Source organism: Prevotella sp. LMAG:51 (genome assembly GCF_008680225.1).
In the GTDB taxonomy this organism is placed as follows: Bacteria; Bacteroidota; Bacteroidia; order Bacteroidales; family Bacteroidaceae; genus Prevotella; species Prevotella pectinovora.
In genome coordinates, this window is record NZ_NALQ01000015.1 from 57672 (window position 1) to 115342 (window position 57671).

The 57671-nt window shown below is 50.9% G+C and carries 42 protein-coding genes, 2 tRNA genes and 2 pseudogenes (1 of these 46 only partly in view); 19 read left to right on the top strand and 27 right to left on the bottom strand.

The window, feature by feature from the left end:
* Positions 1-435: 435 nt before the first annotated feature.
* Positions 436-732, top strand: a complete 297-nt coding sequence (locus CCC32_RS04575; RefSeq protein ID WP_287072635.1) for a hypothetical protein — start codon at positions 436-438, stop codon at positions 730-732.
* A gap of 133 nt (positions 733-865) precedes the next feature.
* Here the strand turns inward: CCC32_RS04575 and CCC32_RS04580 are convergent, their stop codons facing one another.
* The 9 genes from CCC32_RS04580 to CCC32_RS04620 all read right to left on the bottom strand — a co-directional run bounded on the left by CCC32_RS04580 (position 866) and on the right by CCC32_RS04620 (position 12737).
* Entirely contained in the window at positions 866-2992 is a 2127-nt protein-coding gene (locus CCC32_RS04580) for a S46 family peptidase (protein ID WP_022317375.1), read from the bottom strand.
* Between the two features lie 122 nt (positions 2993-3114).
* Positions 3115-4614 (bottom strand): oligosaccharide flippase family protein, encoded by a 1500-nt coding sequence (locus CCC32_RS04585; RefSeq protein ID WP_287072638.1) that lies wholly within the window; start codon positions 4612-4614, stop codon positions 3115-3117.
* A 103-nt stretch (positions 4615-4717) separates the two neighbouring features.
* A complete protein-coding gene (locus tag CCC32_RS04590; RefSeq protein ID WP_287072640.1) occupies positions 4718-5947 on the bottom strand; it encodes a spore maturation protein in 1230 nt (409 codons plus the stop codon).
* A gap of 89 nt (positions 5948-6036) precedes the next feature.
* Positions 6037-6969 (bottom strand): ComEA family DNA-binding protein, encoded by a 933-nt coding sequence (locus CCC32_RS04595; protein WP_022317378.1) that lies wholly within the window; start codon positions 6967-6969, stop codon positions 6037-6039.
* An 86-nt stretch (positions 6970-7055) separates the two neighbouring features.
* Complete coding sequence (locus CCC32_RS04600) at positions 7056-7562, bottom strand: CYTH domain-containing protein (protein ID WP_022317379.1); 507 nt, start codon at positions 7560-7562, stop codon at positions 7056-7058.
* Between the two features lie 17 nt (positions 7563-7579).
* Positions 7580-7720 carry a hypothetical protein gene (locus CCC32_RS04605; RefSeq protein WP_156132550.1) on the bottom strand — a complete coding sequence of 47 codons (141 nt, stop codon included), beginning with the start codon at positions 7718-7720 and terminating at the stop codon, positions 7580-7582.
* A gap of 106 nt (positions 7721-7826) precedes the next feature.
* The gene (prfB, locus tag CCC32_RS04610; RefSeq protein WP_278841152.1) at positions 7827-8951 is read right to left on the bottom strand and encodes a peptide chain release factor 2; all 1125 of its coding nucleotides are present in this window, start codon (positions 8949-8951) and stop codon (positions 7827-7829) included.
* A 30-nt stretch (positions 8952-8981) separates the two neighbouring features.
* The gene (locus CCC32_RS04615; protein WP_287072644.1) at positions 8982-10793 is read right to left on the bottom strand and encodes an AMP-dependent synthetase/ligase; all 1812 of its coding nucleotides are present in this window, start codon (positions 10791-10793) and stop codon (positions 8982-8984) included.
* Positions 10794-11000: 207 nt separating this feature from the next.
* Positions 11001-12737, bottom strand: a complete 1737-nt coding sequence (locus CCC32_RS04620; RefSeq protein ID WP_042519772.1) for a S41 family peptidase — start codon at positions 12735-12737, stop codon at positions 11001-11003.
* Between the two features lie 359 nt (positions 12738-13096).
* Between CCC32_RS04620 and CCC32_RS04625 the strand changes: the two genes are divergently transcribed.
* Positions 13097-13170: transfer RNA gene (locus CCC32_RS04625), tRNA-Asn, on the top strand.
* Positions 13171-13500: 330 nt separating this feature from the next.
* Complete coding sequence (gene ruvB, locus CCC32_RS04630; RefSeq protein WP_042519782.1) at positions 13501-14532, top strand: Holliday junction branch migration DNA helicase RuvB; 1032 nt, start codon at positions 13501-13503, stop codon at positions 14530-14532.
* Between the two features lie 16 nt (positions 14533-14548).
* Here ruvB and CCC32_RS04635 read toward each other — a convergent pair whose 3' ends face one another.
* The 3 genes from CCC32_RS04635 to CCC32_RS04650 all read right to left on the bottom strand — a co-directional run bounded on the left by CCC32_RS04635 (position 14549) and on the right by CCC32_RS04650 (position 19852).
* Positions 14549-15337, bottom strand: coding sequence for a CPBP family intramembrane glutamic endopeptidase (locus tag CCC32_RS04635; protein WP_287072647.1), 789 nt, complete (start codon positions 15335-15337; stop codon positions 14549-14551).
* Positions 15338-15598: 261 nt separating this feature from the next.
* Positions 15599-17167 carry a riboflavin biosynthesis protein RibF gene (gene ribF, locus CCC32_RS12635; protein ID WP_353756212.1) on the bottom strand — a complete coding sequence of 523 codons (1569 nt, stop codon included), beginning with the start codon at positions 17165-17167 and terminating at the stop codon, positions 15599-15601.
* A gap of 57 nt (positions 17168-17224) precedes the next feature.
* Positions 17225-19852 (bottom strand): calcium-translocating P-type ATPase, PMCA-type, encoded by a 2628-nt coding sequence (locus tag CCC32_RS04650; RefSeq protein ID WP_287072649.1) that lies wholly within the window; start codon positions 19850-19852, stop codon positions 17225-17227.
* A gap of 238 nt (positions 19853-20090) precedes the next feature.
* Here CCC32_RS04650 and CCC32_RS04655 point away from each other — a divergent pair.
* Positions 20091-20164 (top strand) — tRNA-Ile (locus tag CCC32_RS04655).
* A gap of 55 nt (positions 20165-20219) precedes the next feature.
* A pseudogene (locus tag CCC32_RS04660) lies at positions 20220-20566 on the top strand (nucleotidyl transferase AbiEii/AbiGii toxin family protein); the annotation flags it as partial.
* Positions 20567-20621: 55 nt separating this feature from the next.
* Here CCC32_RS04660 and CCC32_RS04665 read toward each other — a convergent pair.
* The 3 genes from CCC32_RS04665 to coaD are packed head-to-tail and all read right to left on the bottom strand — an operon-like array spanning position 20622 to position 22897.
* Positions 20622-21983, bottom strand: a complete 1362-nt coding sequence (locus tag CCC32_RS04665; protein WP_287072650.1) for a DUF4421 family protein — start codon at positions 21981-21983, stop codon at positions 20622-20624.
* Positions 21984-22003: 20 nt separating this feature from the next.
* Positions 22004-22429 carry an rRNA maturation RNase YbeY gene (gene ybeY / locus CCC32_RS04670; protein WP_022317391.1) on the bottom strand — a complete coding sequence of 142 codons (426 nt, stop codon included), beginning with the start codon at positions 22427-22429 and terminating at the stop codon, positions 22004-22006.
* Between the two features lie 30 nt (positions 22430-22459).
* Positions 22460-22897 carry a pantetheine-phosphate adenylyltransferase gene (coaD, locus tag CCC32_RS04675; protein WP_022317392.1) on the bottom strand — a complete coding sequence of 146 codons (438 nt, stop codon included), beginning with the start codon at positions 22895-22897 and terminating at the stop codon, positions 22460-22462.
* A 667-nt stretch (positions 22898-23564) separates the two neighbouring features.
* Here coaD and CCC32_RS04680 point away from each other — a divergent pair.
* Positions 23565-24590 carry an IS110 family RNA-guided transposase gene (locus tag CCC32_RS04680; RefSeq protein ID WP_287072653.1) on the top strand — a complete coding sequence of 342 codons (1026 nt, stop codon included), beginning with the start codon at positions 23565-23567 and terminating at the stop codon, positions 24588-24590.
* 398 nt (positions 24591-24988) lie between these two features.
* Positions 24989-25414, top strand: a complete 426-nt coding sequence (locus tag CCC32_RS04685; protein WP_394358837.1) for an Hsp20/alpha crystallin family protein — start codon at positions 24989-24991, stop codon at positions 25412-25414.
* A 92-nt stretch (positions 25415-25506) separates the two neighbouring features.
* Here the strand turns inward: CCC32_RS04685 and CCC32_RS04690 are convergent, their stop codons facing one another.
* The 5 genes from CCC32_RS04690 to CCC32_RS04710 all read right to left on the bottom strand — a co-directional run bounded on the left by CCC32_RS04690 (position 25507) and on the right by CCC32_RS04710 (position 31251).
* Positions 25507-26772 (bottom strand): THUMP-like domain-containing protein, encoded by a 1266-nt coding sequence (locus tag CCC32_RS04690; RefSeq protein WP_287072655.1) that lies wholly within the window; start codon positions 26770-26772, stop codon positions 25507-25509.
* Between the two features lie 104 nt (positions 26773-26876).
* Positions 26877-28487, bottom strand: coding sequence for a PCMD domain-containing protein (locus CCC32_RS04695; RefSeq protein ID WP_044065641.1), 1611 nt, complete (start codon positions 28485-28487; stop codon positions 26877-26879).
* Between the two features lie 37 nt (positions 28488-28524).
* Complete coding sequence (locus CCC32_RS04700) at positions 28525-29136, bottom strand: calycin-like domain-containing protein (RefSeq protein WP_044072930.1); 612 nt, start codon at positions 29134-29136, stop codon at positions 28525-28527.
* Between the two features lie 152 nt (positions 29137-29288).
* A complete protein-coding gene (locus CCC32_RS04705; RefSeq protein ID WP_044072931.1) occupies positions 29289-30041 on the bottom strand; it encodes a porin family protein in 753 nt (250 codons plus the stop codon).
* A 58-nt stretch (positions 30042-30099) separates the two neighbouring features.
* On the bottom strand, positions 30100-31251 hold the full coding sequence (locus CCC32_RS04710) for a PCMD domain-containing protein (protein WP_044065644.1): 1152 nt from the start codon (positions 31249-31251) through the stop codon (positions 30100-30102).
* Positions 31252-31599: 348 nt separating this feature from the next.
* Between CCC32_RS04710 and dapB the strand changes: the two genes are divergently transcribed.
* The 4 genes from dapB to CCC32_RS04730 all read left to right on the top strand — a co-directional run bounded on the left by dapB (position 31600) and on the right by CCC32_RS04730 (position 35394).
* On the top strand, positions 31600-32358 hold the full coding sequence (gene dapB, locus CCC32_RS04715; RefSeq protein WP_022316102.1) for a 4-hydroxy-tetrahydrodipicolinate reductase: 759 nt from the start codon (positions 31600-31602) through the stop codon (positions 32356-32358).
* 155 nt (positions 32359-32513) lie between these two features.
* Entirely contained in the window at positions 32514-33950 is a 1437-nt protein-coding gene (lepB, locus tag CCC32_RS04720) for a signal peptidase I (protein WP_022316103.1), read from the top strand.
* A gap of 91 nt (positions 33951-34041) precedes the next feature.
* On the top strand, positions 34042-34719 hold the full coding sequence (locus CCC32_RS04725) for a S26 family signal peptidase (protein WP_022316104.1): 678 nt from the start codon (positions 34042-34044) through the stop codon (positions 34717-34719).
* Between the two features lie 36 nt (positions 34720-34755).
* A complete protein-coding gene (locus CCC32_RS04730; RefSeq protein ID WP_022316105.1) occupies positions 34756-35394 on the top strand; it encodes a WbqC family protein in 639 nt (212 codons plus the stop codon).
* Between the two features lie 548 nt (positions 35395-35942).
* Here CCC32_RS04730 and CCC32_RS04735 read toward each other — a convergent pair.
* Positions 35943-37115: an ATP-binding protein gene (locus CCC32_RS04735; RefSeq protein WP_197068922.1), complete on the bottom strand. Its 1173-nt coding sequence runs from the start codon at positions 37113-37115 to the stop codon at positions 35943-35945.
* Positions 37116-37665: 550 nt separating this feature from the next.
* Here CCC32_RS04735 and CCC32_RS04740 point away from each other — a divergent pair.
* The 7 genes from CCC32_RS04740 to CCC32_RS04770 all read left to right on the top strand — a co-directional run bounded on the left by CCC32_RS04740 (position 37666) and on the right by CCC32_RS04770 (position 45109).
* The gene (locus CCC32_RS04740) at positions 37666-38070 is read left to right on the top strand and encodes an acyl-CoA thioesterase (RefSeq protein ID WP_022317473.1); all 405 of its coding nucleotides are present in this window, start codon (positions 37666-37668) and stop codon (positions 38068-38070) included.
* Between the two features lie 10 nt (positions 38071-38080).
* Positions 38081-39214: a DNA-processing protein DprA gene (gene dprA, locus CCC32_RS04745; protein ID WP_287072663.1), complete on the top strand. Its 1134-nt coding sequence runs from the start codon at positions 38081-38083 to the stop codon at positions 39212-39214.
* Between the two features lie 58 nt (positions 39215-39272).
* Positions 39273-40247 (top strand): tRNA dihydrouridine synthase DusB, encoded by a 975-nt coding sequence (dusB, locus tag CCC32_RS04750; RefSeq protein ID WP_044065649.1) that lies wholly within the window; start codon positions 39273-39275, stop codon positions 40245-40247.
* 128 nt (positions 40248-40375) lie between these two features.
* Complete coding sequence (locus CCC32_RS04755; protein WP_156145402.1) at positions 40376-41389, top strand: uroporphyrinogen decarboxylase family protein; 1014 nt, start codon at positions 40376-40378, stop codon at positions 41387-41389.
* Between the two features lie 964 nt (positions 41390-42353).
* Positions 42354-43091, top strand: a complete 738-nt coding sequence (locus CCC32_RS04760; protein ID WP_022317477.1) for a (Fe-S)-binding protein — start codon at positions 42354-42356, stop codon at positions 43089-43091.
* On the top strand, positions 43088-44461 hold the full coding sequence (locus CCC32_RS04765; RefSeq protein ID WP_287072666.1) for a lactate utilization protein B: 1374 nt from the start codon (positions 43088-43090) through the stop codon (positions 44459-44461). The genes CCC32_RS04760 and CCC32_RS04765 overlap by 4 nt, the downstream gene beginning before the upstream one ends.
* A gap of 24 nt (positions 44462-44485) precedes the next feature.
* Entirely contained in the window at positions 44486-45109 is a 624-nt protein-coding gene (locus CCC32_RS04770) for a LutC/YkgG family protein (RefSeq protein WP_044072938.1), read from the top strand.
* 143 nt (positions 45110-45252) lie between these two features.
* Here the strand turns inward: CCC32_RS04770 and CCC32_RS04775 are convergent, their stop codons facing one another.
* The 5 genes and pseudogenes from CCC32_RS04775 to CCC32_RS04795 all read right to left on the bottom strand — a co-directional run bounded on the left by CCC32_RS04775 (position 45253) and on the right by CCC32_RS04795 (position 55396).
* Entirely contained in the window at positions 45253-46857 is a 1605-nt protein-coding gene (locus CCC32_RS04775) for a sodium:solute symporter (RefSeq protein ID WP_287072669.1), read from the bottom strand.
* A gap of 94 nt (positions 46858-46951) precedes the next feature.
* Positions 46952-49993, bottom strand: a pseudogene (locus tag CCC32_RS12780) (homocysteine S-methyltransferase family protein); the annotation flags it as partial.
* 139 nt (positions 49994-50132) lie between these two features.
* A complete protein-coding gene (locus CCC32_RS04785; RefSeq protein WP_287072673.1) occupies positions 50133-52385 on the bottom strand; it encodes a glycoside hydrolase family 31 protein in 2253 nt (750 codons plus the stop codon).
* Between the two features lie 34 nt (positions 52386-52419).
* Complete coding sequence (locus CCC32_RS04790; protein WP_287072675.1) at positions 52420-54264, bottom strand: right-handed parallel beta-helix repeat-containing protein; 1845 nt, start codon at positions 54262-54264, stop codon at positions 52420-52422.
* A 220-nt stretch (positions 54265-54484) separates the two neighbouring features.
* Positions 54485-55396: a helix-turn-helix domain-containing protein gene (locus tag CCC32_RS04795; protein ID WP_287072678.1), complete on the bottom strand. Its 912-nt coding sequence runs from the start codon at positions 55394-55396 to the stop codon at positions 54485-54487.
* A gap of 510 nt (positions 55397-55906) precedes the next feature.
* On the opposite strand from CCC32_RS04795, the gene CCC32_RS04800 reads away from it, so the two are divergent.
* On the top strand, positions 55907-56602 hold the full coding sequence (locus CCC32_RS04800; RefSeq protein WP_287072680.1) for a vitamin B12 dependent-methionine synthase activation domain-containing protein: 696 nt from the start codon (positions 55907-55909) through the stop codon (positions 56600-56602).
* A 680-nt stretch (positions 56603-57282) separates the two neighbouring features.
* Here the strand turns inward: CCC32_RS04800 and glsB are convergent.
* On the bottom strand, positions 57283-57671 hold the 3' end of the coding sequence (gene glsB, locus CCC32_RS04805; RefSeq protein ID WP_022317487.1) for a glycine N(alpha)-acyltransferase GlsB. It continues 610 nt past the right edge of the window; 389 of the gene's 999 nt are visible here — the last part of the coding sequence; the start codon falls outside the window, past its right edge; the stop codon is at positions 57283-57285.

The window sequence follows — 57671 nt, forward strand, 5'->3', positions numbered from 1 at the left end:
CAATTGCCTGACAATCGCCAGACAACCAACTGTCTGTCTATCAGAATATTACGACAAAAAACCAGATGATCTGACAGTTTTTTTGAAAATTCTTGTTTTTTACTAAAAATCAGCGTTATGGGCAACTTTTACTCATATCGAGTAACTTAAACCCCAACCGGTCATTAGGGGTTACTTGGATTTTGGTTTTGGAAAAGTGGACTTTGTTTGGTTAAATTAATTCCACCAACTGGCAATATGTTATATCATATTTAACAGAAATAGTCTGTTGTGTGAACTTATTGTGCAAAAACTCCACATATCTTTGCAACAGGAAGAGGAAAACAGGGCTATCTGTCCCGAACCGGTCATCAGAACGTTTGGGAATAAACCCGACGGGCTTCTTAGAGAGAGAGAAAGGACAAAGTAAAAACAGAAAATAAAAAACTTAAGGATATGGAGAAGAAAATGATTTTGACAACTGGCGTGAATGAGAAGGAGAACATTGATTTCACGGAGCTTATCAGCAAGATAGGCGCATGGGCATCAGAACCGGTCCGCCTGTTGGGCGAATACTACTCGAGCGTGCTGGAAAGAAAGCTGTCTATCGGTCAGACATGGCGCCTGATAGAGGTGCAGCTGGCATTCTTCGCCTGCATATTCCCCGCTGACCTGTCGGTGGCTGTCCGTCTGTTAGCCGTTGCATGGCTCGGTTCGGCAGTGACAAGGTGCAGGAAGGCAATGAAGAAGTAATACCATGGAAAACACCTTATATACTTTCAATTTCACAAAATGACGAAACGGCGACAGACCTCAAGCGTGAGGCTGCCGCCGTTTATTTCGTTATCGTTTCAACCCAAATCGACCGTTTGGGGAGGGTGATTACTTATTTGTCGATTCCCATCTCCTTGAGCAGACGGTCTGCATGACCCCACTTGTCCATGAGATAGATTACATAGCGCATGTCAACGCCGATGCAACGGGCAAGTACCGGATCGAAACGGATGTCGCTTGAGAGTGAATCCCAGTTGCCGTCGAAGGCGAGACCGATGAGGTTTCCGTTGCCGTCGAACATCGGTGAACCGGAGTTACCACCGGTGATGTCGTTGTTGGTGAGGAAGCAGAGCTGCATCTTTCCGCTCTCCTTGTCGGTGTAGCGACCGAAGTCTTTTGCCGACATCAAGTCTCTCAGCTCAGGCTCAGCATAATAATCCACTACCTTGTCGCCAGTGTTCATCTTCTCAACGATGCTCTCTGAAGTGGTGTAGTAGCCTGCTGGCTTACCGCCGACTACGAGGTCTTTCACCTGTCCGTAGCTCAGGCGCATAGTGAAGTTGGCGTCGCTATAGTGTGGCAGGTCTTCCTCCATACGCACCTTGGCGTCGCAGAGGTAGCGCTCCTGCTGCTTGATTTCCGGAGCGAGGGCACGGATCTTCTCGATCACTTCGTCATAGATAGCCTTGATGTCAAGACCATACTGCACACCCGGGTCGTTCTTGTAGTTCTTCTTGTTGAAGAATATCTTCTCACCGCTCTTCATGAGGATAGACTTGGCGTAGAGATAGTCAACGAACTTCTTGTAGTCGCCGCCGAAGTCTTTGTCAATCTTGGCATAGCAAGCCGGCAGATACTTGGCGTCTACATGTTCACGGTAGTTCTTGAGCAGAGCTGCCATAACGTCCTTGTCGAGAGCCTCGTCCCAAGCATTGCTGTTGTCCTCGAACTGCACATACTGCTTTGCCGGCTTGTCCTTAGGACCCTTTACTTCCATTCCTCCGAGCACCTGCAAAGCACGTGTATTGAACTCGCTGGTGCGGTTGAAAGCCTCAATCCAGTTGGTGAACACATACTGCACGTCGAAGCGCTTGGCGTAGAGGTCTTTCATCTTGTCGAAATCAAGTTTGCCCTTCAGATAGCCGGTGCTGTCCTGATAAGCCTTTATGCGCTGCTCGAACTCCTGCTTCTGACGGATAATACCGATGGAATCGATACATTTGTTCATTCCGATGGAGTTCTTCCAGTAGTTGGAGCTTTGTGCATACTTGGAATCATACTTGATTCTCACTGCCTCGTCGGCACGCATGTGGCGGATCATGATCTGCTGCTTCACGCCACGCACCTGTGCACGTGGGGCATTGTCGGCATCGCGACGCTCCTTGATACCGTATGATGAGAGGTAACGGTTGGTAGTGCCCGGATAACCGATTGTCATGGCGAAGTCGCCATCCTTGTATCCGTCGAGCGACACCTTAGTCCAATGCTTCGGACGATAAGGCACATTGTCCTTAGAGTATGCTGCAGGACCGTTTGTCTTAGGATCGGCATAGATACGGAAGACAGAGTAGTCGCAGGTCTGGCGCGGCCACATCCAGTTGTCGGTCTCGCCACCGAACTTACCCATAGACTTAGGCACGGTGAAGACGAGGCGCAAGTCGGTGAAATCGCGGTATGTCGTGGCGTAGAACTTGTTGCCTTCGAAATATGGTTTGATTTCAAGACGGAGTGTAGGGTCTGCTGCCTTCACCTCCTTAGACATCACATTCTCGATGGAATCGAGGAATTCTGACTGTTTGTTGATAGGCAGGTTGTAGAGTCCCTTCTTGGTGAGCTCGTCAGTGATATCCTTCTGCTCCACCATGAAGCTCACGAACATGTTCTCGTTTGGCAACTCCTCCTCATAGCTCTTGGCATAGAAGCCGTTGAGCATATAGTCGTGTTCTACAGTAGAATGACTGCGGATAGCCTCGAAACCACAGTGGTGGTTGGTGAAGACGAGTCCGTCTGGCGACACCACTACACCGGAACAGAATCCGGAGAAGTTGACAACAGACTTCATGATGGCGTCGTCGCCACTGTAGAGTGCGTCGTAAGGCAAGTTGAAACCGTAGGTCTTCATCTGCTCATACACTGCCTGGGGAAGGTTGTAGAGAGTCCACATTCCCTCGTCAGCCTTGGCGCTGCCAGCAGACAGAGCCAACAGTCCTGCTAACAGGATTGATGATTTCTTTCTCATTTTTCGTATATTTAATTTAAAGTTTCGGCAAAAATACGATATATTTTCCAACTGTACTTGCTTGTGGATGAAAATATCGCTTTTAAATCCTCATAATTTCTCAATTTCTCCGCTGATGCCTGTCATTTGCGGAAATGCCTGCCAATCACGGGCAATCCGCTGAGCGGAAAATCCTTCTTCACGATATATGCTATGAAGAGGACGCCAAGCACTGTATTCACCGTCAGGGCGAGCGGTGTGGAGAGTCTGGCATTTGCCGTGGTCATGCAGAAATACAGCACTACGGTGATCAGGACATAAACGGAGATGTCTTTCATCGGATAGGCAATGGGGTACTTGCGCTGTCCCACGAAATACGAGAGCACCATCGCCGTGGCGTATCCCGCGAAACCAGCCCAGGCGCATGCCATATATCCGTAGCGAGGCACGAATATAACGTTGACCGCTATCAGCACGGCGCATCCCGCACCTGAGAAATACGCTCCCCAGATGGTCTTGTCGATGAGCTTATACCAGAAGGAGAGATTGAAATACACTCCCATCATTATCTCTGCCGCCATGACGATAGGCACCACACGCAGTCCGTCCCAATAGTCGCGGCCGATGATATGGCGCAGCACATCCATATAGCCCACCACCACGAGGAAGGCAAGGAGGGTGAAGATGATGAAGTATTTCATCGCCTTGGCATAGGTCTCACGGTTGTCCTTGTCTTTAGACTTGCCGAAGACGAACGGTTCGTAGGCATAGCGGAACGCCTGTGTTATCATAGCCATGATCATGGCTATCTTGCTTGCCGCGCCATAGATGCCGAGCTGCGAATGGGCATCGCTTCCTTTATATATATAAGGGAAGAGAATCTTGTCGGCTGTCTGGTTGAGGATGCCGGCGATGCCAAGCACGAGGATGGGCCAGCTATAGCTGAACATGCGGCGCAGGAGCGCTTTGCTGAACGAATATTTCTGTGCTACGAGTTCCCGCCAGAAGAAGAACGTGAGGATGGCAGAACAGAAGAGATTAACATAGAACGCATAGCCTGCTCCCACCGTAGGGTCGTAGATGGCGGATATGAACCCGGTGCCGCCGTTTGCCTCGTAGATATTGGGCAGAATGAGGAAGAACACGATGTTGAGGACTATCGCCATGAAGATGTTGAGGAGTTTCAGGGCAGCGAACTTTATCGGGCGCTTCTTATATCTGAGGTATGCGAACGGTATGCACTGGAAGGCATCGATGGCAACGGTAATCGCCATCACCCATATATACGACTGGTGGTCGGCATAGCCCATAAAGGCGGATATGGGATTGATGAAGAGCAGCACGAGGGCTATGAACATCAGTGAGGTGAAGCCCACACTGATGAGCGTAGTGGTATATACTGTCTGCGGATTCTCTTCTTCTTTGTTGGCGAAGCGGAAGAAGGTGGTCTCCATTCCGTATGTCAGTATCACCATCAGCAATGCCGTATAGGCATAGACATTGGTTATGACACCATAGCCGCCGCTCGCTGCCGACAGCTTTGCCGTGTATAGCGGCACGAGAAGATAGTTGAGGAATCTTCCTACGATACTGCTCAATCCATAGATTGCCGTATCCTTAGCGAGTGATTTTAAATTTGCCATTTGCTTATGTTTGTTTGTCAGCGGCATGGTCAGGATGCCTTGCCGCTATGCTGTTTTCTGTTTCTTGTTGACGTGTATGCAGGTCTTATGCCCCTATGCTGCATCAGAAGAACATATAGCATATCGCTATCGCCGCGATTACTCCGGCAAGGTCTGCCAGAAGTCCGCATGCCACGGCATGTCTGGTGTATCTGATGCCCACGCTGCCGAAATATACGGCGAGGATATAGAAAGTGGTGTCGGTGGAGCCCTGGAACACGCTGCTAAGCCTGCCCACGAAGGAATCGGCACCGTATGTCGTCATGGCGTCTACCATCATTCCACGTGCTCCGCTGCCGGAGAGCGGCTTCATGAGTGCTGTAGGCAACGCTCCCACGAAATCGGTGTTTCCGCCCAACACTCCTACTGTCCATTTTATTCCGTCGATTATCATGTCCATGGCTCCCGACGCACGGAACACTCCGATGCCCACGAGTATTGCCACGAGGTATGGTATTATCCTGACTGCGGTCTGGAATCCTTCCTTCGCTCCTTCGATGAAAGCGTCGTAAACGTTGATTTTCTTCCTCACTCCTGCCATGATGAACCCCACGATAATAGTCATGAGCAGGATATTCGCCACCGTGGTGCTCACTATGTTCATCTGGTCTTTGTCGAGCTGTCCGAATCCCCATATAATGCCTGCCACGGCGAGCGACATGCCGCCGACGGTGAGCAGCATCACCTTGTTGAGAAGGTTGATGCGCTGATAAAGGCTCGTGATTATTATTCCTGCCATAGTAGAGAAGAATGTGGCAAGGAGGATGGGGATGAATATGTCGGTGGGCTGTGCCGCTCCGAGCTGCGCCCTGTATACCATGATGCTGACGGGAATCAGCGTCAGTCCGCTGGTATTGAGCACAAGGAACATTATCATCGGATTCGTTGCCGTGTCCTTCTTCGTGTTGAGCTGCTGCAGCTGTTCCATTGCCTTCAGTCCGAGCGGCGTCGCCGCATTGTCGAGTCCGAGCATGTTGGCGGCTATGTTCATGAATATGGAGCCTGTAACGGGATGCCCCTTAGGTATGTCGGGAAAGAGCTTGCAGAACACCGGCGAGAGCAGCCTTGCCAGTGCATTCACCATTCCGCCCTTCTCTCCCACCTTCATTATGCCGAGCCACAGCGAAAGGACGCCGGTCAGTCCGAGGGAAATCTTAAAGGCTGCCTTCGACGACTCGAACGTGGACCCCATCATCTCCGGGAACACTTCGAAGTCGCCCATGAAGATCAACTTCACCAACGCTATGACGAAGGCTATGACGAAAAACGCTATCCAAATGTAATTCAGCACCATGCTTGATAATGTTTTGGTTATTTTATGTTGTATTGTCTGTTTTCCCTGTTGTATCTGTCCTTGCCGGTTATTTAGCGGAAAAACATCCGTCAGTAGGTCACATAATGGCTGAGCCTTTCTATGTCTGCCGGCGTGAACGATTTCAGCAGGCGCAGGTCTCTGAGTGACTTTATATCTCCGCGCAGCCGACGGTAGTCAACGATATCGCGTGCCTGGTAGTAATTGATGTATGGATGCTGACGGAGTTTTGAGAACGACAGTTTGTTGATGTTAAGCTTCGTCACCGCCCCTTCGTCCACGCTGACATACTGGAGAGCCTGTTCGGGCAGTCCATCTATCTCGAGCAACTGCCTTGCGGAATAGAAGCCTCCCAGCCGCTCGCGCTTTCTCACTATGGCGATGGCGTATCCGCTACCTATTCCCGGCACCCGTTTCAGCAGTGTAGTGTCGCTGGTGTTGAGCGGCACGGTCTCTCCGGGGCGCAGCTTACGTGGAAATTTCAGTGTGTCTCTCGGCGGAGCGTCATTGTATTCTGCCGATGGCGAGCCATGGCGGTCGTAGGCGGAACGGTCATCGGCATACAGCTCCGATGCCGGTCTGTAGTCTGCACTGATGCGGATATATGGTTCGAGCGCTCTGTACTGCTTCACGGTAAGTCCGTAGAGGCGCGCAAAATCCTTCGGCTCCCGGTATACTCCTCCGGAAGCACGATAGCGGTATATGTTTCTCACCATCCATTCGCTCAGTCCGAGCCTCAACAATTGTGTGCTGTCTGCCGTATTGGGATCAAAGGGGAAGAGTTCGGCTTTTCTTCCCTCCACATTATAATATTCTTTCTCTCCAGCGCCAAGAGCCTTCCCGCCAGCCACCGCGGTGCTGTCGGCAGGGGTTCCGACGAAGAAATCATCGCCGGAACAGACCACGAAATATGATGTCACCGCCAGAATTATGACGAGACTGACGATGAATATCGTCGCTATGCGGTCTGACTTCGTGAAATAAAAGAAATCTCCTAATGGCATCCCTGGCTTTTTTATTGTATTGTAAGCAAGACAATCCCTCCCGCAGATTCGTCAACGGGAAGAAATCGGCATTTGCTGTCGGTTGGTCAACGAAACTCCTCCGGCAATTGGTTGCGCCACAGCACAAAAGGCATCTGGCGAAGATAGGAGTTATAGAATCTGGCGTCTCCGGTCACTTCTTTTGCGATGAAACCAGGCTTTTCGAATGCCTCGTCTTCACTCTGAAGCTCCACTTCTGCCATCACGAGTCCTTCGTTATCACCATAAAACTCGTCTACTTCGAAGGTATGTCTGCCACTCTTCACGAGAAACCGAGTCTTGTCGATGATTCCCGGTTCACAGAGTTGCATCAGGTGTTCCGCCTCATCGAGGGTTATCTCCTTCTCGAACTCATAGCGCGAGAGTCCTCCGTCTACCGACGGTCCCTTGATGGTAAGGTATCCCTTCTCGTCGCGGATGCGCACACGCACCGTGCGGCCATGACCGCTGCATATGTACCCCTGCTTGATGCGCGACGACGAATAAGCCTGTCGCTTGTATTCGTCGTCGCGTTTGTGCACGAGGAACTTTCTTTCTATCTCAAGTCCACTCATCAGCAGTCTTTCCTTGATTAACCTTGTGTCGCGAAATAGATGATGAATGCCAATGCTCCTATGGCGAGGGCACCCAATATCCAGTTGAACACCTTTACTCCTTCTTTAGCCTGGCGCTCCTGATAGCGCTCGCGGCGGTCTTTTCCTTTCTTGCTCATAGTACAAAATTATTTAGATCCATAATCATATTGCCGTTCTGCGAAGAAGCCCTGCCGACGACATGCGATTACATTAATGATATTATTTGCGATTACATTAATAGTATTATTGCTGTTCGTCGTTCACAGGGAACTCCATGAGATACGCCTTTATGAATCCGTCGATCTTGCCGTCCATCACTCCGTCCACATCAGAGGTCTGGTAGTTGGTGCGGTGGTCTTTCACACGACGGTCATCAAAGACATAACTTCTTATCTGGCTTCCCCACTCTATCTTCTTCTTTCCTGCCTCAATCTTCGCCTGTGCCTCGAGACGCTTCTTCATGGCGCGGTCGTAGAGCTGCGACTTGAGCAGTCGCATGGCGTTGTTGCGGTTTTCGAGCTGCTTGCGGCTCTCGGTGTTCTCTATGAGGATTTCTTCCTCCTCGCCGGTATCAGGGTCGACATACTGGTAGCGCAGACGCACTCCGGTTTCCACCTTGTTCACGTTCTGTCCTCCGGCTCCACCGCTTCTGAAGAGGTCCCAGCTCACTTTCGACGGGTCTACATACACCTCTATGGTATCATCGACGAGCGGCGACACGAACACACTGGCGAAGCTCGTCATTCTCTTGCCCTGCGCGTTGAACGGCGACACTCTGACGAGGCGGTGTACTCCGTTCTCGCTCTTCAGATATCCGTAGGCGTATTCGCCGCCTTCTATCTCCATGGTGACGCTCTTTATTCCGGCCTCGTCGCCCTCCTGCAGGTTGCTTATCGTAACTTTGTGGCCATGCGACTCAGCCCATCTCATATACATACGCATGAGCATCGATGCCCAGTCCTGGCTCTCCGTACCGCCGGCTCCCGAGTTTATCTTCAGCACACAGTCCATAGGGTCTTCCTTCTGGCGCAGCATGTTCATAAGCTCCAGGTCTTCAATCGCCTTTATCGCCTTGGCGTAGTCTTCGTCCACTTCCTCCTCGGTCACCATATCGTCATGGTAGAAGTCGAAGGCAAGCTTCAGCTCTTCGGCATAGGTACGAACCTCCTTGTATCCGGTGATCCATTTCTCAATGCCCTTCACCTTCTTCATCTGTTCCTGCGCCCTCTGCGGGTCGTCCCAGAAGTCAGGAGCCTGCGTGCGGAGCTGTTCTTCCTCAAACTCCACCTTCTTCTTGTCGATTTCCAGATATTTGTGTAGAGCGTCGGCACGCTCCAACACGTCTTTCAATTGATCTTGCGTTATCATTATTCTTCTTGTATATGGTATGGCGAGGAGTTACTCGGCATACATTTTTTCTATTTCGTTCTTATAATGCTCATTGATCACCTTTCGGCGCATCTTCAGGGTGTTTGTCAGCTCTCCGCTCTCCATAGTGAACGGCTTGGGCAGCAGCGTGAATCGCTTTATCTGCTCATAGTGGGCGAGCTGCTGCTGCAGCGTTTCTATGCGTTCGGATATCATCTGGTGTATCTTGCCGTTGCTGCAGAGGTCTCCTCTTGACGTGAAGCTGATGCCGTTGGCCTGGGCGTATTTCTCGAGGGCACCGTATTCGGGAATGATGAGTGCCGACACGAACTTGCGCTGGTCGGCGATAATCACTATCTGGTCGATGAACTTGTCGACGAGCAGCTTCGCCTCTATCATCTGTGGTGCGATATATTTTCCGTTGGATGTCTTGAAGAGGTCTTTTATCCTGTCTTTCAGGAACAGCTCACCGTCTTTCATATATCCCGAGTCGCCAGTCTTGAAGTATCCCTCGTCGTCGAACGACTGTGCGGTAATATCGGGTCTGTTGTAGTAACCCTTGGTGATGGTAGGGCCTTTGAGGCACACCTCGCCCTCATCGCTGATCTTTATCTTTATGTTGTGGATAGGTCTGCCCACCGACCCTATGGTATAGGGTTTCTCTCCCACTCTGTCGCAGGTCACGGTGGCAAGGCTCTCCGTCAGTCCGTAGCCCACCACCATGGTGAGTCCGATGGAATGCACGAATTCCTCAACATGTGACGACACGGTGGCTCCTGCCGTCGGGAAGATGTTGGTGTGTTCGAGTCCCAGCTCGTGGCGCACGAGACTGAACAATGTCTTGTTATACATCTCATACTCCATGTGCAGTGCCAAAGGCGGACGCTTTCCGCGGCTCAGATATTCGATGTTGTGCTTTCTGCCCACGGCAAGGGCGTGTTTGAAGAGTTTGCGCTGTATGGGGTTCGCACTGTCTATCTTCTCCTTCACTCCTGTATAGACCTTCTCCCAGAAGCGCGGCACGGCGCACATGCTCGTGGGATGTGTCTCCTTCATTGACTTCTGCACTTCGTGCGGATCGGTGTTCACAATCAGCGTAGCACCCTCCGAGATACACAGTATCGTCCATCCCTTCTCAAAGATGTGGGCATATGGCAGGAAGTTGAGCACGCGGTCGTTCTCCGTCACCTTCACCGCCCTGTCGTTGGCTTCAATGGCGGCACTATACTGCAGATGACTGAGCATCACCCCCTTGCTGTCGCCGGTGGTTCCGCTGGTATACAGAATATTGGCGAGGTCGTCGGGCGACGCCTCCTTATATAGTTTTTCCACTTCGGTCTGGCGCGGCAGGTTCTCGCCGAGCTTCAGGAAGTCGTCGAAATATACGGCGTTGGAATCGTTGGGGTCGATCTTCACGTTGTTGTCGAAGATGATGATACGCTCCATCGTAGGACAGTGAGAGAACACGCGGTGTGCCTTGTCATACTGCTCCTGCTCTCCCACGAAGAGGAAACGTACCTGAGCATCGTTTATCATGAACTGTATCTGCTGCTCGCTGCTTGTGGCATAGAAAGGTATTGTCACGGCACGCACGCCCCACGCTCCGAAGTCGCAGAAAATATACTGCACGGAGTTCTGCGAGAATATTCCGATGTTCTCCTGCGGTTTGACACCGAAGTTGAGCAATGCGTTGGACACGACTTTCACTTTGTATGAGAATTCGTTCCATGTGTATGACTTCCATGTCTTGCCTCCGAAATCCTTGTATACAAGCACTTCGCGGTCGCCATACTTCTTTGCCTGGTCGTGAACCAAGACTGACAAATGACTTTTAGTCTGCATAATTGTTCTGTTTTTCGGGTGCAGCGCCTCGTCGTACGGCGAGACTTCTTCCACCTATATTTATGCAAAGATAATAAAGTTTTTTCATACGGCACAAAAAATCGGATATGATTTACCCCAAACCGTCCGATTAGTCGGTTTGGGGTATATATATGACGTGTATTGCACACATGTTGCTGTCGCTGCAACGCAGCGTCTGGCATCGGATTATCTGTTGTCCTTGGTGCTCTGTTTCTTGTCTTTCTTCTCTTGTTTTTTGTCCTTGGCATCCTGCTTCGTGGCTGGAGTCAGGATTTTCGTGTATTCCTGCCGGTCGTTGATGATGCGGCATGCCTCCATCATCTGCTTGTCGTAGTTGAGGTTGTTTTCTATCGCTCCCGCCTGGAAATAGTATGCCGCCACAATGTCGGCGGATATTATCTGGTTTATCAACTGCTTGTTACGGTCGAGGTCGGTGGCGAGGTTGTGGCGGAATTTCTTCTCCAGCGCATCGAACTCCTCCTTGGCATCGTCGTAATAGCCTTCAAACTTCGCTATCTTCTTCAGCTTGTCGAGTTCCTTGCTGCTTTCGGCGTCGTATTTGAATCCGCTCTTTATCACCTGCTGCTTGAAATCCTCATACTCCTGGTCGGTGAGTTTGAACTCTCCTGCCGGTGCTATAGTGGGATGCTTGGCGATGTAGTCAATCTCGTAGTTGAGCATCACTTCAGTGGAGTCGAGTCCCGAAACGCTGAGATAGTATGCTATATTCGGCAGCGAGTCGGGTTTCACTTCCACGTCGGGCTTTATTCCTCCGCCGTCGCGCACCTCTCGACCTGCCTTGGTGTAGAACACGTGGGTGAGGCTGTCGGCGACATGTTCGGTGTATCCGCCGTGGGCATGTTTGTAGTTGATTGCCTGTATGCAACGGTTGCTGGGGATATAGTATTTTCCTGTAGTCAGTTTGAGCTGGCCGTTATAAGGCAGGTCAACGGGTGCCTGAACGAGACCCTTGCCGTATGTCCTCGTGCCGAGCACCACGGCGCGGTCTAGGTCTTGGAGCGCACCTGAGGTTATCTCGCTTGCCGACGCCGTCTCGCCGTTCACCAGCACTACGATAGGCATCACTGTGTCGATAGGCTCCACGGTGGTCTTGTAGTCTGTGTTCATGCGTTTCATCTTGCCGCGGGTCCTCACGATGGTGAGGTCTTTGGGCACAAACATGTTTACTATCTGCACTGCCTCTTTCACCGATCCTCCGCCGTTTCCTCTGAGGTCGAGCACGAGGCCCTTGGCCCCCTTGTGCTTCAGGTCGATGAAGGCACGGCGCACGTCCTTGGCGCATCCGTCAGTGAAACTGTTCAGATTTATGTATCCTATGCCGTCGGGGCGCACACCGTAGTATGGCAGGTATGGCAGCGTGATGGCACGGCGCTTGATGCGCATCTGCATCTTCTTGCCTGTTGACGGGCGCTTTATCTTGAGCATGAAGGAGGTGCCTGGGTCGCCGCGCAGATGGGAGCTGACGAAGGCAACGGTCTTGTCGGTCATCGTGGTGTCGTCGATGCTCAGGATGATGTCACCCTTCTTGAGTCCAGCTTCTGCGGCTGGACTTCCCTCGTATGGTTCGTCGATGACCACTCTCGACAAGGCTGTGTTATAGCGTATCATGGCTCCTATGCCTACGTATCTTCCAGTGAACATCTTCTTCAGTTTGTTCACTTCGCTCTCGGGATAGTATTCGGTATAGGGGTCGAGCGAATTGAGCATTGCATTGATGCCATTGCCTATCACCTCGTCGGCATTCAGTGTGTCAACATATATCATGTCGAGGTAGCGATAGATGTCGCTGAACACTTCGATGTTCTTCGACACGGTGAAGTTATGGTCTTTGTCGTTCTGCGCCTTAATAGTGACGGAGAAAACCGACAGCAGGATGGCGGATAATAATAATATTCTCTTCATTCTTTTCCGTTGGATTTCATTATAATCTGCAAACTTACACAAAACTTTCGATTTTCACCTTATTTACTTTCATAAATATTGTTTCATGGCGAGTTTTACAGCTCATACACATATATAGCAATTATTTTTATCCTCATTCAGAGCCAATCTGTTTAATCCTATAATATAATTTGCTTAATCTTATAAATAATCTGTCCAATCTTATAATATAAGGTAGAGAGTCCTCGGAAAAGATGACAAATCAGGGAATAGAATGACTTTTTTGAAGAAAAATCAAAAAAAAGACGGAAAATATTTGGAAGTTACATAAAAATGCCTTACCTTTGCACTCGCAATTAAGCAATAACGCTTTTAGCAATGCTTCAATAGCTCAGTTGGTTAGAGCACCTGACTGTTAATCAGGGGGTCGTTGGTTCAAGCCCATCTTGAAGCGCAAAGAGGAATCACTTACGAGTGGTTCCTTTTTTATTTTCATATAGTTTGAATATCGGCACCATTTTTGGGGTGGACACATTTTTCTGACGAATTATCATTAAAAGTACACACTTTTCCTGACGAATACTTGCCAATGATTATACTTTTCCCAATGAATAATCAAGAAAAGACCACGTTTTTAAGCATAAAATACAAGAAAACACTAATGACCAATTGGGGATACAAAAAAAACAAAATGAGCGCAAGTCTTGGGGAATAGCCTATTTTTTAATATTTTTGCACGAATATGGATGCCGCACATTACGGCAGAGAAACTAAAGACAAGGATATGGACAACGATTTCGATATAAGACAAGAGACATTGTCGTCGGCGGAAAAAGAATACGAAAACGCCTTGAGACCGCTACGTTTCGGTGACTTCAGCGGACAACAAAAGGTGGTGGAAAACCTGGAGGTGTTCGTAGAGGCGGCGAAATACCGCGGCGAACCGCTCGACCACACGCTGCTGCACGGACCGCCAGGACTGGGAAAGACGACGCTCAGCAACATCATTGCCAACGAACTGGGAGTGGGATTCAAGATAACGAGCGGTCCGGTGCTCGACAAACCTGGCGACCTCGCCGGCATACTGACATCGCTGGAGCCCAACGACGTGCTTTTCATCGACGAAATACACCGTCTGTCGCCTGTCGTGGAGGAATACCTGTATTCCGCCATGGAGGACTATCGCATAGACATAATGATAGACAAAGGACCGTCGGCAAGGTCGATACAGATAGACCTCAACCCATTCACGCTCGTGGGGGCCACGACACGCAGCGGACTGCTCACGGCACCGCTGAGAGCGCGATTCGGAATAAACCTGCATCTGGAATATTATGACCCCAAGACGCTGATGCGCATCCTGAAACGTTCGGCAAACATCCTGAAGGTGCCCATCGACGACGATGCGGCAATGGAGATAGCACGACGCTCGCGTGGCACGCCACGTATCGCCAACGCACTGCTAAGAAGGGTGAGAGACTTTGCCCAGGTGAGGGGAACGGGAAAGATAGACACCAAGATATCCCACGTGGCACTGACGGCGCTGAACATCGACCAATATGGTCTCGACGAGATAGACAACAAGATATTGCTCACCATCATCGACAAGTTCAGAGGCGGACCGGTGGGCATCACCACCATCGCAACAGCTATCGGCGAGGATGCCGGCACAGTGGAGGAGGTTTATGAACCGTATCTCATCATGGAGGGATTCATAAAGCGCACACCACGAGGCAGAGTGGTGACAGAACTCGCCTTCCAGCATTTCGGCAGAAACCTGACATTCGGAAATCCTGCAGAACCGTCGCTGTTCTGACGGTTCTGCAATCAGGTCAGCCCCGTCTTGCCGTGCGCGTCACCAACTGATAGAGCGCCGGCAGGAGGATGAAAAAGGAGAATATGATGGCCAGTCCCATCCGACGGTGGTCGCCGCCGAACAGATCCGTCATCCGCACATCTGACATTTGATGTGACATAAGGCGGATCATGAGATATGCCACCGTATTGTTAACCCAATGGCATAGCACTCCCGGCACGATGCTACCCGTACGACTGTATATCCAACCGAGGAAGATGCCGACAACGAAAGCGTATGGCATCTGGGCGGGGTTCATATGGATCAGGGCGAAGAGAAGGGCCGAAATGACTATCGGCAACCATGTCTTGCCCTTCATCACGGAGAGCAGCGTGCGCAATATCGCCCCGCGGAATATCATCTCCTCCACAAGCGGAGCGAAGAGGCATATCGTTACATAGCCGAAATTGCTGCCTACAAGCAGCGTCAACTCATCTTCCACAAGATTCGGCAGCTCTGGCATCGCCTCTTCGAGAAACGCCATGGGAATGATGGAGCCCAGAGTGAAAACCACTGTCCAGAACAACACGTCCCAATGTTTGCCTCGCACATAATCGGGCGACAGCGGACACCACTTCAATCTATAGAACATCACGAAGAGCACTATACTGTATACCGCCGAAGTGAGCACCAGTTCGGTGGCCTTGTCGGCTGCCGGGCCGGCGATGAGACGATACAGTGGGGGTATCATGAATCCTGCTACCACCTGGATGATTACACTCCAAAGGAGATAGGTGAACACGTCTTTATTCTTTGCTTCTTTCATATCGGGAAATCATTTGTTTTTCTTTTTTCTAATACAAACCAGTAATCAATAATCCCAAATCGGCCATTAGGGCTTGCTTGTATTTTGGAATTTTAGAAGAGTGGATTTTGTTTGTCTTTTAATGAGTAATAGCGAGCTATTGCGAATTAAAAACAAGCAAAAGACGCCTTATAAAAAACAAAAGACTGCAAGCAGTCATTAAATATTTCTATAAACGTCCTAATGACCGATTGGGGATAATGACCGTTGGGTGGGTATCCATCATCCCAAGAGGTCGAGCACCTGCTGGCGGTCGGATTGCAACTGGCGCATCAGCTCCTGCTCAGAAGCGAACTTGCGCTCAGAACGGAGCCGCTTCACGAAGCTTACGCTGATTTCGCTGCCGTAGAGATCGCCCTCATAACCGATGATGTGCACTTCCAGAGTGGTGGTCTCACCGTCGAAAGTAGGACGGCAGCCGATGTTCATCATTGCCGGCCTTTCCTTGCCGTCGCCCACATTGGCTGTCATGACATATACTCCCGGTGCGGGAATCATGGTGCGGACGGACGAAGGGGCGATGTTTGCCGTGGGGAAACCCATCCTCCTGCCCTCTTTCACTCCTCCAACGACCTTGCCTTGCAACGCATAGCGATAGCCAAGGCATTTGGCGGCAAGATCCACCTCGCCCCCGGAGAGGAAGGTGCGGATGACGGAAGAACTCACGTTGACTTCGTTGAGGACGAGAGCCTTGGCGCGTATCACCTCAATGCCGATCTGCTTGCCGAATGCCACATAGTCGTCGAAACCTTCAGAACGGTTATGACCGAAGCGGTTGTCGTAGCCTATCACGAGATACTCCACACCGAGACGGTCTTTCAACACCATGCGCATGAAGTCGAAAGCCGAGAGCGACGCCGTTTCTTCGTTGAAAGGCAACACCTCGCAGCGGTCAACGCCTGTGGCACGGATTCTCGCCACTTTCTCGTCGAGCGTACTGAGCATCTGCGGCATATAGTCGCTATGCAACACCTCACGAGGATGCTTGTCGAAGGTCACTACAACAGACTGCAGTCCGTGTCGCTCTGCTACTTCCTTCACCTGGTCTATAAGATAGCGGTGACCACGATGTACACCGTCGAAAAAACCGATGGTGGCAACAGAGCCTGCACCGTGACAATGATTGGTGACGGACTCTCTGCCAACAGAGTTTTCATCGTCTGGCGAGAGGATATCGAGCCACTCGTCGCCATGTGTGACATGCAGCGTGCGGATGCCGAAGGCTTCTGCCGCCTTGCAGTTGGCAAGGGAGTCGTCAACGAAGAGCGTCTCCTCTGCCACGGCTCCCGTCTCCTGGAGCAACGTCTCGAAAATCCGCGGGTCAGGTTTCACCATTCCCATATTATACGAGATGAATGTCTTGTCGAAATAATACTCCGGACCATGGCCTGAGAGCGGGAAGAAATGTTCCACCGCCTTGTCCCAATGCACGGAGTTACTGTTGCTGAGCATATACACTTTGTGGGTCTTGTGCAGACGTTCCACCGCCCTCATGCGCCTCACCGGGATTTGCTGCAGCAGTTCGCCCCAGGCATAGCGTATCTCCTCATTGCTGGCTTCACAGCCTGGAGCACGGCGGCGAATCTCATCGCAGAACTCCTCCACACTGATCTTTCCCAGTTCCAGATCGAGAAACATGTCTGCCTGCTTGCATTCATCCACATAGCAGGAAATCTTGTGGGCACCGATAGCGTTGAGGGCCTCGATGCACTTATGCCTGTCGAGGTCTACTAAGACGCAACCGAAGTCGAAGACTATATTCTTTATTCCGTTGAGTATATCGTTTTTCATCACTGATTGTTTATTTCTTTATCCAAATCGGTCATTAGGAATACCACATTAAACGGCCTAATGACCGTTTTTGGTTATCAATCTCGCCACAAGGCGCCATATCTCTCCTGCCCACAGCACAAGGGATGTGGCTGCCACCACATACACCCAGTCGAGAAGCGAGAGAGGCACCGTGCGGAACATCTTTCCGCCGAAGGTCACTATCACCCACTGTCCCACGAACACCACGACGAGTATACCTGTGAGCACCTTGTCATGACACAGTCCGCGGAAGGCGGAATGGTCGGTGCCGAGCGCCTTGGCATTGAAGAGGTTCCAGAACTGCAGCATGACGAAGGCGGTGAAGAACATCGACAGTTCGTGTGTCTGCATTCCTCTGCCCGTGTTGAAGCAATGGATGAGATATATGAACATCACGGCAAACATCGCCACGCCTATTCCCATTATGCCTCTCACCATAGAGTGATTTATGATGAAATCGGACTGCTGCCGCGGTTTGTCGTCCATCACATCCTTTGTTGGCGGCAGTGAGGCGAGTGCCATGGCGGCGAAGGTGTCCATGATGAGGTTGACCCATAGAATCTGAGTCACCGTAAGCGGCAGTTCGGTGCCTATCACCGCTCCACCGAGAACAAGCAGCAAGGCTGCCACATTGACCGTGAGCTGGAAGAAGAGGAAACGCTGCAGGTTCTTATACAGCGACCGTCCCCACATCACGGCATTGACGATGCTTCCGAAGGAATCGTCGAGCAGCGTCATGTCGCTGGCACCCTTGGCTACACTGGTTCCGGAACCGAGTGAGAGTCCCACATGGGCATGGTTGAGGGCAGGGGCATCGTTCGTTCCGTCTCCAGTAACGGCGACCACCTGACCGTGTTTCTGAAGCATAGCCACAAGGCGCTGCTTGTCGGCAGGACGGGCACGACACATCACCTTGAGACCGACAACGCATTCATAGGCCTCATCATCAGAGAGGGCGGCGAAGTCGGGACCGGTTATTACGGCGTCGGCGGCCGACTCCTCGTTTATTATTCCTATCTGGCGGCCTATCTCACGGGCAGTAGCGGCTGTGTCGCCAGTCACAATCTTAACTTCTATTCCGGCTCTTTGGCATTCTGCCACAGCACCAGGCACATCGCTGCGAATCGGATCGGAAATGCCCACAATGGCCTGTGCCTGCAACTGCCCTATATGCATGGCGGCACGCTCCGCATCGGCTGGCGTGGCATCAGCCGGCAGCTCTCTGTAGGCAAAGGCAAGGGTGCGCATTGCCTTGGTCTGCCACGAGGTGAGCCTGCCGGATATCTCATCCGCTTCCTCTCCGGCAATCCGGCAAGCGGCGAGAACTATCTCCGGCGCTCCCTTTACGAAGAGGTATTTATGGTTGCCGAGGCGTGCTGCAGTGGCCATATACTTGCGTTCGGTGGAGAATGGCAACTGGTATATGATATCCTCGGCATGGCGAAGCTTACGGTAGTCCTCTCCCTCTCTGTCGAGCCACAAGAGGAGCGCCACTTCTGTGGGATTGCCGATTCCATTGGTGCCTGCCTCCGTATCAAGATGAGCCGTGGTGTTCAGGGCGAATGCCTTGGCGAGGAGGTCGTCGCTGCCATACAGTTTCCGGATATCGGCAACCTGCATGCGGTTCTCGGTGAGCGTACCGGTCTTGTCGGTACATATCACGGTGACGGCTCCCATCGTCTCACAGGCATGAAGCTTTCTCACGAGGTTGTTGCTCTTGAGCATCCTGCGCATATTGAGGGCGAGGGCAAGGGTGACTGCCATAGGAAGCCCTTCGGGAACTGCCATCACTATCAGTGTCACCGCCATCATGAAATAGCGGAGCACAATCTCTGCCATGCGGAAATAGTCGTCGCCTCGCCACACGCTGTCGGTAACGACATCATGGACGAGGAATATCAGGAAGGCTGCAACGGAGATGCCGATGCCGAATTTGCTGACGAGCTTTGCCAGCTTGTCGAGCTGCACGTTGAGGGGTGTCTTCACCGATGTCAGTTCGGTACTGCTACGTGCCACCTTGCCTATCTCCGTGGCGTCGCCCACTGCAGTGACTCTGTATGTGGCGCTGCCGTTCATCACCATAGTGCTGCGGAGCAACATGTTGCAGGGATAAGTGGCATCATCTGCGGTTGACGATTCGGAACCGGCTACGCTCTTGGTGATTATCGGTTCTCCCGTCAGCGACGACTCGTCCACCTGCAGACTCGATGCTCTGACGAGGAGTCCGTCGGCAGGTATCTCATCGCCTACTTCCACCAATACGATGTCGCCGACAACAATGTCGCGACGTGCCACTTCCACCACCCTGCCCTCTCGGCACACCTTCACGGGCTGCTCTTCGCTGAGGGCGGTGAGCACATTGAATTTCTTTGCCGCATCTCGCTCGAAGATGAAGCCAATGGTTGTGGCAAGGAAGATGGCAATGAATATGCCTATCGTCTCTACAAAATCACCATCCACGAATGCCAGCACGAGGGATATCACCGCTGCCACGAGGAGAATCCGGATTATAGGGTCCTGGTATTTCTCCATATACAGTTTCCACATGCTCACCGGTTTGGGCGGCGTGAGCACGTTCTCGCCATGCTCTCTGCGGCTCTGCTCCACCTGGCTGGCAGAGAGGCCGCCAACGGTGACGGCGTCTGTATCTAATGTTTCTTTCATAATGTTTATGTCAATAATGCCGAAGCACCGCTTATCCGATGCTTAGGCAATGCAAAGGTAATAAAAAGACAATGATTAGTGACTTCACCACCAATCCGCCCACCGCTTTTTATGTATATTTTGCAAAAAAAGACAGGACAAGAAGCCTGCGAATATCTTTTTTTGCGATAAAATTTGGAATTTAGACAAAAACTTCTTACCTTTGCAGTCGCAAACTTGACCACTTAAGTGTCAAGCCGGGCTTTTAGCTCAGTTGGTTAGAGCAACAGACTCATAATCTGGAGGTCCTAGGTTCAAGCCCTAGATGGCCCACTTGCAACAGAAAGCAGTTACGGATTCCGTAGCTGCTTTTTTTGTTTTTAATGAAATGCTTTCGGGCTATGACATAACGACGGACAGCAAAAGCGGAATGCTATTTTTGAGGTCAACCAGCAGATTGTTCTTGCAGGTCTTTATAATGGTGTTTTTTTCAACGAAGCTGCTTTCTACGGTGGAACTTGTCTGCGCATATTCCATGGATTGCAGCGTTTCTCAGAGAATTTGGATTTTTCTCTTCTTGCTCCTAACGATAATTTTGAATTTACGCAATATTTTCAGCCTATAGTCGACATATTCGCTATGGTCGGCAGAGAGGTTGAAATAAAAAAGAAGGACAAAAAAAAGAATTTTGGCAAGGTGGAGTCTGCATTTCTGAAAGACAACACAGATGTATATCTTTGTTAAAGGATAGTTTCCTATTGTCATCTGTTGTTGATTACAAGCTTCTCCATCAGAATCTGAAGCCGAAGAACATTCTCACCCGCCATTTATTTCTGTGGAGCTGCAGGTGGGCATCGTCGCCGGCAACGGAATAGTTGTATATCGCTGTGGCTCCGGCAAACTTGTTGCGCCAGGAATATACCACGGCAGCACGGCCGGTGATGATGACTGAAGGGAAATGATACTCCATACTGTTACGATAGGTATATGAGCCGGTAGAGGAATCTGTTGATTCATCGGCAGAGACGTCCGGAGAGGTAGAGGCGGCAGAGGTGGTTGTAGCGCCATCGCTGATGGCGGCATCAGCCGCGGCGGCAGATTCCTCGCCGGTGGCTGAAATCCGGGTCTTGGTGTAGTCATGGGAATATATGGTGACGGTGGGCAGGGCGGAGAGATGGAAGAGCCAATGGCGGTGTACAACGAGGTTATAGGCATATCCTCCACCAACGGCAAACTCGTTGAGACGGATGGTCATATCTTTCATCTCCGTCTTCGACCCGTCGAAGCTCGCCCCTATCATCCAACTGCCGGCGCTGCGCTTCTGCACATAGCTCTGGCTGAAGGCGGCAGGGAATGAGAAGCGGCGACTGTTGAAGGCGTAATAGAAATTGAGGTTCAGGGCATTCTGCGACACCTGTCCCCTACCCACGTCCACTCGCTTGCCATCAACATAGCGGTGGCCATGAAAGGTCTTCGACGACAGATACACCACATCAAAGCCATAGCGGTTGCTGTATGAATTGAGGTTGAACTCATAGTCCTTGTTCTTTCCGGCGAGTTTGGCAGGATTCACAGAGAGGCTGAGCCCCAGTCCGCGATATGCCGCCGCCACACTGAACGTGCCCCGGCAGTCTGCCATCACATGAGTACGGCGCTCCAAAGCATCCGTCTTCGTCACGGTCTGCATGTCGGCACCCGACAACACACCAGTAAGCTTCACCGTCCACCGTGCATCAGGACGGGCGATGTATGCCGTGTCATATTTTATCTTGTTGTATTTGGCAGCCAGGAGGGAGTCGCCGCGGAACAGGAGCCTGTCGTAGCGCTGCATGCGCGCCTGGCGCTTGTGGTATTGTCTCAGCAGTCGTTGTTTCTTCTTCTCGCCCATATTGCTGCGGAGCACCCTGTCAATGAAGAGGGAGTCAGCCCAGCGCAGCATCTGGCCTCTGTCAGCCGACTGCCGGAGCTGGAGTCTGAGACTGTCGGCAATCTGCAGTTTTTCTCTGAATGTCTTGCGTTGTTTCTTCTTTTGGGCGAGGGCGGTTGCCGGTGTCATAAGCGACAGTACGACGAAGAGCAGTATCACTTTGATGGTTGCGATACTGCTCACGGGAACTATTCTTGATGATATTCTTTGTGGAATTCTTTGCATATCCTTTGATATACAGGTTGTCAACGCTTCATTTCCTTCAGCAGCGCCAGTGCCTTGTTCTCGGCAGCTTCCATGATCTCGCGCTCGCCGGGACCTTTGTCGTTGATGCCGCAGAGATGCAGGATGCCATGGATTATCACGCGGTGAAGCTCGTCGTCATATTCCTTGCCGAAGAGTTCGGCATTCGAGCGCACCGTGTCGAGCGATATCACAATGTCACCGCTCACCACATCATCCTCGTCGTAGTCGAAGGTGATGACATCCGTATAGTAGTCGTGACCGAGATATTCGCGGTTCACCTCCAGAATCTTCTCGTCGTCAACGAACATATATCCTATGTCGCCCAACCGACGCTTGTATGAAGCCACTACAGCCTTAATCCAAGCCGTCGTCTCGCGCTTCTTTATCTTTGGCATTGCTATGCCCTCTGAATCGTATGAAATCATAATCAGAAAATTTATTGTTGTCCGTTTTTGTCAGGGCAGGAATCGCTTCACGTCCTTTCCGAAGTGTGTCAGTTCCCTCACCACGCTCGAGCTGATGCTCTCCATTCCGGCTTCGGCAAAGAAGAGCACCGTCTCTATTCCCGTTAGCTGCCGGTTGATATCCGCCTGCTCACGCTCATATTCGAAGTCCTTCACGCTTCTCACTCCCTTTATGATGAACTCCGCTCCCTCGCGGCGGGCGAAGTCTACGGTGAGGTCGTTATACTGCTTCACCTCTATCTTCTCCTCCTCTTTGTATATCTGGCGTATTGTTTCCACGCGCGTTTCCGTGGTCTGCATGTATTTCTTGCGTTCGTTGTAGCCCACTCCTATCACGATTTTGTCGAAGAGCGGCAGAGCGCGTTTCACGAGCGAGTCATGGCCTATGGTATAGGGGTCGAAGCTGCCCACGAGTATTCCTATTCTCATATCTGTATATTTGCAATGGTATGATTCCAGTCCTAATGACTGATTTGGGTTATATCGTTGCAAAAGTAATATATTCATTTTTCTAATGCAAGAAAAACGTTGTCATTTAACCCGAATCGGCCATTAGGGCGTTTGGGAAGAAAATAAAATTGAATATCTTATAGTTGTAATTATTCAGTGAACACTAATTAATAGCAAGCCCTATTTATCCCAAATCGGTCATTAGGGCTTGCCTGGATTTTGTTTTTTAGAAGAGTGGATTTTGTTTGGCTTTTAATGAGTAATAGCGGGCTATTGCGAATTAAAAACAAGCAAAAGACGCCTTATAAAAAGCAAAAGACTGCAAGCAGTTATTAAAATTATACATTAAACGGCCTAATGACCTCTAAGTTTGCAGAAGATTGCGACGAAGTCGCATAAACTCCAAAATAATCAAGGTAAAACTATGATTGCTAAAGACAGTTTCGTACCTTTGTTGTAAAAAGGTAGAATCGGTCTGTCGAAGAGGTAAACCAGCTAATGACCCAGCCGTAAAGCTATAAATCGTTTAGGTCCTCATCGACATAGTTGCAAAGACCAGATAGAAAGTTATCGGCTCTGAGCCTTGTTAGAGTGTTAGTCCATACAACTATTGACCAATTCTACACAATATAACTCGTACAAAGTTATGAAGAATTTATTTATCGGAGTTGATTTTTCGAAAGAAAAAGTTGATGTGGCTATCCTTTTTGCAGACGGACTGGCAGAAACCGCTGCTAGAGTGTTCAACGAGTTCAAGACAACCGTGTCTGGCTATAGGCAGTTGGTCAAGTGGGTTGAGCAGAATTCCTGCGGTATCGACTCGTCCTTGTGGCTCTTCTGTGGCGAGAACACGGGCGACTACAGCAAGGGACTGTGCAACTTCCTCTACGGTAAAGGCTACGACATGTGGCTTGAGAACGCAAAGAGCATCAAAGACGCATCTGGTCTTAGACGATTGAAGTCTGACCGTGCTGACGCCTCGATGATTGCAGAATACGCCATGAGGAATTACGATAAAGCCGTTATGTACGAGCCTCTTAGCGAGTCGCTTACACAACTGCGTGAGCTGTTCCTATACCGTCAGATGATCGTAAGACACAGATGCAGTTTCCAGGTGCGTAGAGGCGAAAAGCGACTCACTATGGAGAAGTCGCCAGTCAAGACAATGATTTCGCAGAGCGGACGGCACATCGTCTCTGAACTCAATAAGGAGATAGAGAAGATAGATAAGCGCATTGCCGATCTCATCAAGTCGGACGAGGAACTCACCGAGGGGTTCACCATCGTGACCTCGGTGCCTGGCATAGGAACGCAGAACGCTGTGTGCCTGATGGTGTACACCGACAACTTCCGGCGTTTCAACTACGACTCACGCAAGATTGCCTGCTATTACGGCCTAGCTCCATTTGGCAAAGATTCGGGAACCAGTGTGCATTCCGATCCGCATGTACATTATATGGCTAACCGCCAGATAAAGGCCATGCTGACGCAAGCGGCACTAGCTGCCGTCAACTTCAATCCCATTATGGCGAGGTACTACATGCGCCTCGTAGAACGAGGAAAGAAGAAGCAGGTTGCACTGAACAATGTCAAGAACAAACTTGTACATTTGGTCACAGCCATGGTCAGAAATCGCCAAACATTCACCCCTGAATATAAAATCTCAGCATAAATTGAAAATAATGGTCAAAACATTTGGATATTAACATAGAAAGCGATTTGGGTTTATTATCATCCAAATTTCCCCCCACGTCATAGATAAAATCCAAAGAACACAGTTTAGAATTCTGCAGTCAGCGACATAATGTCAGAGAACGGTTAATATTTTTAAACTTTTCTGACGATTTGTCAAGCCACAATAGTCATAATGACAAAATATGTAAGCGGCACAGGAATTGCATCTCCATTAGCGAAGGCTGAAAACCGAAGGCGGAAGGATTCGAAAGAAACCTGAAGCCGAGAGGAGAAAGCCGATGAAAAGACTGCTGGTCAAAGCCGATGAAAAGAGGCAGAGATCAACGGAAAAAAACAGATAAATAAAAAACTAAAATAAAAATGGAGGTATTTGATATGTTACCAGTAATGAACAGAAATCTTTGGATGCCAGAAGAGTTTAATGACTTTTTCGATACTGACTTCATGCCACGTGTAAGTGCTACGGCACCGGCAATCAACGTTAAGGAAAGCGAGAAAGACTACACAGTGGAACTCGCCGCTCCTGGACTGACAAAGGATGACTTCAATGTCAATATCGACAACGACGGTAACCTGCACATCAAGATTGAGAACAAGAGCAACAAGAAGGATGAGGACAAGAAGAGCCACTATCTGCGTCGCGAATTCTCATACAGCAAATACGAGCAGACATTGCTCCTTCCTGACGATGTGGAGAAAGACAAAATCGCTGCCAGCGTAAACCATGGCGTATTGACCGTAGAACTTCCAAAGCTCGTGAAGGCAGAGGAGAAGACAGCACGTCAGATTGAAATCAAATAAGGCGTGAGAGAGAAGTAAAGCATAGAGAAAGGAGAATGTTTTAGATTACATAAACCCACATAGTTGGTGTTGGTTAAGTGAAGGCGCTTGCCCTATTGGGCAGGTGCCTTTTTCGTTATTATCAGCACATGGCGCGAGTCGGCAAGCGTGGTGGCAAAGATATACGTGTCGCCACCGTCTTTGATCTTCAGCTTCTTGCGCAGGTCTGCCACGGAGAGAGGGAAGTTCCTCACGGCGACGTTTGCCTTGGCAATGCCTGAGAGAGCCTGCCGCAACGCCTTCTTGTTGAGTTCCGTAACGGCACACACCTGGAACCGTCTGCCGGGGAAAGCCTCAACGAGACTTTCAGAAAGGAACAGATGACTGTTTTGAGCCACCTGCGGCATTCCGTATCTCGCCGAAATCATGGCGAAACAGCCTGCCTTCATTATTGATGCGTTAGGCTCGTAAATCCAACATCCGGGCTGAAGAAGGGCTGAAGGGGAAACGGCAGATGGAGAACTGCATGGAAGCAGAGCACAGGTGTCGCCGCCATCGGTATATTCCTCTGACACATAGTGCCAAGAGCCATCAGCCAGCTGCTGACAGTCAACACAACATACATGCAGCGGAGCACCACCCTGTCTGCCGCCACCAGCAGAGAGCACGAGCAGGAGTTCCTTGCACTCGTTCTTCACGGAGATGATATGCACCTCTGATACATTGCCGAGGTCTGCCACCGCCTTGTGCCAGTCGAGCATCGGCGACAGCTTCACCACCACATAGTCGGCATGAGCAAGAAGCTCACCCTTGAGCGCCACCACATCCGGTGTGCAGTCGGCGATGGCGAAGGTACGTCCGCCATGGTCGTCGCGGCGTGCCGGGTCGATGAATATCGTCGTGGCATGGGGCATGTTGAGGAGATATTCCTCGGTGTCGCCACAAACGATTTCCGCATCCTTCACGCCGAGCAGCGGCATGTTGTGGGCCACCACCCTACAGAGATTCTCCTGCCTCTCCACATACGTCTTGTGGCGGAAGCCTCTCGACATGAAGGAGAAGTCCACTCCGAATCCTCCCGTCAGGTCTACGTGTCTTTCTGCATTGCCGTCAGCCAGACGCTCAGCCAGTCGCTGCTTGTATACGGCAGTAGGCTCCGACGAACATTGTTCCATGGATAGATGCGGCGGGAATACCAGTCCGTCGGTGTCTGCCCATGAAGGCAGTTTCCGTCGTGCCGCCTGCCATCCCGCAATCTGTTCCAGTGCGTATGCCATGTCAACGCCATCGGGTCTTGACTTGAGGGCGAGCTGGCGCACGTCGTCGGTCTTGTGTATGGATATGAACGAGAGGGTCTCGCCGTTGGGTATCAATGTCATATCAATATGTATTCTTGAGTAAACGAAAAGGCTCCGTGCCTTCCCTTTGTGTAGAATGCCCGGAGCCTTGTCTTTGTGTATGTATGCAGTGAAAAGCTATGCCATTATTTCTTCACCACCTTCACCATCTTGCCGTCAGCAGTCTTCACAACGTATATGTTGCCGCTCTGCATCTTGCTCACCTGCTGTCCGCTAACGGTGTAGATCTTGGTAGCGTGGATGTTCTGGTCCATCTTGGTCTCTACTGTAGAGATGCCGTTGGTCACCTTTCCTTCCTTGATGTCAACAGTGTAGCGGGTGATGTTCTTGCTGTCGGCAGAAACCACGGTGATTGTAGCCGTAGAAGCCTTAGGGTCGGTAGAAGAACGCTCTACTCTCTTTGTCACAGTAGCGCCGGCGCCGGCTGTCACCTCGATCATGTCTACAGTCATCTTCTTTGAAGCAGGCACCTTAGAGTAGTAGTATGTTCCAGGTTCGAATCCGTTGATTTCCTGTCCGTCAATCTTGATGGAGCTGAGCTGTGAACTGTACTCGAGTTCCACGTCGTCTACATAGAGCTTGTCGTCAGCGCTTCCCTTACCAGGAGTAGCGTTTGTAGAGATGGTCACGAGGATAGCGTTAGGGTCGGCACCGTTGGCGATGTAAGAATCATAGTCGAACGGAATTGTGATCTTCTGCCACTCGTCCTTGCTCTCGATGGTCTTGTTCTGAGCCTTTGCCACTACATTTTTGTATTCTGTTCCCTCAGCCTCTGGATCCTGATACTTCTTGCCGTCGGTGATCACCGCACTGATTGTGGCATAAGGATAGTCTTTGGCGAGGTCGCCGCCGCCCTGCTGGAACTTCACCCACACGCTGATAGCGTCCGGCTTGGCGTCTACAGTAGCATAGAACGGATCGCCGTTGGCGTCGAGAGCCTCGTTGCTGAAATCGAGGAATGCGTGGTTGCCGGTGTTTGCAGCCTGTGCAGCACCTGCGTTCATCTGTCCTGTAGTGATTGTTCCGTTAGGAATCTGTCCGAAAATAGCATTTCCTGTTGTGATGAGCACACTCTTCTTTCCTGTAGTTCCGGGACGAGTTTCGTTGCTCTCCTTTGTGTGGACAGCGCTCTTCACCATTGAAGCCAGCGTACCGGTAGCTGTCATGAACGAATGCCATGCGTTTGGCTCCTGGCTTGTTGCAGAACCGGCTGTGGCTGTATGGAATTTCTCGAAGCCAGAGTTAGGAATCTGTCCGATGGTATAGTCTTCGTCGCCGAGAGTGAGCTTCAGCGAGCGTCTGATAGCCTTGAAAGTATCGATGATGAGGTTGCCATAGAACTTGCCGCCGCGGATTTCTCCGTTGAAGTAAGCCTGCAGCTTGCCGCCGTTGAGGGCAGTGTAGCCAGGACCCTGCCAGCTGATATTCGTGTCGTCGCCTTCAACGATTTCGATGTCCTGAACAGAGCGCAGGATGGTATATACGCCGGCGTTTGTCATAGGAACGTTCTCGATAACGATGTTTCCTACTGGCTGCTCCTGCATATAATACTCGTATTTCACGTTCTTGATGGTCACGGTGCATGTGCCGTCGCCGTTTGGCTGAACCTGAACAGTTGATTTAGGATACTTCTTGGATCCGGAACCGGCGTTGATGTCCAACGTGGTCACATAGTCGGTTGCCTGTGCTGTGAGTGCTGCGGCAGCCAGGATGAATGAAGATAATAATTTTTTCATGTGTAGTATTATTTTTAACGATTAAATGATTTCTCCATTATTTGTTCATCACCTTCACGGTCTTGCCGTTTGTGAGCTTCAGGATGTTGATGCCGCGCACCATAGAGTTCACGCGCTGTCCGCCGAGAGTATATACGGCAGCCACCTTGGCATTCTGGTCAATGGTGCCGGCAGAGATGCCGTCGGTACCGAAGTTGTTGTCGCCGAATACGGCTTCCACGTCACCCACGCCAGGCACGGTGAGGCTGATGAGAGCATAGAACTTGTCGCCCTTGCTGCGTGAACCTTCCTTCACGGTAACGTCGATCTTGCCGCCGAGCATCTCCTGGATTTCAGCGCCATTGGTGATGGTAGCTGTCTGTGTGGTGGCATAGTTGGTGAATCCCTCTGAGTCGTCGTCGCCCTGAACATCGGTCATGGTAACGTCGCCGATAAGTATCCCCTGGAAGCTGAACTGGTTGAGCTTGATGGTGTATTTGCCTTCCTCTGCCTGCTCGGTGATAGTGATGGAAGCCCTGTCTGTGATAGGCTCACCCAGATTGGCAACGGTGATTACGATATTGTCCTCATAAGTTTTCTCGTTGTTTCCTTGTGCCATTGCTCCCATGGCGATCATTGCCATGGCGATAAGAGTAAAAATTTTCTTCATAATAAAAATGATAATGTTTTTAATTTAATGTTTTCCTAATTTATTTTTGCCTTTATTTAATTGTCTTGTCTATTCATCAGAATCCTGACTGCCCATCGGGGAGGAATCTGTCAGCAGAGGTTGCCGCCGCCGGATTGAATACAAGTACAAGGTCATTTCATCCTATACGAAACGCCGACAGTGCCATACACCGGATACATCGTCTGCTCGATGGTATCGAAATTGCCTTTGAATATCCCCGTGAAGCCCCATGAGAGGTCAACGAATATTCCCCAGGAGTGATGGAAATGCCAGTCGGCTCCCACCATCATTCCCCATTGCAGCTTGCGCATACTGTCGGAAAAGTCATAGGTTCCGCGGCTTCCGTCAGTGGTGCCGAGTTCCACTTTCTCTCCCGTAGGGTCGCCCACTCTGAGGTACCCGTCATAGGCGGCTCCCTTGAAGGTGCGGGTGCGCACATAAGAGAGATAGGGACCAGCCTTGATCTGCCACTTGTCGTTGAAGCGGTAGGTTGCCTGTAGAGGCATGGTGAGCATCCATTGCACAGCCTCCGACTGGTTCTTTCCGGTGAACATACCCTCGAGTTCCTGTCCGCCGCGCACTATCCTCATGTGGTAGTTCTTCACCGTGGCGTCAATGTCCATTCCCTTGTTCTCGAGTCTCAATCCTGTGGTCAGTCCCCATTTGTCTGTCAGCGGCTTGTAGACGCCGAGTCCCAGCATCACGCTCAGCGTCGGTCTGTAGGCATCGAGCGAACGGATAGAGGCCGGCATTCCCATCGGCATCGTTCCACCGATATTGTATCCTGCCCTGAGGTCATATTTCAGGTCATCGAGTATTCCTCCGGCATGAACTGAGAGTGCCGATGCGGCAAGGAGTGCCAGTGATAATATTGTCTTCTTCATTGTTGTCTTTCTTCTTGTTTATCGTAAGAGTTGGTTTCTGCCATGCGGTGCCGTGGCATCAGTCCTCGCAGATGAGTTCGAACTCATCCACATAGAGAGTGCTGCCCACTGCCCCCTGGAAGGTGGCTCCCTCATAGCTCGAGGTGCACACGATGGCAATGCTATATCCATTGGCACGCAGCAGGTCGGGGTCTACCACACCGGTGTATTTGAACTGCAGGTCAAACGGTGTCCATTCGCTGGTGGCGTTTATCTCGCCGATTTCTGCCAGCGCCACGATATATGGATTTGTCTTCACGTCGTTGCCGTTGAGAACGAAAGCCTCTCCGTTGTCGTCGTGGTTGCGATAGAGCACGGCATAGATGTCGCCATGGTCGGTCTTTCCCTCTACCGGCTTTCCTGCCTTGTCCTGATATGTCTCGCCGGGAGCATACTTGTAGTAACCCGTTAATCGCAGCGGCTTCTTGTCGAACGGCAGTCCGAAGCGTGTCGCCGCCATGGTATTGGTGAGAGCAGGCTTGGTGTCGAATTTTCCGATGAAGAGGTTTCCGGCGGCGATGCGCATATTTGACATCACTCCGAAAGGTCCCGTGCTGCGTGTGGTAAGCTTCACGCATCTGCCTCTCACTCCGCCTTCTACGCTCACCGTGGGATAATCCTCATAGGGTGCCTTGCCCATACTGAGCTTGAATCCGCCGTTACCGGTTGCCCAATCGCGGTATATCTTGCTGTCGCTGCCACGGCTGTAGTCATACCACTGATGGTATTTCTCCGTGCCGTCTCTGTCGATGAAGAAGTCGATGTTCTCAAAGCTGTACTTCAGCGGCAGCAGCTTGGAACCGAAGCCCACGTAATATTCCCTTGTCCACGCACCGTCTTCGGATGTCACGGTGTATTTGTGTCTGGCATTGTTGGAGAAATCGAGTTCCGTACCGCTTGCCGGACTGATGGTGGCGCCGGGTGTGAGCTGGAACTGCGGCGACATCTTGCTGATATTGGCATTGTCTTTCACCTCAAAGGAGATCTGCGAGGTGTTTGAAGGCACGTCGATACTGGCGTCGGTCTGGTTGTTGAAGACCGCGTCCCAGTTGTCCATCACGACAAACGCCTTCTGTATATCACATTCGGCATTCGGGGCCTCATCCTTAAAACAAGAGGTCAGCATAGTGCAAGCTCCGATTGCTGAAAGGAAATAAATAGAATATTTCATCAAGACTAAAATAATAGTTCACGTGGCATCATGCGCCACGCCTTTGTGTTACAAAAACTTACCCATCTGCAAGTACAGGCCATCACAAGCGTGGCTGTCAATTGGCGTATGGATATAATATACCGGGGCAAAGGTACGCTAAAAACCTTTAACTTGCAAGATTTCAGCGTTAAAACGAATAATTTAGACTACTTTTCATTCCAATATATACCATAAAAAACGCCACGAGAAGCCACAAAACGTTGCGCATTATGGAAATTTAAGCGGAAAAAGGACCGAGGGAAAAGTAAAATCATTATATTTGCACGTTAAAAGCAACATTAATTAAACAAATACAAAGCATTTCTTATGAAAATAGCATTGATCGGCTACGGAAAAATGGGCAGGATGATAGAACAGATAGCCAAAGACCGTGGTCACGAAATAGTTTGCGTCATCGACGTTGACAACCAGCAGGATTTCGACAGCGAGGCGTTCAAAAGTGCCGACGTGGCAATAGAATTCACTAACCCTACAGCGGCATACGGCAACTACCTCAAGGCTTTCAGACACAACGTGAAGGTGGTGTCGGGCTCTACGGGATGGATGAAGGAACATGGCGACGACGTGAGGAGGATGTGTTCTGCCGAGGGCGGACAGACACTGTTCTGGGCATCAAACTTCTCTGTCGGCGTGGCGATTTTCTCTGCCGTGAACAGGTATCTCGCCAAGATAATGAACGGATTCCCGCAGTATGACGTGCGCATGGAGGAGACTCACCATATCCACAAGCTCGACGCTCCGAGCGGCACCGCCATCACACTGGCTGAAGAGATAATCAGCGACGTTGACCGCAAGAAGGAATGGGTGAAGGGTGTGCAGAGGCTTGCCGACGGCAGCGTGGAGGGCAGCAACGATGTGGCTGCAGACCAGCTCGCCATAGAGAGCATCCGCCGCGACGAGGTGCCGGGAATCCACTCCGTGGTTTACGACAGCGACGCCGACTGCATCACCATAACCCACGACGCCCACTCGCGCAAGGGATTCGCCATGGGAGCGGTGCTCGCAGCAGAATATACCAAGGACCACAGCGGACTGCTGACGATAAGCGACATGTTCAAATTCTGAACCGCCGGCGGAAAAGAAAGACGAAGACAGGACTCTAATGGCCTGTCATAGACCGGACACGAATCGGGATAATAGTATCAACAGAAAGGCGAATCCTGATACTCCGGATAATTGAATCAACAGAAAAAAGATAAATCCTGATAATTGACAAGAAAATGATTGACAAGGAAAAAGCAAAGCTGAACATGAAAGTGCAATGGGCTAAGTTCATCGGCGTGACCGTGCTGTACCTGTTGTTCCTCGTGTGGGTAAAGAGTTGGCTGGGACTCGTCGTAGTGCCATTCATCTTTGACGTTTACATAACGAAGAAAATAAAATGGCAATGGTGGAAAGACGCCGAAGGCCCCACAAGATTCATAATGTCGTGGGTTGACGCACTGGTGTTCGCACTCGTGGCAGTGTATTTCATCAACCAGTTCTTCTTCCAGAACTATGTCATCCCATCATCTTCACTTGAGAAATCACTCCTCACCGGCGACTACCTCTTCGTGAGCAAAGTGAGCTACGGACCCCGCATCCCGGAGACTCCGCTCACCATGCCGCTCACGCAACACACGCTGCCGGTGATAAACACAAAGTCGTACATAGAATGGCCACACTGGGAATACCGACGCGTCAAAGGACTGGGCAACGTGCAGCTCAACGACATCGTGGTGTTCAACTATCCTGCCGGCGACACCCTGGTGGAAAACTATCCCAACGCCGACTTCTACCGAGACATCTGCTATGCCACAGGCTACCAGCTGCTCGCAAACCAGTATGTGGACCTGAGCAAGATGACGCCCCAGCAGAAATACGACTATTTCCAGAAGGTATACAAGACAGGACACGACTATGTGGCTGCATCGCCACAGCAGTTCGGAAACATCATCAGCCGGCCCACCGACCGCCGCGAGAACTACGTGAAGCGCTGCGTGGGACTGCCTGGAATGACTCTGCAGATAAAGAACCGCATCGTTTACCTCAACGGCAAGCCGAACAAGGAGCCGGAGAATGTGCAGTATACATATAACGTGCAGCTCAACCAGCCTATCAGCGACGACCTGATGAAGGAACTCGGCATCAGCATGGAAGATCTCGGAAGCCTCAACTCCAACGGATACATGCCGCTTACAAAGCGTGCAGCAAAGGCACTCGCCGCCAACAAGACATTGGTGAAGAGCATCAAGCTGGCACCTGAGATGAAGAACGACATCCTGTATCCGCTCGACGCCGTGACAGGATGGACACGCGACAACTACGGACCAATCTGGATTCCGAAGAAGGGAGCTACGGTAAAGCTCGACATGAACAACATCGCCATCTATGAGCGCCCGATACGTGCCTATGAGCACAACAAGCTCGAAGTGAAGGGCGGCAAGATATACATCAACGGAAAACAGACCGACCGCTACACGTTCAAGATGGACTACTACTGGATGATGGGCGACAACCGCCACAACTCTGCCGACTCACGCTACTGGGGATTCGTGCCTGAAGACCACATCGTGGGCAAGCCAATATTCATCTGGTGGTCGAGCGACCCTGACCACAGAGGATTCTCCGGAATAAGATGGAGCAGACTCTTCAGATTCGTTGACAACATAAAATAACACGTTGACGGAATAAAATCCCATACATACAGAGAGAAGACCGCCGGCGGGAGACACACCCTCTCCCACCGGCGGCAACTCAAGGAAACAGATGAGAAACGCCATAAAGTTCATAATCGCCATCATCATTGCGGGACTGCTCATGATTCTCTTCCGCTGCGTGGCATTCACCATCTATATAGTCCCCAAGACGGGCATAAAGCCATGGCTCGTCGATGGCGACCGTGTGCTGGTGAACAGATGGAGCTATGGACTGAGGACGGGCAGCGACAAGACATTCCCATACAGCCGGTGGTTCCGCAAGCCGGTGGGCAAAGGCGAGCTCGTGGCTTTCAACTATCCGCTCGACACCATGCACACCGTGACGAACAGAAGCGTTCACGCCGCTTTCTGCATGGCAGGACCGGGCGACACCACATACATTGACCACCACCCCATCATTCCGCCGAAGAGATGCCGCATGGTGGAAGTGAAGCCATGGAACATAAAACTCCTCTGCAACACCTACCGTATCCACGAGGGACGGAAGGCGGACATCAAGGACGGGAAACTCATCGTGGACGGAAAGGCGACACGCTACGCCTATTTCTCAAGAAACTATTATTGGATGAGTTCTGTCGACGGCGACACAACGCCGGACAGCAGATATTACGGTTTCGTGCCCGAAGACCACATCATAGGACGCATCGTCATGGTGGTTTATTCCAGAGGCAACAGCGAGTCGTTCTTCGGCAGCTTCAGAAACGCCAGATGGCTGATGCCGCTATAACGGAGTCATCCCGCTCATCCACAAAACTCACCCTGAATGACAGCTTTATTATCTTCAACATACTTCGGACCCATACAGTGGTATCAGAAGCTCAACCGCTATGACAGCATATTAATCGAGCAGCACGACAGTTTCGTGAAGCAGACCTACCGCAACCGCTGCATAATAGCGACGGCTAACGGGAGCCAGGCTCTCAGTTTGCCAACATCGCCCGGCAACAAGGACAAAGGCGATGAGGGGATGCCGACGACGGTGAACTCCACCATAATCAGCGACCACGGCAACTGGCGCCACGTACACTGGAACGCATTGAAGAGCGCATACGGTGAGTCGCCTTTCTTCGAATACTATGCCGACGACATCAAACCGTTCTTCACCGGGAAATGGACTGACCTGTATTCCTTCAACATGGACATCTGCCGGAAGATGTGCGAACTGCTCGACATAGAACCGAACATTTCGCTCACAGACCATTATATCAGCAGAGAGGAAGCTTGCGACCTCGGCATCGCGGACTTCCGCGACGCTATCCGGCCCAAGCATCCGTTGCCAGACCCCGACTTCGAACCACGGCGCTATTATCAGGTGTATGAACAGCGCCACGGCTTCCTGCCTAACATGAGTATTATCGACCTGCTCTTCAACATGGGAAACGAGAGCGTGCTATGGTTATAGATATGAGTAAAAGTTGCCCATATCGCTGATTCTTAGTAAAAACAAGAATTTCTGAAAAACTGTCAGACTGTCTGGTTTTTTGTTGTAATATACTGACAGACAGATAGTTGACTACCTGGCGATTGTCAGCCAATTGTCTGGATGGTTTGCTGATGAGAGGAATTTTCAGATGAGAGGAATTGCATACGTTGGCAGAATTCTGAAAACAGGAATATTAGTATTACAATACGAACTTATTGGGCAGACGTCTGACAGCAAATCTGCCCATCCGGGGCAAGCACCGTGCCCAATCTTAAACCAAAATCGGTCGTTAGGGCTTGCTTGGATTTTGCTTTTTAGAAGAGTGGATTTTGTTTGGCTTTAACCCAAATCGGCCATTAGGGCTTGCTTGGATTTTGTTTTTTTAGAAGAGTGGATTTTGTTTGGCTTTTAATGAGTAATAGCGAGCTATTGCGAATTAAAAACGGACAAAAGACGCCTTATAAAAAGCAAAAGACTGCAAGCAGTCATAAAAAAATAAAGTAAACGTCCTAATGACCGTTTTGGGTTTAATAGTTCAATCCGAAGCACCACAGCGGAATGATATTGCCGAAGCCTGTTTCTATATCGTCCTTCACGATATAGCCATTGTCCAAACCTTCTATCTGCTGTTTGCCCTTCTTGCGTCCGCCAATCTCAAAGGTGTACTTGCCAATGACGAAATCGGACTGACGTGAGGCTGTCACCGCATTGCGCACACGCATCTGATTGTAGAAGAATGTCTCGCGCAGATTGCCTATATCGGGCGTACCACCGGCAAGAACCGTCATCAGACTCGGATTGTCAATATATACCTTCTTTATCTTTCCAAGATTGCGTATGCCCGAAGTGTCGTCGCGCAACAGTCCTATCATACCCGACTTCTCAAGATAAGCCAGATAATCGGGTATGCTGTTCTTGCTTGCGCCTATCTCCGACGCCAGACTGTCTGCTACGGGCTTGTATGGAGCCAGGTGCGAGAGGATGGCAAGCAGCTGCTTCAGCTTACGGGCTGTAGAGGCTTTCATATCGGCATACTGCGGTATGTCCACTTCTATAGTCTGCGTCACCACTTGCTCCATACGCATCGGGAAATCGCCCTGGACGGAGAAGGGATAATAGCCACGACTCATATAGTCGCGGAAGAGTGGCAGCGGATGTTCTACGGCATCAAGCACTGCGCGGTTGCTGAGGATGTCGTCGAGAGTGTAAACCGGACTCTCTATGCCATGGAAGAAAGACAGATACTCTCTGAATGACAAGCCGTACATGAAATAGAGCAAGGCTCGACGGCTGAGGTCGGACTCGCCACGATATATATCGAGCACCGAAGAACCGGTAAAGACGATGTGAAGCGAAGGGTGCATATCATACATCAGTTTCAATTCTCTGCTCCAGCCGCTATACTTGTGTACCTCGTCGATATACAGATGCGTACCACCCTCCTTCACAAACTTATCGGCAAGGTCGTAAAGTTTATGGTCGGCAAAGTACATGTTGTCGGCTGTGATGTAGAGGCTATGGTTTTCGGGCGTGTTCTTTATACGCTGCAATATCATTGTAGACTTGCCGATGCCTCGCGGACCAAGTATTCCCACCAAACGACTATCCCAACTGATATCGTCATACTTATAACGCACGAATGTGGTGGGTGTCTGCTTGAGCAATTCGCGCATGTATTCATAAAGTTTCAATTCTATCATAGCTTGTAGACGTTTGATAACAATGCAAAGATACGAAAAATCCCTCAATGAGGGACGCTTTTGGCTTAAAACGTCCCTCATTGAGGGAAATATTTGGCGAATTTGTCCCTCTTAGAGCTTTTTTACAAGATGCCTTTTGTCCGTTTTAAATCCGCAAAATGCCTTGCCTGCACAATAAATTCCTCGAAAGGAGTGTTTATCTCAGTTTTTATATTTACCTTTGCCATATATCAGATATTCTTTATCTAAGTTTTTGTAAGATTGCAAGTCTGCTGATTTAAGGTAAAGACGTAAGACAACGAGACCTAATTTTATCGATGAATACGGGATTTTTTAACCCAATCGGTCATTAGGGCTTGTCTGGATTTTGCTCTTTTAGAAGAGTGGATTTTGTTTGGCTTTTAATGAGTAATAGTGGGCTATTACGAATTGAAAACAAGCAAAAGACGCCTTATAAAAGACAAAAGACGGCAAGCAGTATATAAATAAACAATGGAACGGCCTAATGACCGTTTGGGGTTTAATCATAAGAAACCATAACATAACAAATATGGATTATATATTTGAGACCAAGATGATGGTGCGCGACTACGAATGCGACATCGAGGGAATAGTAAACAACGCCAACTACCTGCACTACGCCGAACACACAAGACACCTGTTCTTGCAGAAATGCGGACTCAGCTTCGCAGAGATGCACAGAAGAGGAATCGACGCCGTGGTGGCAAGGATGAACCTGCAGTTCAAGACTCCTCTCAGATGCGACGACGAGTTCTTCTCCCGTCTGAACCTCACCAAGGAGGGAATAAAATACGTGTTCCATCAGGACATCTACCGTGCGTCGGACAACAAGATATGCTTCAAGGGAGTGATTGACCTGGTCTGCATCGTTGACGGCAGACTCGCCAACAGTCCCGAATACGACGATGCCTTCAAGGAATATATAAACAAATAAGACGATTCGGATGGATACAGCACAGCAAGAAAGACTCAATGCCCTGACGCTGTCGAGAATGGGATTCTACAATATCCCGGCGATGAGGGAACTGCTCCACAGGGCAGGTTCGTTCACAAACATTGCCGACCATCATGACAACATACTCGACATCGTGCCCGACTGTCCGAAGCGTCTCGCCAACTCGCTTAAAGACATCGCCCCACTGCAGCAGAGAGCGGAGGAGGAACTGGAATATGCGGCTGCCCACGGCATACAGGTACTGCTGATATCCGACGACGACTATCCGCAGCGGCTGAAAGAGTGCAACGACGCACCGCTCGTACTCTTCTATAAAGGCAATGCCGACCTCAATGCCAAACGGGTGATCAACATCGTGGGAACACGCCACGCCACACAGTATGCCGACGACTGCATACGTAAGTTCATTGCAGACATCAAGGTGATGTGTCCCGAAATCCTCATTGCCAGCGGACTGGCATACGGTGTGGACATCATGGCGCACAGACACTCGCTGGAAAACGGCATACCCACTGTGGGAGTGCTTGCCCACGGACTCGACAACCTGTATCCGCCACGCCACAGGGAGACGGCAGACAGGATGGTGGGATGCGGTGGACTCCTGACGGAGCATTTCACGAATACCAATGCCGACAAAGTGAACTTCGTGAGGCGCAACCGCATCGTGGCAGGCATGTCAGACGCCACCATACTCGTGGAGAGCGCTGCAAAGGGCGGAGGACTCATCACTTGCTCGCTGGCAAACTCATACAACCGCGACGTTTTCGCATTCCCCGGCAGAATTGGCGACAGCCTCTCTGAAGGATGCAACAAGATTATCCGCAACCGGTCAGCACAGATGGTAATATCGGCGGAATCATTCGTCAGCGACATGGGATGGGAGACTGACGCACAGCTCGCCACAGCCCAGAAGAACGGTATAGAGAGGAGTCTCTTCCCCGAAGTGGAAGGCGACGCAAAGACAATAATCGACGCTCTCGCCAAGAACAACGACCAGCAGATGAACGTGCTTACGGTATCCACGGGATTGCCTATAAACAGGCTCACCGCCCTTCTCTTCGAACTGGAGATGAAGGGAATGGTAAAGGCACTGGCTGGAGGAATGTATCATTTGATTAGTTGACAAGGAGACGAGTTGACAAGGAGACGAGTTGACAAGGAGTAAAGTAGACAAGTAGACAATGAAAATAGGAAACATACAATTTGGAGATCACCCTCTGTTTCTCGCACCGATGGAAGATGTCACCGACATCGGATTCCGAATGCTCTGCAAGAGATACGGGGCATCTATGGTATACACCGAGTTCGTGAGCGCAGAGGCTCTCGTAAGATCGGTGAAAAGCACCGTCAACAAACTCACCATCAGCGATGAGGAGCGCCCCGTGGGCATTCAGATTTACGGACGCGACGTGGAGTCGATGGTAGAGGCGGCAAAGATTGTGGAAGACCAGGCACATCCCGACGTGATAGACATCAACTTCGGCTGCCCCGTGAAGAAGGTGGCTGGAAAAGGTGCCGGAGCCGGCATGCTGCAGAACGTGCCGCTGCTGCTCGACATCACGAAAAACGTGGTGAAGGCGGTGAGCACTCCCGTCACAGTGAAGACGCGACTGGGATGGAGCAACGACAACCTCATCATCTGCGACCTCGCCGAACAGCTGCAGGACTGCGGCATACAGGCTCTCACCATACACGGAAGGACGAGGGCACAGATGTATACAGGTTCTGCCGACTGGACTCTGATTGGCGAAGTGAAGAAGAACCCGCGAATCAACATCCCCATCATCGGCAACGGCGACATCACATCACCGGAGGAAACGAAACGGGCTTTCGAGGAATATGGCGTTGACGCCGTGATGATAGGGCGAGCCACCTTCGGACGCCCATGGATATTCAAGGAGATACGTGACTATCTCGACGGCAAGGAGCCAGACCCCGAGATGACCTTCAACTGGATGCTCGACGTGCTCGAAGAGCAGCTGCGCATCAATGTGGAACGCATCGACGAATACCGCGGCATACTGCACACAAGGCGCCACCTCGCCGCAAGTCCGATATTCAAGGGAATACCAAACTTCCGCCAGACCCGCATCGCCATGCTACGTGCAAACACGATGGACGAACTGATGGGAATCCTCGAAGAACAGAGAAAATAAACCCGAATTCTGTTATCTATTCGGGGCAACCCCGGATAGCTCATAATGCCTATTCGGGGGCAATGATTACACTTCATGCAAAAACGCGTCATGATATTGAGAAACGTATATAAAAAGGAGACCACAATATTATGAACATTTCCATGAAAGAATGGATAACGGGCGTTATCCAGAATCATAAGACCGTCGCCGTGCCCGTGATGACGCATCCCGGCATAGAACTGACGGGGAAGAGCGTGAGGGAGGCTTGCTGCGACGGACAGACCCACTTCGAGGCTATCAAGGCTCTCGCCGGCAGATACCCTACGGCGGCAGCCACCGTAATCATGGACCTCACCGTGGAGGCGGAGGCTTTCGGAGCGGACGTACACTTCACCGAGGATGCCGTGCCTGCCGTTATCGGCCATCTGCTGAACGATGCCGATGACATAAAGGCTCTCAAGGTGCCGTCGCTGAAGGCTGCCAGAGTGCCTGAATATCTCAAGGCGAACCTGCTCTCGGCAAGGGCTATCAACGACCGTCCGGTGCTGGGCGGATGTATCGGTCCGTTCTCGCTCGCCGGCAGACTCTACGACATGTCGGAGATTATGGTGCTGATATACCAGAACCCCGACGCTGCCCACACGCTGCTGGCAAAATGCACGGAGTTTATACTGAAATACTGCAAGGCGCTGAAGATGACGGGCGTCGACGGAGTGGTGATGGCAGAACCGGCGGCAGGACTGATGTCCGACGACGACTGCAAGCGCTTCTCTTCCGACTACATCAGATATATCGTAGGACAGGTGCAGGACGACTCCTTCAGCATCGTGCTGCACAACTGCGGCAACACTGGCCACTGCACAAAGGCGATGGTGGCTACAGGAGCGGCAGCCTACCATTTCGGCAACAAGTGCGACATGCGGCAGGTGATAAAGGATGTGCCGCCGACGGCTCTCGCCATGGGAAACATCGACCCCGTATCGGTGTTCAAGGAGGGCACACCGGAACAGATGTACGAGACGACAACACGACTGCTGCAGGAAATGAAGCAGTATCCCAACTTCGTTCTCTCCAGCGGCTGCGACACTCCGCCACACACTCCGATGGAGAACATCGACGCTTTCTTCAAGGCTCTCGACGACTTTGACAAGACCATTTAACCCAAAACGGTCATTAGTCCGTTCAATGTATAATTTTAATAACTGCTTGCAGTCTTTTGCTTTTTATAAGGCGTCTTTTGCTTGTTTTTAATTCGCAATAGCTCGCTATTACTCATTAAAAGCCAAACAAAATCCACTCTTCTAAAAAAGCAAAATACAAGCAAGCCCTAATGACCGATTTGGGTTTAAGTCATTTTACAGCCTCCAAAACATTGGTTTAGAATGTTGTCATCAGCGCAACTTACATAAACCCCAATCGACCATTAGGCCGTTTTATGTGATATTTTAAACTGCTTGCAGTCTTTTGTCTTTTATAAGACGCTTTTGCATCCCCTCTACCAACGTTGTCATTTCATGAATACTTTGGGCACGGTTTGGACACAGATCGTGCCCACTTGGGGCAAGCACCGTGCCCCAAGTGAGAAAGCACGTTGCCCCACATGGGCAAGCACCGTGCCCGATTCTTGTAGTTTTTGTTATCCTTGCCGATGATTGTGAGTCGGCTATTTGGAAACAAAGACCAACCAGAGAAATGACTGTCCTTTTATGGGGCTTGCAAAAGTCTTACCAGACAGGACAATAGCTCCGATGATACTTTATGATACTTCTATGATACTTTTCTGTAAAGAATCCAGAAAAGTGTCATTACCCCTAACTCGTTCGTCTGATGCACTTTAGATACATCCAGCACCCCCGAAAATGATACTTTGACACTTTTCTTCAGGAAAAAAACATATTGTCATTCCCGGATTTTTCGTTGTGTCTTGATAACATTTCACGAAAAATTCTTGTGTATCTCAAGTATTTTATAGAATTTTGTATAAGAGTCTTACGAACGCTGACTGACACGGGATGGCATATACGCCACTAAATCCCTATGAATCAACGGAGTAACGGACTCGACAAATATATAATCATCTAAAAACAATTCCGCCTACGGGTTAACATTAACAACATAACCATTATGAGAGTAGGATTATTCGTCCCCTGCTATGTGGACGCCCTGTATCCAGAGGCTGGTGTAGCCACATACAAGTTGCTCAAGCACTACGGACTTGACGTGGAGTATCCTGAGCGGCAGACATGCTGTGGACAACCGATGGCAAACGCCGGTTTCCAGGACAAGTCGATGAAAGTGATCGAGTCTTTTGATGAACTTTTCAAAGACTATGACTACATCGTCGCCCCTTCAGCATCGTGCGCCGCATACGTGAAAGTCTATTATCCCAAAATTCTGAAGGGCAAGCACGAGTGTGTCTCTTCAGGCAAAATCATGGATATAGTGGAGTTTCTCCACGACGTGCTGAAGGTGAAGGAGGTGCCGGGAAAGTTCCCCCACCCTGTCAGCGTGCATAACAGCTGCCACGGAGTGAGAGAGCTGAACCTGTCGTCGCCCTCGGAGTGCAACGTCAAGCCATTCAACAAGATCATCGACCTCTTGCAGCTCGTCGACGGCATCACCATCCATGAGCCGGAGCGAAAGGACGAGTGCTGCGGCTTCGGCGGCATGTTCTCCATCGAGGAGCCAGCCGTTTCCACACGTATGGGAGAAGAGAAGATAAAGAGGCACATCGCCACCGGGGCGGAATACGTGACGGGGCCAGACTCTTCGTGTCTCATGCACATGGCTGGCATCGCCAAGAAAGAGAAGATGCCTATCAAATTCATTCACGTAGTCCAGATATTAGCAGCAGGGTTATGAGCACAATACATTCAAAGAGAGCCGCCCGCTTTGTGGCGGATGCAGAGAAGACCAGTTGGCACGACGCCACCTTCTGGTCGGTGAGAGAGAAGCGCGACAAGATGGCACAGCAACTGCCTGAGTGGGAAGACCTGCGCGAGCATGCCTCGCAGATAAAGAAGCACACCATCACCCATCTGGCGGATTATCTGGAGCAGTTCTCCGACTCTCTGGAGAGCCGCGGAGTGAAGGTGCATTGGGCGAAGGATGCCACGGAGTTCAACGAGACAGTACTTTCCATTCTGCAGAGCCACGGTGTGACGAAGATGGTGAAGTCGAAGTCGATGCTCACCGAAGAGTGCGAAATGAACCCCTATCTGGAGCAGCACGGCATCGATGTGGTGGAGACCGACCTCGGCGAGCGCATCATCCAGCTCCTGCATCAGAAACCGAGCCATATCGTGATGCCTGCCATCCACCTCAAACGCGAGGAAGTGGGCAGGATGTTCGAGGAGAAGGGAATATCGAAGGAGAAAGGAAACTACGACCCTACTTATCTCACCCATTGCGCCCGTCTGCATCTGCGCGACCAGTTTATGCAGGCTGGAGCCGGCATGACGGGATGCAACTTCGGCGTGGCTGCCACCGGCGACTGCGTGGTATGCACCAACGAGGGCAATGCCGACATGACAACATCAATGCCTAAGCTGCATATAGTGGCGATGGGAATCGAGAAACTGGTGCCCGACTACAAGTCGCTTGCCGTCTTCCAGCGCTTGCTCTGCCGCAGCGCCACAGGACAGCCCACCACAGCCTTCACATCACACTTCCGCCAGGCACGTCCCGGAGGAGAGATGCACGTGGTGCTCGTGGACAACGGCAGGAGCGACATGTTGGCTGACACCGAACATTGGCAGACGCTGAAATGTATGCGCTGCGGTGCCTGCATCAACACTTGTCCGGTATACCGACGTTCGGGAGGATACAGCTACACGTATTTCATCCCTGGTCCCGTGGGTGTGAACCTCGGCATGCTGCGCGACCCGAAGAAATACAGCGACAACGTTTCGGCATGCACCCTCTGTCTCTCTTGCGACAATGTGTGTCCGTCGAAGGTAGGTCCGGGGTCTCAGATATACGTATGGCGACAGAGTCTGGAGAAACTGGGAAAAGCCGACAAACTGAAGAAGGCGATGTCGGCAGGTATGGAATATCTGTTCGACCGCCCTGCCCTCTACACAACAGCCTTGAAATTCGCTCCGCTCGCCAACTACGTTCCTGACTGCCTCACCAACATCGGCAACATCAACGCATGGGGTATCGGACACGCCATGCCTGAATTCGCAAAGAAATCATTCCATGAACTGTGGAAAGAAGGAAAAGTGAAGTAAAAGAAGGATTCATTTGAAAAAAGTATGAAGAAAGAAGATTTTTTGAATAAGTTGCGCCAGAACACGCACTTTCAATACGATATGCCAAAGGAGGAGATAAAAGGCATCGAATACGAAGACACCTTTGAACAGTTCGTCAGGATGACCGAAACGGTAGGCGGCCATGTCATCAACGATGTCCGGAAGGATGCCGACCTCAATGAACTGGTGCGCAGAGCTTATCCTGACGCTAAAGTGTTCTGCTCTAATCTAAAGGGAATAACGCTGGAGGGACTGAAAGGCGGCAATGATTCCACAGCCTTAGAACTTCGTAATCCGGATACCGTGGCAGAGGCAAACGATCTGAACGGCACCGATGTAGCCATTGTGCAAGGCACGGTGGGAGTTGCCGAAAACGGCTGTATATGGATTCCGCAGACGATGAAGGAGAAAGCATTGCTTTTCATCTCCGAGTATCTCGTAATAGTGCTCAACAGGAAGAACATCGTCAACAACATGCACGATGCCTATGACCGCATCGGGATGGATGACCGGTACAACTTCGGCACGTTCATCAGCGGTCCGTCAAAGACCGCCGACATCGAGCAGGCTCTTGTAATCGGTGCACAGGCAGCCCGCGGAGTCACCGTGGTGCTGGTGGACGAATAAGTATTTTGACACTAATCCCCAACCGGGTCTTATTGGGGGAGGGTAACAAAAGCAGAATGTTGGTTTTATGGGGTTGGCATCCAACCGTCATAAAACCAACATTCTTTATAATCCTATCTTATATTTTCCGTGCTACAGTATTGTCAGTTGCCGTTGAAAAACACATAGAGGGCTATCATCACCACGGCAAGCGACACCCATGCTATGATGACACTCCTTGCCGGTTTTTCATTCACAGCCACGATGACGTGTTTCTCGTTGGCATTCATGTCATACAGACTTACCACTATCATAATCGCTACCAGACCGACGAAGATGAAGAACGAGAGGAGCATAAAATGCACCATCTCAGAAAATCCCGGTATCACCCAAAGATAGAGTATTCCTGTGCCGATGCTGAGCACCGTGCCGAACGTCAGCGTCATGTTGGCGGCAAGTGTAGTGCAGCGCTTCCAGAACACTCCCATCAGGAACACTGCCGCCATCGGCGGAGCGATGAAGCTGAGCACAGACTGGAACACATTGAACAGGTCCATACCCTTGATGCCGTCTACGGCAACCGTGATGACGATAGACACCAAGGCACCGAGAACGGTAACGACACGTCCCGTCTTGCGGATTTCTTCGGGAGATGCCTTCGGACGGATGTTCTTCACATAAATGTCCATGGTGAACACCGTACTCAAGGCATTCAGGGCAGAGCCGATAGTGCTTATCAGAGCCGCCGTAAGTACAGCGAGCACCAATCCCACCATACCGGCAGGGAAAAGCTCATAGACGAGCTTTAAATAGGCGTCATCGGCATTTACCTGCACATTACCGAAGAACCCTGTCTTGACCATGGCGAAGCATACCACTCCGGGAAGGATGTATATCGCCACATCCAGAATCTTCAGCCAGCCGGTGAAATTGGCTCCCCGCTGTCCTTCGCTCAGGTTGCGCGCTGCAAGCACCGGCTGCACCATAGACTGGTCGGTACACCAGAACCACACACCCATGATGGGATAGCCGAGGATGATAGGCAGCCACGGATAACCGGGGTCGGTATTAGGACGGAAGAGGTTCCAATAGTCTGACGGCACCACATCGGGATTGGCAAGCACCGCTATGCCATGAGAGAAAGACTCGCCGCCGAGCTTCCATATTCCCACTACCGTTAGCGTTGCCGACACTATGATGAGCAGCACCATCTGATAAACGTTGGTATATGCCACGGCTTTCAGTCCGCCGAGCATAGTGAAAAACGCTGATATGGCGAGAAGCAGCATTGCCGAGAGCCACATCGGCATGCCGAACACCTGGCGGATTATGATTCCTCCGGCAAAGAGCGTGAGGGCAAGCCAAGAGATGAGTATCGTCACTATGGTATACCATGCCAGGATATTGCGTGTGGAGTCGCCGAAACGCAGTCCCATAAACTCCGGCAGCGTGGAGATGCCGGTGCCAAGATATCGTGGAGCGAACACGAAGGCGAGCAGGGCGATGAACACGAAGGCGTACCATGCGTAGTTGCCAGACACGATGCCGGTGGAGAAACCGGCACTGGCTGATGCGATGAGCATCGACGGACCGACATTGGTGCCCCACATGGAGAAACCGATGTGGTGCCAGCGCAGAGAGCGGCTGGCAAGAAACATGTTTCCGCTTTTCTTTGCCTTAGAGCTTGCCCACATTCCTATGGCAATGAGCACCACAAAGTAAGCGACAAGGATTATCCAATCAAGTGCATCAAGATTTTGAGTATTCATAGGTTTTGTAGTTTTAAACCCATCCGGCTCCCATCGGGGATGGCAAGGGTGGGTCTTATTGTTTTATTCGTTTTATTTCCTATCTGTATTCGTCTTATTTTCCCATCAGCTCCTTGGCTACGGCAACGGCAGAGTTTGCGTTGTCGCTATAGCCGTCGGCACCGATTTCGTCAGCGAAGTTTTGTGTTACGGGAGCACCACCAACCATCACTTTCACGTTCTGGCGTATTCCGGCATCTTCAAGAGCCTGGATAACATCCTTCATATATGTCATGGTGGTTGTAAGCAGCGCACTCATGCAGAGAATGTCGGCATTATAGTCTTTTACAGCCTCAACGAACTTCTCGCTCGGCACGTCGATGCCGATATTCTTCACCTCGAAGCCGCAACCCTCGAGCATAGAGGCAACGAGATTCTTGCCTATGTCGTGGAGATCGCCCTTCACGGTTCCTATCACTATCCTGCCCAGCGTAGTGGATGCCTGTCCGGCGAGCAGCGGCTTCAGAATCTCAAGAGCCGCCTTCATGGCACGTCCTGCCATCAGCAGCTGTGGCACGAAGGCTTTACCGTCCTGGAAGCGTTGTCCCACCTCACTCATGGCGCGTATCATCTGACCGTTTATGATGTCCTGCGGAGCCACGCCTTCATCAAGAGCACGTTTGGTGGCATCGGCAGCCTTGTCGCCTTTGCCGGCGAGGATTGCCTCAAAGACTTCCTCTGCAGCATTGCTCTCCGGCTTGGATGTGGCTACAGGGGCGGCATCGTGGTCGATGCCGCAGGAGCATTTCTTCTCTTTCACAGGAGCGCTAGAATCTCTAGAAATGCTAGAAAAGCTAGAAATTCTAGAAAGACTAGAATCACTAGAAACGCTAGAAAGACTAGAAACGCCAGAAACCCCAGAATTTCCAGCCCCTCCAGGATAGTGAGGAGTGATGAACAATCCTTCTATCGGCTGCACGAGCTTTGCTATCTCACGGATATGCAAATCGTCAGTACCGCAGCATCCACCAACCACGTTCAGCAGATGGGCCTCAACGATTGGCCATATCTCGGTCTGCATCATCTTTGGAGTGTCGAGGTAATGACCGTGTTCGTCCGGCAATCCCGCATTTGGGAACATACTTATATAATAGCCGGTCTCGGCAGCCATACGCTGGATGATAGGTGCCATCTTGGCGGCATTGAGCGAACAGTTAAGTCCTACGCTGAACACGCTGTCGTCATTAAGACTCTTGACAAAGTCCACTACCGACTGTCCGAGCATGTTGTGTCCATCCTCGCTTGCCACAGTGAAGCTCATCATTATAGGCAGACGGAAGCCTTTCTTCAGCATCACTTCCTTGCAGCACCGCAAGGCCACCTTGGCATTCTCTATGTCGAATATTGTCTCTATAAGCACGGCATCCACGCCGCCGTCTATCAAAGCCTCTATCTGCTCATAGTAGGCATCATGAAGGATATCTTCGTTGAACTCCGCACTTTCTCCGATAGACAGGGTCTTGCTTGTAGGACCGACACTACCAAGCACATAACGGGGCTTACGCGGATTCATCAATGTATAGGCATCAGCCTCTTTCCTTGCCAGTCGGGCAGCTTCAAGGTTTATCTCCCTTGCATAGTCCTGCAGATGCTTGTCGGCAAGCGAGACGCGCTGTGAATTGAACGTATTCGTGGTGATTAGGTCTGAACCTGCTTCAAGGAAACGGCGGTGCATACTTGTCACAATCTCCGGATAAGTAAGAGCAAGCAGGTCGTTTGTTCCACGGACCTCCCCGTCGAAGTCTTTGAATCTCTCCCCACGGAACTCCTCTTCTGTGAGCTTATACTGCTGGATGGTGGTTCCTGTAGCACCGTCGAGAACGAATATCCTTTCCTTTGCCACGACATCCATCGACGGTCTGCCGAGAGTAGCAGCCTTGAGAGGCAGGGCTTTCATCTTGTCGTCAGCGGCAGAAGCGGCATTGGCATCCCCGCTTTCTATCTTGTCGATGATAGCCATCACCTCCTCGTCGGGAGTCATGGTCTTGTTGATACGGATAGTGTTGTCGGCGGCTTCCGGCTCGTCGGCACTTTCCTGGTATTCCTCTACTATGCGCAATGCCTTCTCCACCTCGTCCTCGTTGTGGAAATCCATCTCGATATGCACTCCGTCGCCACCGATATTGTCGAGCAGCGGACGCAGTTCGTCGAGGGTCACCCAGCATGCCATGATGCTTTTTCCTCCTGCAAGAATCTTCTTGTAGAGGTCATACCACTTGGGCGATCCGCCCTGTGGCTCTCCCACTCCCGGCGTCCACTGTATGGCGTTGAGCTCTTCTATCTCAAGCAGGGCTGGCAGATGGTGCATTGCCCCCACACCGTCGAGATGATACAGCGTGTAGTCTATCTTCTGACACTGCTGACGGATGAAGGGCTGCACAAAGCGGCGGTAATCCTCCACGCTGATCATCGTGGAGATGTCGCTCTGCAGCTTTGTCATCTTTCCAGGTGCCCACGATGAGAAATAGCAGAATGCCATCTCGTCGCCCTCGCGGATAATGTCGTATAGCTCGTCGAAGACCTGGAAGTATATGTCGTTTATCTGCTGCATCTGCCGCTCCAGCACTTCGGGTTGCATCACGGTGTCGAGAAGCACCTTGTCGGTGCCCTTCATGGCGGCGAGCACATCCATGCCTTCCATCAGGTCGGGCATGCCCACATAGTAGTTGCCTTTGGCTTTCTTCTTGCAGGCACGCAGCAGATCCTTGTGAAGCTGCCAGTTCTTGTTGGCAGGGTCGTTGATGTCGAACTTGATGTCGTCGGTGTAGTTGGGGTCCGGATGTATCCAGATGGTATCCTCTCCGCCCTCAAACACGCCGCCGAGGATGGCTGCAAGCGAACCGGGACCGAGCTGCGTGTTGGCAACAGGCAGCATGTCGGCTTTCATCGAACTGTGTGCCACATACCAGTCGAGATATTCGGCACGCCATTCCGGGTCGAACCATTTCTGGTCGAGCGACTTCGGTGCCGGCGGCATGGGCACGTCGGCATGGGGCTTGACGCCTTCCTGGAAGTGTTCCCACATATTGAGCACGATGCCCTTATGGTTCCACCAGTCTATATAGTGTTTCTTGGTTTCTTCTAAATTGGGTTTCCACATAATTGTTATGATTTATAATTTTCTTGGGAAAGGGGATGGGAGGAATGGGAAGAATGGGACAAATAGGACAAATAGGAGAAATACCACTCCAAACTACTCAATCCTGACTCCTCTCTCCTCATTCCTCTCTCCTCACTCAAATCTCAAATCCCTTAAACTCCTCGTTGATGATGAGATTCTTCACCTTGCTCATATCCATGTCGTCGGTGCTGTCTACATCCTCCGGATAAACGGGGATTACGGCACCCTTGCGCACAAACACCGGCATACGGTCGAGCGGTGTCTCTATGTCCTTCAGCCATCTGCCGCCGTCGCTTACCGAGAAGCGGTCGCCGGTGAAGAACTCTACCCATTCTCCTTCCGGCAGATATATGTCGCGACAGTTGTCGCTGCTCATTACGGGAGCCACAAGGAAGTCGTCGCCGAAATAGTATTCATCATCGATATGCCAGCAGTTGTTGTCTTCGGGATGGTGGAAGATAAGTGCCTGCACGATGGTTGATCCGCTGTGTGTTGCCTTCTCGCTCTCGCGGAGGATATATGGAATGAGTTTGTAGCGCAGCTTCCACCAGCGCTTCACCATCGGTGCGATGTTGGGATAATGCCATGGCTCACGTTTGTTGGTGCCGTGGTATCGGATATGCGAGGAGAACACGCCGAACTGTGTCCAGCGCATATACACATCATCGCGGACAACGGAGTTCATGAAGTTTGGCAACGTATGGAATCCCGGCACGTCGTGGCTCCAGAAGGCAAAGCCGGAGAGTCCGAAATGGAGTCCGCCACGCAGCGAACCGGCGAGTCCCTCCCACGAACTGCAGGAGTCTCCGCCCCAATGCAGCGGATATCTCTGGCATCCTGCCCATGCGGAACGTGCCCACACGATGCCGTCGCCTGTCACCTCCTTCGTTATCTCGTATGCCGCCTTCTGATAGAGCAGCGAGTAGAGGTTGTTGAGGAGTTCCGGCGACATGTTCTCGTATTCGGCATCCATGTGGATATTCTCTCCGAAGTCGGTCTTTATACATTTCACTCCCATATCGAGAAGATTCTTCAGCAGACCTTTATACCAGTTTGTCGCCTTCTCGCTGGTGAAATCAATGGTGCCGGCATAGTCGAGGGCTGAGAAGTTGGAGCCTTCTGAATCCTGCTGCTTTGTGAGCTTGCAGATATAGTTGTTCTTGCGTGCCTCGTCAATCTGCTCAGCGTCTTCCGCCACATACGGCAACTGCCACAACGATACCTTGAAGCCCCTCTTCAACAAGTCCTGCACAAACTTCTTCGGATTGGGGAAGCGTTCCTCGTTGAACTTCCATTCGCAGAGCCAGTCGGTTTTGAACCATCCCGTGTCGAGATGTATCACGTCGCATGGATAATGCTCCTTGCGCAGACGTTCGCAGATGCCGTTCACCTCATCGGCACTGAAATATGTCATACGGCTCATCCACACTCCGTAGCTCCATAGCGGCGGCATGGAGGGATAGCCGGTGAGGTCGCGATAGCCTCTTGTAATCTGCTCCACGGTGTCGCCGCCGATGATAAAGGCGTCGATGAGAGCCTGGTCGCTGAGAAATTCCACAGACCGCGTTGACACTCCGGCGAGCGACAGCTTACTATATGCCGTGGTGTGATAGAACACGCCATACATGCGGCTGGAGATATAGAACGGTATGTTCTTGTATGTGCGGCGGTTGTTCACTCCCTGTCCGTCCTGGTTCTTCAGGAAGAAAGTCTGGCCGCTGAGATCCATCTTCCCGAAGCGCTCCCCTGTTCCGGCGAAGCACTCGTTAAGCTTGCATTCGAACGACAACGTGGCACGCTCTCTCCTGCCGTTCAGCTTGCAGTAAGCCAAAGGCAGGGCATCATAGCGTGGCGGCGAGAAGTGGTCGTAGGCGGCGAGTCTCACCTCATGTTTCCCGTCGGGATACAGTCGCATGTCGAGTGTCTCCTGTGGGTCGGGCAGCAGCTCGCTCCATCTGTCGAGCACCGGCTGCTGCATGTTTATCACCGCCCTTCTCACACCAGCGCCGTCGGTAATGATCCATTGGTCATCCACGAACTCCGCTTTCAGCGGCAACCGTTTCACACGAGCGCTCATCTGCAGCATCTCCGAGGTGTCTGAGGGTTGCTCTCCCCCGCATCCCATGAAGAGGCGGAGGATTCCGGGTTCATATTGTCGTATCACGAGAGTCTGTGTCTCCTGCAGCACATCGGTGTCGGGAGCCATATCGTTGGCAAGCTGCTGTTTCTGGAAAGGCACCTCCACGAGGATGTCTCCATCCTTCTCTCTGACGGATGTCGGCTTGTATGCCTTCCACAGCGACTCATCTCTTTTGAGGTCTGTATCGAAATCCATGAAATCGAACAGATGGTAGTTTGTTGGTCTCATTGTGTATGTTGTATTCTATTGTTTTAGTAGTGGATTATCGCCTCAGTCTGCCGGCGGCTTCCTTCGTAGCCTTGTCCACCTTCGGTCCGTTGCCTTTTATCAGCATGTTCTTTCCCGGCTGGTTGTAGCCGAAGAGTTCCTTCGGACACCAGTTGCCGGTAACGGTATATCCGTCGGTGGCCTCATCGAAATAGATGTAGAAGGCGCGGTCGTTGGTGGCGTATGGAGCCTCATGCAGGTCTTCTATCCTGTTGTTCTTTATTTCTGATCCCGGCTGCGACGACAGGGTGTATATCCCTCCCACATCATAGAGCTGGCGGGCGAAGTCGTGCACGTAGTTGGCAACTATCCTGTTGTTGCGCATCCCGCTCTCCCGTGGGGTCCATCCCCACCCCACGCAGATGCCGGAGTAGTTGAGATGGTGCACCTCGTTATGGCTTATCTCGATATTGCTGACGTAGCCGGCTGCTATTCCCACACAGCTCCAGTCCTCGTTGGCGGCGTCGCTCACCTCATTGTCGGTAATCGTTATGGCGTCGCAGAGATCAGATGACACGAGCGGTTTGAAGGGCACATGGGTCTCGAAGCCTCCGTCGGGGAAATGTCCCACAAGGATTCCAGTGCCGCCGATGTCTGAGAAGGTGCATCCGCTGACCGTGGAACGGGATGCTGCCAACTGATAGTCGAGTGCTGTCGCTCCGAGATGGACGAAGCGGCAGTCCTTGAAGTCTATGCCGCTGGCATGACGGATGCTGACGGCAGCTTCAGGACGGGCTATCCAAGCCTGGTTCTCAAGCGATGCCTTCTCCGGCAGTCCCGGCTTCTGCAGCTTGTAGGCGTCTGTCATGCGGAAACCGCCCTGCAGCGTCACCAGTCCTTCGTATAGCGGACGTGTCCATGCGGAGTGGGCGAAAGTGATATTCTGGAACTGTATGTCGTGTACCGTGCGCTCCCTCGTGCCGTCAACGGAAGCCAACGTTTCCATCACCGGCACTATGGCCTCGACTGTAGTCATGTCTTCTCCCTCTCGTGGCAGATAGTATATCCTGCCGGAGGGATAGTCCTGATACCACTCTCCCGGAGCATCGAGCAGCTGTGGGGCGTTGACGAGGCAGAACGATGAACAGCCTTTCTCACCGTCTATCACGGGTTGTGGCCATGGGTGTTCGAATTCAAGCTGACTTTCAGGTTCATGGAATGACACCTGAGTGTAGCCATTGCCGAGGGGCCGCATTTCCTTTACTCTCAATATTGCTATCGCCCACCGCTGATGAACGAGCATTTCGAGTTCTCCTGCGCCGGAGAGGTCTTCTTTTGGCGTGGGTATAGTGATGGTGCGTGATGCCGCATCGAAGTCTTTCATGCGAATCATCTCGCCATAACGGCCCTGCTGTGCCCTGACCGCCTTGTTGCCGTTTACCCACAGCTGGCGGCAGTATACTATCCTGTTTCCGCTTCTTGGAGCGTCTGCCACCCACACGCGGCTACGGACATTCTCAGGAATCCTCGTGTCTGAACATCCCTTATGCCAGCCGTCGAGAGGCATTCCTCCGCTTATCACCGTCGGTTTTCCGCCGTCATCACCGCATATCACAGTGGGTGAATCCGGTGTGCCGGAGTCTTCGGGGCGCAGGAACAGCGGTTTCTGCAGACGGTAGTCTCCGCCACTGAGGTGGATGCGGATGCCTCCAGCCGTTTCCTGTCTGTTGAGCCGGCGCCACTCCCTCGCCATCCTGATGGCGGCGGCAGGAGTGAGCAGAGGGGCACTGACTGTGCCAGGAGCGGTGTCGCTGCCTGTAGGAGCCACATATATGTCGCCTGCCATGACGGGTGTTCCCATAAGGAACAGCAGGAGTGATGAGAATATTGTCTTTATCATTGTCTTGTAGGTAGTTTTTTACGAAGGGAAAGGACACAGTATAATAATCCTCACCCTATATATCAAGACGTTGGCACACGCCTCTTTGTAATGCTCTTTATCATGAAAAAATCCGACAGACAGGTTTTCGCTGCAAGCCGGAACTGGAATATATGAAGAAAGCGGCAGACTAATCCCCAAACGGTAATCAGAATGTTTGTGGTTAATGCCGCCGCACTCCTCACTTTGCATCGTCTTTCGGAACGGAATTCTGCAGTATGTATCTGTACTCCTTTGGCGATGCTCCGAAACGGCTCTTCACGAACTTTCCGAAGAACGAGATATTGGGGAATCCCAGGCTGTCGGCGATTTCCTTCACCGACATGTCGCTATATTTGAGTTTCTGGGTCACCTGCTCGGCTATATACTCGTGTATCCACTCCAAGGCTGTCTTGCCGCTCACCGACTTGCACACCGTTGAGAGATATTTCGGAGTGACACAGAGCCGCTCGGCGTATGACTTCACGGAGCGGTCGCTACCGTTGACATTGGCAAGCATCTCTATAAAGCGGTGGAACAGGAGTTCGCCCTGTCTGAAACCGGCATCCATCCTCTTGACATCCAGATTGGGGGCGATGATGGCGGCAAGCTCATAAAACATACAGTGGAACAACGACTGCATTATCTCCTTGTGGTAATAGCCGTGGGGATTGTCTATCTTGTAGCGTATGAGCGAATAGTATTTGTCGATGAGAAAGCGTGACTCGCCGGAGAGATGGATGACGGGGTTTCTCGCCACGTATGCCATGATGTTCCACACATCGCGGTTGATAATGAGACTCTTGCGCATCGCCTTGTATGACAGGGCCATGAGTTTCACCTCATAGTCGGGAGAACACTTGCTCTTGTTTATAAACGAGTTTGGCGGACATATCACCAAGTCGCCTGCCACAGCCTTCACGCTGACGCCATTGATGTCGCACTGCATCTCTCCCTTCTCCACAAAGCCAATCGTCACCATCTCGAGTCTCACCGCGCGTTCCACATGGGCATGGTCATTGCTGTTGAGCAACACGATGTCGCCATCGGTATAGTTCACCAGACCTTTCTCCACGAGATAGTCGATATTCACGTTCAGCTCTTTCTCTTCCATAAATATATCTGTCGTTAGATAAATAATTCTTTCCTAAGTGAAGGTAAAAGCATACCAATTTATTTTTTCACCGTCTCTAAAAATGTTCAGACCGCAAATATAGTCATATTTTCTTAAAACATTCTTTTTTCCAAAGAAAAGTGTTCAAAATATCCACAACTTGGAAATTAGGAACAGTATATCTGGCCGTTCGCTATTACTCATTAAAAGCCAAACAAAATACACTCTTCTAAATAATCAAAATACAAGCAAGACCTAACGACCGATTCGGGTTTAAAATGGGCACGATGCTTGCCCAACACAGGCATATATTCCCATGGTCGTGTTTACAGAGTTCTGCCAATACAAGCAAATTCCAGACATCAGCAAAACACCGTTTATTTTTGCAACCAAAATGGCTGCCAATAAAAAAAGCCACCCTTGTGCTCTCATATTACCTTTTTTTCATACTTTTGCATCTATAGACACAGCACAGACAGTCTGTGTGGCACGATAATAAATTACAACATCATGTTTGAGAAACATCTGACTTACGACGACCTCGACATCACCGACCGCGAACTGCTCATACAGATGGGCTACGGGGAGGCGGAGGCTGACGACGACACCAGACTGGAGATTGAGAGGATGAGAGAGAGGGTGAGGGATATACTGAAGCCACGATTCTGCTTTCACATCGAAGAGGAGGGAGAACTGGACTGCCACTCGAAGACGCTCACCACCGGCGGACACACGTTCGGCATCGGACCGATTATCACCTCACAGCTGCGCGGATCGGAGGCTTACGCATTTTTCGTGGCTACGAGCGGCATGGAGTTTGAAAGGCTGCAACGCCAACTGGAAGAGGAGGGCGACATGGTGAGGGTGTTCATCGCCGATGCCATGGGAAGCGTGATAGCAGAGAAGACCGCCGACATCATGGAGCGCTGGCTGCAGGTGTTCATAAACGGCAGAGGATGGAAACACACCAACCGGTTCAGTCCGGGCTACTGCGGATGGCACGTGAGCGAACAGCAGATGCTCTTCAGTATGCTGCCGGAGAAAGACCCTTGCGGAGTGAGGCTCACCGACTCGTCGCTGATGGTTCCGATAAAGAGCGTGAGCGGTGTGACAGGACTCGGCAGGGAAGTGAAAAAGCTGGAATATACATGCGGATTGTGCAACTATGCCAAGTGTTACAAACGAAGGAAAAGGGAGCGGAAATAAGCGTTTGTTGTATGCATCCCACTTCTAAAGGTTTTTTCTATCTTGAGTTAAAGATAACAAAAGCGAACAAAAAAAACGGTTTGAAAAAGACAAGGGATTGACTTTATTGCTATATTCGCAAAATACATAGAGATACACATTCTCAATCTATTGTTAATAGGTTACCATGCCGGGAGGCATTGACCTATGTGTATCATTTTTTAGCAAAAAAAGTGGTAATAGATTGTTTGTAGTTACTGACGACGGCAAGTCGTTGCCGCATTGGGGTGTCATAAGGTTAAAACTATTAAAGGATAACTATAAAATGACACCCCATTTTTTTTTATCCCCCATAGCTTCCTACTGTGCAGATGATTCCGCTGGCATCAGCCACCTACCTGAGCAAATGATTCTACTGTCATCAACCACCTACCAGTACAAATGATTCCGCTGACATCAGCCCCCACCTATCCTCCCCCGTAGGGGAGGGACTGATTACACTGGAGTATCGATTATTCTGAAATATCAATTGCTCTGGAGTATCTGAATTTCAACAACTTACCCACAAACCGGAGTAACATGCATCTCCCCTACGGGGGAGAACGAGAGGGGGCTGAAGTTCAGTTGCAGAGTAACTATGTCCCCTCCCTTTGGGAGGGCCAGGGTGGGTTGTGTGGGTTGTGTGGGTTGCCCTGCCATCATCACTCTTTCTCCGTTTCCTTATATATGATAGGATTTGCACCGCTGGTAAGGGCGAGGGCCTCAGGATGGTCCTTGATATAGGAGTCGATGTGGCGCATGCGCTTCTCCTCCAGAATCTCGTCAACGGCAATGAGGATTCCCGTCTCCTCCACGTCGCCGAAGCCATCGTTGATGGCGGTGCCGAAGAGCTTCATCGTAGGACTGAGGTTCATGTATGCGTTTACGAGCGGCGGGATATTGTAGCCCATCTTTCGTATCTCACGGTTGAGAATCCTGTAGTCTGCCTTGAAATCATCCTCGCAGAATATCTCTTCGAGTTCCTTCGGGTCTGTCTCTATCTTGAGCGGCTCCATCGGTATCACGAGGTTCTCCTTGTCGTCGAAATGCT

Excerpts from the sequence above, each read along its gene's own strand:
- CCC32_RS04575 (WP_287072635.1), top strand. The coding sequence starts at position 436 with ATGGAGAAGAAAATGATTTTGACAACTGGCGTGAATGAGAAGGAGAAC.
- CCC32_RS04580 (WP_022317375.1), bottom strand. The coding sequence starts at position 2,992 with ATGAGAAAGAAATCATCAATCCTGTTAGCAGGACTGTTGGCTCTGTCT.
- CCC32_RS04585 (WP_287072638.1), bottom strand. The coding sequence starts at position 4,614 with ATGGCAAATTTAAAATCACTCGCTAAGGATACGGCAATCTATGGATTG.
- CCC32_RS04590 (WP_287072640.1), bottom strand. The coding sequence starts at position 5,947 with ATGGTGCTGAATTACATTTGGATAGCGTTTTTCGTCATAGCCTTCGTC.
- CCC32_RS04595 (WP_022317378.1), bottom strand. The coding sequence starts at position 6,969 with ATGCCATTAGGAGATTTCTTTTATTTCACGAAGTCAGACCGCATAGCG.
- CCC32_RS04600 (WP_022317379.1), bottom strand. The coding sequence starts at position 7,562 with ATGAGTGGACTTGAGATAGAAAGAAAGTTCCTCGTGCACAAACGCGAC.
- CCC32_RS04605 (WP_156132550.1), bottom strand. The coding sequence starts at position 7,720 with ATGAGCAAGAAAGGAAAAGACCGCCGCGAGCGCTATCAGGAGCGCCAG.
- prfB (WP_278841152.1), bottom strand. The coding sequence starts at position 8,951 with ATGATAACGCAAGATCAATTGAAAGACGTGTTGGAGCGTGCCGACGCT.
- CCC32_RS04615 (WP_287072644.1), bottom strand. The coding sequence starts at position 10,793 with ATGCAGACTAAAAGTCATTTGTCAGTCTTGGTTCACGACCAGGCAAAG.
- CCC32_RS04620 (WP_042519772.1), bottom strand. The coding sequence starts at position 12,737 with ATGAAGAGAATATTATTATTATCCGCCATCCTGCTGTCGGTTTTCTCC.
- ruvB (WP_042519782.1), top strand. The coding sequence starts at position 13,501 with ATGGACAACGATTTCGATATAAGACAAGAGACATTGTCGTCGGCGGAA.
- CCC32_RS04635 (WP_287072647.1), bottom strand. The coding sequence starts at position 15,337 with ATGAAAGAAGCAAAGAATAAAGACGTGTTCACCTATCTCCTTTGGAGT.
- ribF (WP_353756212.1), bottom strand. The coding sequence starts at position 17,167 with ATGAAAAACGATATACTCAACGGAATAAAGAATATAGTCTTCGACTTC.
- CCC32_RS04650 (WP_287072649.1), bottom strand. The coding sequence starts at position 19,852 with ATGAAAGAAACATTAGATACAGACGCCGTCACCGTTGGCGGCCTCTCT.
- CCC32_RS04665 (WP_287072650.1), bottom strand. The coding sequence starts at position 21,983 with ATGCAAAGAATTCCACAAAGAATATCATCAAGAATAGTTCCCGTGAGC.
- ybeY (WP_022317391.1), bottom strand. The coding sequence starts at position 22,429 with ATGATTTCATACGATTCAGAGGGCATAGCAATGCCAAAGATAAAGAAG.
- coaD (WP_022317392.1), bottom strand. The coding sequence starts at position 22,897 with ATGAGAATAGGAATACTCGTGGGCAGCTTCGACCCCTATACCATAGGC.
- CCC32_RS04680 (WP_287072653.1), top strand. The coding sequence starts at position 23,565 with ATGAAGAATTTATTTATCGGAGTTGATTTTTCGAAAGAAAAAGTTGAT.
- CCC32_RS04685 (WP_394358837.1), top strand. The coding sequence starts at position 24,989 with ATGTTACCAGTAATGAACAGAAATCTTTGGATGCCAGAAGAGTTTAAT.
- CCC32_RS04690 (WP_287072655.1), bottom strand. The coding sequence starts at position 26,772 with ATGACATTGATACCCAACGGCGAGACCCTCTCGTTCATATCCATACAC.
- CCC32_RS04695 (WP_044065641.1), bottom strand. The coding sequence starts at position 28,487 with ATGAAAAAATTATTATCTTCATTCATCCTGGCTGCCGCAGCACTCACA.
- CCC32_RS04700 (WP_044072930.1), bottom strand. The coding sequence starts at position 29,136 with ATGAAGAAAATTTTTACTCTTATCGCCATGGCAATGATCGCCATGGGA.
- CCC32_RS04705 (WP_044072931.1), bottom strand. The coding sequence starts at position 30,041 with ATGAAGAAGACAATATTATCACTGGCACTCCTTGCCGCATCGGCACTC.
- CCC32_RS04710 (WP_044065644.1), bottom strand. The coding sequence starts at position 31,251 with ATGAAATATTCTATTTATTTCCTTTCAGCAATCGGAGCTTGCACTATG.
- dapB (WP_022316102.1), top strand. The coding sequence starts at position 31,600 with ATGAAAATAGCATTGATCGGCTACGGAAAAATGGGCAGGATGATAGAA.
- lepB (WP_022316103.1), top strand. The coding sequence starts at position 32,514 with ATGATTGACAAGGAAAAAGCAAAGCTGAACATGAAAGTGCAATGGGCT.
- CCC32_RS04725 (WP_022316104.1), top strand. The coding sequence starts at position 34,042 with ATGAGAAACGCCATAAAGTTCATAATCGCCATCATCATTGCGGGACTG.
- CCC32_RS04730 (WP_022316105.1), top strand. The coding sequence starts at position 34,756 with ATGACAGCTTTATTATCTTCAACATACTTCGGACCCATACAGTGGTAT.
- CCC32_RS04735 (WP_197068922.1), bottom strand. The coding sequence starts at position 37,115 with ATGATAGAATTGAAACTTTATGAATACATGCGCGAATTGCTCAAGCAG.
- CCC32_RS04740 (WP_022317473.1), top strand. The coding sequence starts at position 37,666 with ATGGATTATATATTTGAGACCAAGATGATGGTGCGCGACTACGAATGC.
- dprA (WP_287072663.1), top strand. The coding sequence starts at position 38,081 with ATGGATACAGCACAGCAAGAAAGACTCAATGCCCTGACGCTGTCGAGA.
- dusB (WP_044065649.1), top strand. The coding sequence starts at position 39,273 with ATGAAAATAGGAAACATACAATTTGGAGATCACCCTCTGTTTCTCGCA.
- CCC32_RS04760 (WP_022317477.1), top strand. The coding sequence starts at position 42,354 with ATGAGAGTAGGATTATTCGTCCCCTGCTATGTGGACGCCCTGTATCCA.
- CCC32_RS04765 (WP_287072666.1), top strand. The coding sequence starts at position 43,088 with ATGAGCACAATACATTCAAAGAGAGCCGCCCGCTTTGTGGCGGATGCA.
- CCC32_RS04770 (WP_044072938.1), top strand. The coding sequence starts at position 44,486 with ATGAAGAAAGAAGATTTTTTGAATAAGTTGCGCCAGAACACGCACTTT.
- CCC32_RS04775 (WP_287072669.1), bottom strand. The coding sequence starts at position 46,857 with ATGAATACTCAAAATCTTGATGCACTTGATTGGATAATCCTTGTCGCT.
- CCC32_RS04785 (WP_287072673.1), bottom strand. The coding sequence starts at position 52,385 with ATGAGACCAACAAACTACCATCTGTTCGATTTCATGGATTTCGATACA.
- CCC32_RS04790 (WP_287072675.1), bottom strand. The coding sequence starts at position 54,264 with ATGATAAAGACAATATTCTCATCACTCCTGCTGTTCCTTATGGGAACA.
- CCC32_RS04795 (WP_287072678.1), bottom strand. The coding sequence starts at position 55,396 with ATGGAAGAGAAAGAGCTGAACGTGAATATCGACTATCTCGTGGAGAAA.
- CCC32_RS04800 (WP_287072680.1), top strand. The coding sequence starts at position 55,907 with ATGTTTGAGAAACATCTGACTTACGACGACCTCGACATCACCGACCGC.